52 protein-coding genes (2 of these 52 only partly in view) are annotated in these 55,674 nt (G+C 65.6%); 27 read left to right on the forward strand and 25 right to left on the reverse strand.

The genetic code is table 11. The features are described from left to right. Positions 1 to 1,468, reverse strand: the 5' portion of a protein-coding gene (locus C8C94_RS20055) for a GspE/PulE family protein (protein WP_121421964.1). Its footprint begins 437 nt before the window's first position; the window shows 1,468 of its 1,905 coding nt (coding positions 1–1,468); its start codon is at positions 1,466 to 1,468; the stop codon falls past the left edge of the window. 22 nt (positions 1,469 to 1,490) lie between these two features. Then, positions 1,491 to 2,294 (reverse strand): exodeoxyribonuclease III, encoded by an 804-nt coding sequence (locus tag C8C94_RS20060; protein ID WP_121421965.1) that lies wholly within the window; start codon positions 2,292 to 2,294, stop codon positions 1,491 to 1,493. A 10-nt stretch (positions 2,295 to 2,304) separates the two neighbouring features. Between C8C94_RS20060 and pyrE the strand changes: the two genes are divergently transcribed. Together pyrE and C8C94_RS20070 are read left to right on the forward strand one after the other, a co-directional pair. Continuing rightward, positions 2,305 to 3,003: an orotate phosphoribosyltransferase gene (gene pyrE, locus C8C94_RS20065; RefSeq protein ID WP_121423003.1), complete on the forward strand. Its 699-nt coding sequence runs from the start codon at positions 2,305 to 2,307 to the stop codon at positions 3,001 to 3,003. 5 nt (positions 3,004 to 3,008) lie between these two features. Then, positions 3,009 to 3,719 (forward strand): DUF4124 domain-containing protein, encoded by a 711-nt coding sequence (locus tag C8C94_RS20070; RefSeq protein WP_121421966.1) that lies wholly within the window; start codon positions 3,009 to 3,011, stop codon positions 3,717 to 3,719. 123 nt (positions 3,720 to 3,842) lie between these two features. Here C8C94_RS20070 and gatB read toward each other — a convergent pair whose 3' ends face one another. From gatB to gatC, 3 genes are read right to left on the reverse strand one after another with little or no spacing between them, the layout of a single operon-like run. After that, the gene (gene gatB / locus C8C94_RS20075; protein ID WP_121421967.1) at positions 3,843 to 5,291 is read right to left on the reverse strand and encodes an Asp-tRNA(Asn)/Glu-tRNA(Gln) amidotransferase subunit GatB; all 1,449 of its coding nucleotides are present in this window, start codon (positions 5,289 to 5,291) and stop codon (positions 3,843 to 3,845) included. A 1-nt stretch (position 5,292) separates the two neighbouring features. Continuing rightward, the gene (gene gatA / locus C8C94_RS20080; RefSeq protein WP_121421968.1) at positions 5,293 to 6,786 is read right to left on the reverse strand and encodes an Asp-tRNA(Asn)/Glu-tRNA(Gln) amidotransferase subunit GatA; all 1,494 of its coding nucleotides are present in this window, start codon (positions 6,784 to 6,786) and stop codon (positions 5,293 to 5,295) included. 12 nt (positions 6,787 to 6,798) lie between these two features. Continuing rightward, the gene (gene gatC / locus C8C94_RS20085) at positions 6,799 to 7,098 is read right to left on the reverse strand and encodes an Asp-tRNA(Asn)/Glu-tRNA(Gln) amidotransferase subunit GatC (protein ID WP_121421969.1); all 300 of its coding nucleotides are present in this window, start codon (positions 7,096 to 7,098) and stop codon (positions 6,799 to 6,801) included. A 206-nt stretch (positions 7,099 to 7,304) separates the two neighbouring features. Here gatC and C8C94_RS20090 point away from each other — a divergent pair, with 206 nt between their 5' ends. The 4 genes from C8C94_RS20090 (at position 7,305) to mrdA (ending at position 11,991) form a co-directional block, all read left to right on the forward strand. After that, positions 7,305 to 8,348 (forward strand): rod shape-determining protein, encoded by a 1,044-nt coding sequence (locus C8C94_RS20090; protein WP_005798130.1) that lies wholly within the window; start codon positions 7,305 to 7,307, stop codon positions 8,346 to 8,348. 130 nt (positions 8,349 to 8,478) lie between these two features. Then, a complete protein-coding gene (mreC, locus tag C8C94_RS20095; RefSeq protein WP_055394389.1) occupies positions 8,479 to 9,402 on the forward strand; it encodes a rod shape-determining protein MreC in 924 nt (307 codons plus the stop codon). A 31-nt stretch (positions 9,403 to 9,433) separates the two neighbouring features. Beyond that, positions 9,434 to 9,952 (forward strand): rod shape-determining protein MreD, encoded by a 519-nt coding sequence (mreD, locus tag C8C94_RS20100; RefSeq protein ID WP_121421970.1) that lies wholly within the window; start codon positions 9,434 to 9,436, stop codon positions 9,950 to 9,952. A gap of 98 nt (positions 9,953 to 10,050) precedes the next feature. Continuing rightward, positions 10,051 to 11,991, forward strand: coding sequence for a penicillin-binding protein 2 (gene mrdA, locus C8C94_RS20105; RefSeq protein WP_121423004.1), 1,941 nt, complete (start codon positions 10,051 to 10,053; stop codon positions 11,989 to 11,991). 176 nt (positions 11,992 to 12,167) lie between these two features. Here mrdA and C8C94_RS20110 read toward each other — a convergent pair whose 3' ends face one another. The 5 genes from C8C94_RS20110 to C8C94_RS20130 form a co-directional block, all read right to left on the reverse strand. After that, on the reverse strand, positions 12,168 to 13,064 hold the full coding sequence (locus C8C94_RS20110) for a DMT family transporter (RefSeq protein WP_121421971.1): 897 nt from the start codon (positions 13,062 to 13,064) through the stop codon (positions 12,168 to 12,170). A gap of 88 nt (positions 13,065 to 13,152) precedes the next feature. Continuing rightward, positions 13,153 to 13,908, reverse strand: coding sequence for an amino acid ABC transporter ATP-binding protein (locus C8C94_RS20115; protein ID WP_055394382.1), 756 nt, complete (start codon positions 13,906 to 13,908; stop codon positions 13,153 to 13,155). Continuing rightward, positions 13,905 to 14,687 carry an amino acid ABC transporter permease gene (locus tag C8C94_RS20120; RefSeq protein WP_121421972.1) on the reverse strand — a complete coding sequence of 261 codons (783 nt, stop codon included), beginning with the start codon at positions 14,685 to 14,687 and terminating at the stop codon, positions 13,905 to 13,907. The genes C8C94_RS20115 and C8C94_RS20120 overlap by 4 nt, the downstream gene beginning before the upstream one ends. A 125-nt stretch (positions 14,688 to 14,812) precedes the next feature. Then, positions 14,813 to 15,577, reverse strand: coding sequence for a transporter substrate-binding domain-containing protein (locus C8C94_RS20125; RefSeq protein WP_121421973.1), 765 nt, complete (start codon positions 15,575 to 15,577; stop codon positions 14,813 to 14,815). 254 nt (positions 15,578 to 15,831) lie between these two features. Next, positions 15,832 to 16,590: a TSUP family transporter gene (locus C8C94_RS20130; protein ID WP_055394375.1), complete on the reverse strand. Its 759-nt coding sequence runs from the start codon at positions 16,588 to 16,590 to the stop codon at positions 15,832 to 15,834. 364 nt (positions 16,591 to 16,954) lie between these two features. On the opposite strand from C8C94_RS20130, the gene C8C94_RS20135 reads away from it, so the two are divergent. Together C8C94_RS20135 and C8C94_RS20140 are read left to right on the forward strand one after the other, a co-directional pair. Beyond that, the gene (locus C8C94_RS20135; RefSeq protein ID WP_121421974.1) at positions 16,955 to 18,313 is read left to right on the forward strand and encodes an ammonium transporter; all 1,359 of its coding nucleotides are present in this window, start codon (positions 16,955 to 16,957) and stop codon (positions 18,311 to 18,313) included. Positions 18,314 to 18,477: 164 nt separating this feature from the next. Continuing rightward, positions 18,478 to 18,810, forward strand: a complete 333-nt coding sequence (locus tag C8C94_RS20140; RefSeq protein ID WP_121421975.1) for a hypothetical protein — start codon at positions 18,478 to 18,480, stop codon at positions 18,808 to 18,810. Positions 18,811 to 18,846: 36 nt separating this feature from the next. Here the strand turns inward: C8C94_RS20140 and C8C94_RS20145 are convergent, their stop codons facing one another. After that, positions 18,847 to 19,197, reverse strand: coding sequence for an antibiotic biosynthesis monooxygenase (locus tag C8C94_RS20145; protein ID WP_121423005.1), 351 nt, complete (start codon positions 19,195 to 19,197; stop codon positions 18,847 to 18,849). A 20-nt stretch (positions 19,198 to 19,217) separates the two neighbouring features. Further along, entirely contained in the window at positions 19,218 to 20,897 is a 1,680-nt protein-coding gene (locus tag C8C94_RS20150) for a GMC family oxidoreductase (RefSeq protein ID WP_121421976.1), read from the reverse strand. 443 nt (positions 20,898 to 21,340) lie between these two features. Between C8C94_RS20150 and C8C94_RS20155 the strand changes: the two genes are divergently transcribed. The 4 genes from C8C94_RS20155 (at position 21,341) to C8C94_RS20170 (ending at position 25,184) form a co-directional block, all read left to right on the forward strand. Continuing rightward, on the forward strand, positions 21,341 to 22,465 hold the full coding sequence (locus C8C94_RS20155; protein WP_121421977.1) for an ABC transporter permease: 1,125 nt from the start codon (positions 21,341 to 21,343) through the stop codon (positions 22,463 to 22,465). Continuing rightward, on the forward strand, positions 22,462 to 23,349 hold the full coding sequence (locus tag C8C94_RS20160; RefSeq protein ID WP_121421978.1) for an ABC transporter ATP-binding protein: 888 nt from the start codon (positions 22,462 to 22,464) through the stop codon (positions 23,347 to 23,349). Before C8C94_RS20155 ends, C8C94_RS20160 begins: the two co-directional genes overlap by 4 nt. Then, on the forward strand, positions 23,349 to 24,311 hold the full coding sequence (locus C8C94_RS20165) for an MlaD family protein (protein ID WP_121421979.1): 963 nt from the start codon (positions 23,349 to 23,351) through the stop codon (positions 24,309 to 24,311). Before C8C94_RS20160 ends, C8C94_RS20165 begins: the two co-directional genes overlap by 1 nt. Before the next feature lie 174 nt (positions 24,312 to 24,485). After that, positions 24,486 to 25,184, forward strand: a complete 699-nt coding sequence (locus tag C8C94_RS20170; protein ID WP_121421980.1) for an ABC-type transport auxiliary lipoprotein family protein — start codon at positions 24,486 to 24,488, stop codon at positions 25,182 to 25,184. Positions 25,185 to 25,267: 83 nt separating this feature from the next. On the opposite strand, the gene C8C94_RS20175 is transcribed toward C8C94_RS20170, so the two are convergent. The 3 genes from C8C94_RS20175 to C8C94_RS20185 all read right to left on the reverse strand — a co-directional run bounded on the left by C8C94_RS20175 (position 25,268) and on the right by C8C94_RS20185 (position 30,313). Further along, positions 25,268 to 26,671, reverse strand: coding sequence for an NAD(P)/FAD-dependent oxidoreductase (locus C8C94_RS20175; RefSeq protein ID WP_121421981.1), 1,404 nt, complete (start codon positions 26,669 to 26,671; stop codon positions 25,268 to 25,270). A gap of 172 nt (positions 26,672 to 26,843) precedes the next feature. Beyond that, positions 26,844 to 28,289 carry a DUF1501 domain-containing protein gene (locus C8C94_RS20180; RefSeq protein ID WP_121421982.1) on the reverse strand — a complete coding sequence of 482 codons (1,446 nt, stop codon included), beginning with the start codon at positions 28,287 to 28,289 and terminating at the stop codon, positions 26,844 to 26,846. Positions 28,290 to 28,300: 11 nt separating this feature from the next. Next, the gene (locus C8C94_RS20185) at positions 28,301 to 30,313 is read right to left on the reverse strand and encodes a DUF1800 family protein (RefSeq protein ID WP_199731305.1); all 2,013 of its coding nucleotides are present in this window, start codon (positions 30,311 to 30,313) and stop codon (positions 28,301 to 28,303) included. 427 nt (positions 30,314 to 30,740) lie between these two features. Between C8C94_RS20185 and C8C94_RS20190 the strand changes: the two genes are divergently transcribed. The 4 genes from C8C94_RS20190 (at position 30,741) to C8C94_RS20205 (ending at position 33,516) form a co-directional block, all read left to right on the forward strand. Further along, positions 30,741 to 30,959, forward strand: coding sequence for a CsbD family protein (locus C8C94_RS20190; RefSeq protein ID WP_055398709.1), 219 nt, complete (start codon positions 30,741 to 30,743; stop codon positions 30,957 to 30,959). Between the two features lie 119 nt (positions 30,960 to 31,078). Beyond that, complete coding sequence (locus C8C94_RS20195) at positions 31,079 to 31,660, forward strand: hypothetical protein (protein ID WP_121421983.1); 582 nt, start codon at positions 31,079 to 31,081, stop codon at positions 31,658 to 31,660. 198 nt (positions 31,661 to 31,858) lie between these two features. Further along, entirely contained in the window at positions 31,859 to 32,374 is a 516-nt protein-coding gene (locus C8C94_RS20200) for a hemerythrin domain-containing protein (RefSeq protein ID WP_121421984.1), read from the forward strand. 95 nt (positions 32,375 to 32,469) lie between these two features. After that, on the forward strand, positions 32,470 to 33,516 hold the full coding sequence (locus C8C94_RS20205) for a sensor domain-containing diguanylate cyclase (protein ID WP_121421985.1): 1,047 nt from the start codon (positions 32,470 to 32,472) through the stop codon (positions 33,514 to 33,516). Between the two features lie 87 nt (positions 33,517 to 33,603). On the opposite strand, the gene C8C94_RS20210 is transcribed toward C8C94_RS20205, so the two are convergent. Both C8C94_RS20210 and creD read right to left on the reverse strand, forming a co-directional pair. Continuing rightward, the gene (locus C8C94_RS20210) at positions 33,604 to 33,924 is read right to left on the reverse strand and encodes a hypothetical protein (RefSeq protein WP_233573528.1); all 321 of its coding nucleotides are present in this window, start codon (positions 33,922 to 33,924) and stop codon (positions 33,604 to 33,606) included. Next, positions 33,921 to 35,402, reverse strand: coding sequence for a cell envelope integrity protein CreD (gene creD, locus C8C94_RS20215; protein WP_121421986.1), 1,482 nt, complete (start codon positions 35,400 to 35,402; stop codon positions 33,921 to 33,923). The genes C8C94_RS20210 and creD overlap by 4 nt, the downstream gene beginning before the upstream one ends. Positions 35,403 to 35,585: 183 nt before the next feature. On the opposite strand from creD, the gene C8C94_RS20220 reads away from it, so the two are divergent. Beyond that, on the forward strand, positions 35,586 to 35,966 hold the full coding sequence (locus C8C94_RS20220; RefSeq protein ID WP_121421987.1) for a phosphopantetheine adenylyltransferase: 381 nt from the start codon (positions 35,586 to 35,588) through the stop codon (positions 35,964 to 35,966). Here the strand turns inward: C8C94_RS20220 and creC are convergent. Continuing rightward, positions 35,963 to 37,429 carry a two-component system sensor histidine kinase CreC gene (gene creC / locus C8C94_RS20225; RefSeq protein ID WP_121421988.1) on the reverse strand — a complete coding sequence of 489 codons (1,467 nt, stop codon included), beginning with the start codon at positions 37,427 to 37,429 and terminating at the stop codon, positions 35,963 to 35,965. The two genes, C8C94_RS20220 and creC, sit on opposite strands and share 4 nt — an antisense overlap. 438 nt (positions 37,430 to 37,867) lie before the next feature. On the opposite strand from creC, the gene C8C94_RS20230 reads away from it, so the two are divergent. Beyond that, positions 37,868 to 39,130 (forward strand): porin, encoded by a 1,263-nt coding sequence (locus tag C8C94_RS20230; RefSeq protein ID WP_121421989.1) that lies wholly within the window; start codon positions 37,868 to 37,870, stop codon positions 39,128 to 39,130. A gap of 237 nt (positions 39,131 to 39,367) precedes the next feature. Here C8C94_RS20230 and C8C94_RS20235 read toward each other — a convergent pair whose 3' ends face one another. Genes C8C94_RS20235 through C8C94_RS20245 form a run of 3 tightly spaced genes read right to left on the reverse strand, consistent with a single transcriptional unit; the run spans position 39,368 to position 41,460 of the window. Continuing rightward, entirely contained in the window at positions 39,368 to 40,072 is a 705-nt protein-coding gene (locus C8C94_RS20235) for a response regulator (RefSeq protein ID WP_121421990.1), read from the reverse strand. A gap of 6 nt (positions 40,073 to 40,078) precedes the next feature. Continuing rightward, complete coding sequence (locus tag C8C94_RS20240) at positions 40,079 to 40,714, reverse strand: MarC family protein (RefSeq protein ID WP_055402029.1); 636 nt, start codon at positions 40,712 to 40,714, stop codon at positions 40,079 to 40,081. Then, positions 40,714 to 41,460: an SDR family oxidoreductase gene (locus C8C94_RS20245; protein ID WP_121423008.1), complete on the reverse strand. Its 747-nt coding sequence runs from the start codon at positions 41,458 to 41,460 to the stop codon at positions 40,714 to 40,716. Before C8C94_RS20245 ends, C8C94_RS20240 begins: the two co-directional genes overlap by 1 nt. A gap of 115 nt (positions 41,461 to 41,575) precedes the next feature. On the opposite strand from C8C94_RS20245, the gene C8C94_RS20250 reads away from it, so the two are divergent. After that, positions 41,576 to 42,265, forward strand: coding sequence for a dienelactone hydrolase family protein (locus tag C8C94_RS20250; RefSeq protein ID WP_055402028.1), 690 nt, complete (start codon positions 41,576 to 41,578; stop codon positions 42,263 to 42,265). 151 nt (positions 42,266 to 42,416) lie between these two features. Beyond that, a complete protein-coding gene (locus C8C94_RS20255; RefSeq protein WP_233573529.1) occupies positions 42,417 to 43,355 on the forward strand; it encodes an amidohydrolase in 939 nt (312 codons plus the stop codon). Between the two features lie 38 nt (positions 43,356 to 43,393). Here C8C94_RS20255 and C8C94_RS20260 read toward each other — a convergent pair whose 3' ends face one another. Beyond that, entirely contained in the window at positions 43,394 to 44,509 is a 1,116-nt protein-coding gene (locus C8C94_RS20260; RefSeq protein WP_158603838.1) for a heavy metal sensor histidine kinase, read from the reverse strand. Between the two features lie 55 nt (positions 44,510 to 44,564). Next, complete coding sequence (locus tag C8C94_RS20265) at positions 44,565 to 45,248, reverse strand: heavy metal response regulator transcription factor (RefSeq protein ID WP_121421992.1); 684 nt, start codon at positions 45,246 to 45,248, stop codon at positions 44,565 to 44,567. A 787-nt stretch (positions 45,249 to 46,035) separates the two neighbouring features. On the opposite strand from C8C94_RS20265, the gene C8C94_RS20270 reads away from it, so the two are divergent. Then, a complete protein-coding gene (locus tag C8C94_RS20270; RefSeq protein ID WP_057228604.1) occupies positions 46,036 to 47,049 on the forward strand; it encodes a porin in 1,014 nt (337 codons plus the stop codon). Between the two features lie 541 nt (positions 47,050 to 47,590). Further along, a complete protein-coding gene (locus C8C94_RS20275; protein WP_147433290.1) occupies positions 47,591 to 49,141 on the forward strand; it encodes a tetratricopeptide repeat protein in 1,551 nt (516 codons plus the stop codon). 74 nt (positions 49,142 to 49,215) lie between these two features. Here C8C94_RS20275 and C8C94_RS20280 read toward each other — a convergent pair whose 3' ends face one another. Both C8C94_RS20280 and hemB read right to left on the reverse strand, forming a co-directional pair. After that, a complete protein-coding gene (locus tag C8C94_RS20280; RefSeq protein ID WP_121421994.1) occupies positions 49,216 to 50,346 on the reverse strand; it encodes a magnesium transporter CorA family protein in 1,131 nt (376 codons plus the stop codon). Positions 50,347 to 50,404: 58 nt separating this feature from the next. Then, complete coding sequence (hemB, locus tag C8C94_RS20285) at positions 50,405 to 51,412, reverse strand: porphobilinogen synthase (protein WP_121421995.1); 1,008 nt, start codon at positions 51,410 to 51,412, stop codon at positions 50,405 to 50,407. A 322-nt stretch (positions 51,413 to 51,734) separates the two neighbouring features. Between hemB and C8C94_RS20290 the strand changes: the two genes are divergently transcribed. From C8C94_RS20290 to C8C94_RS20310, 5 genes are all read left to right on the forward strand, one after another. Further along, positions 51,735 to 52,163, forward strand: a complete 429-nt coding sequence (locus tag C8C94_RS20290) for a CopD family protein (protein WP_121421996.1) — start codon at positions 51,735 to 51,737, stop codon at positions 52,161 to 52,163. 19 nt (positions 52,164 to 52,182) lie between these two features. Then, complete coding sequence (locus C8C94_RS20295; RefSeq protein ID WP_233573530.1) at positions 52,183 to 53,280, forward strand: VanZ family protein; 1,098 nt, start codon at positions 52,183 to 52,185, stop codon at positions 53,278 to 53,280. 55 nt (positions 53,281 to 53,335) lie between these two features. Next, complete coding sequence (locus tag C8C94_RS20300; protein ID WP_121421997.1) at positions 53,336 to 53,695, forward strand: ferredoxin; 360 nt, start codon at positions 53,336 to 53,338, stop codon at positions 53,693 to 53,695. Between the two features lie 98 nt (positions 53,696 to 53,793). Continuing rightward, positions 53,794 to 54,447: an alpha/beta hydrolase gene (locus C8C94_RS20305; RefSeq protein WP_121421998.1), complete on the forward strand. Its 654-nt coding sequence runs from the start codon at positions 53,794 to 53,796 to the stop codon at positions 54,445 to 54,447. 119 nt (positions 54,448 to 54,566) lie between these two features. Next, positions 54,567 to 55,674 carry the 5' portion of a D-alanyl-D-alanine carboxypeptidase family protein gene (locus C8C94_RS20310; RefSeq protein WP_121421999.1) on the forward strand. Its footprint extends 62 nt past the window's final position, so the window shows 1,108 of its 1,170 coding nt (coding positions 1–1,108); it begins with the start codon at positions 54,567 to 54,569; the stop codon falls past the right edge of the window.

Consider the following 55,674-nt stretch of genomic DNA (forward strand, 5'->3'; position numbering starts at 1 on the left):
GCAGCGAATCGGAGAAGTTGAACGGGTCCAGGCCAATCTCCAGCAGCCGCGCAATGCTCTCGGGCGCCGAGTTAGTGTGCAGGGTGGACAGCACCAGGTGTCCCGTCAGCGAGGCCTCGATGGCGATGCGCGCGGTTTCCTCGTCGCGCATCTCGCCGATCATGATCACGTCGGGGTCGGCGCGCAAAAAGGTGCGCATGGCGGCGGCAAAGGTCCAGCCGATGCGCGGGTTCACCTGCACCTGGCGCAGGCCTTCCTGCGTGATCTCGATGGGGTCTTCGGCCGTCCAGATCTTGCGGCCTGCGGTGTTGATGTCGCGCACCACCGAGTGCAGCGTGGTCGTCTTGCCGCAGCCCGTAGGGCCGCACACCAGCACCAGGCCATAACTTTTTTGCACCACGGAGCGCAGCGCCAGCAGGTTGGGCTGGCTCAGGCCGATGTTCTCCAGCGGCAGGGGCTTGGCACCCGCCAGCAGGCGCAGCACCACGTCTTCCAGTCCGCGCGAGGTGGGCACGGTGACTACGCGCAGCTCCACGGGCGGGCCTCCGAAGCGCGCGAAGTCGATCTTGCCGTCCTGGGGCTTGCGGTGCTCGGAGATGTCCATGCCCGCCATGATCTTGATGCGCGCCACCATCGCAAAGCGGTAGCGCGCGGGCAGCTCCAGGTAGGGCGTGAGGTCGCCGTCGATGCGCAGGCGGATGCGCACGTTCTGCGGCGCGGGCTCGGTCTCGATGTGGATGTCGGACGCGCGGTGGTGGATGGCTTCGTCGATCACCGAGTTGATGAGCCGCACCAGGGTGTTGTCCGACTCGCTGATCACGTCGGCCTGCTCGGAGTCTGCGTCCGGGACGGTGCTGCCTAGGTTGGCGGCCAGCTCGCGCGAGGTGGCTCGGGCGGCGGTGGTGGCGTCGGCGCCGCCAGACTGGGTGCGGTAGGCGCGGTGGATGGCGGGCATCAGTGTGCCTGGCGCGGCCTGCAGCGGAATGAGCCGCCGCTGCGTGAGAAACCGCAGTTCGTCCAGCAGCACGCGATCGAGCGGGTCGGCCATCAGCAGCACCAGCGCGTCATCGCGGGCAATCAGCGGCAGCACCGATTCACGCTCTGCCATCGCCCGGGGCACCATGGCCAGGGCCGCCGCATCGGGCGTGATGTCACCGGGGTGCACGGTGTAGTCGCCCAGCCACGCGGCAATGACCTGGCGCAACTGCTCCTGGGTCAAGATACCGTCATCCACCAGGATCTGCCCGATCAGCCGGTTCTGCCCGGCGCTGCGCTCCTGCTGCTGGGCCTGCAGGCCGTCTTGCAGGGCCGACGGGGACAACATGCCGGCGTGGATCAGCGCTTCACCCAGGTGCCGCGCCTTGCCGACGGTGGGGTGGGGGGCGGAGAGCTGTTTCCACAAGGATTCCGCATTGGGCGGGCGGAATCCGTGGGCGGGGAGGGCGGTGGAAACAGCGGTGTCGTTCATCGAGGGTCAGGAGCGGGCATCGTCAAAGGCTGAAGTCGTAGTCCACCGTGATGGGAGCGTGGTCTGAGAACTTTTCACCTTTGTAGATGGATTCAGCACGTGCCAGCGCCGCGAGCGCGGGGGTGGCCAGGTGGTAGTCCAGCCGCCAACCCACGTTGTTGGCATACGCCTGCCCCCGGTTGCTCCACCATGTGTAGGCGGTATCTGTGGCGGTAGGTTGTAACTGACGGTAAACGTCTATGATGCCGCCGCCCTCATCAGTTGTGTGCAACAGTTTTGTCATCCAGGCCCGTTCTTCGGGTAAAAAACCACTGTTTTTCTGGTTGCTGCGCCAGTTTTTGAGGTCGATTTGCTGGTGCGCAATGTTGATGTCGCCGCACAGAATGAAGTCACGTTCGCGCTTGACTTTCATCAGGTGGGGATGGATCTCGGCCAGGAACCGGAACTTCGCCTGCTGGCGTTCTTCGCCCGAGGAACCACTCGGAAAGTAAGCGCTGATGATCGACAGCTTGCGGGCCGGTGTGTCAAAACGCAGCTCCACATATCGACCTTCTGTATCGAACTCTGCTGACCCATAGCCAATGACTACATCAGAGGGTTCGTGCCGGGTATAGATGCCCACGCCGGAATAGCCCTTTTTCTGGGCAAAGTGGAAGTGGCCCTGCAGGCCCGCCATGCGCTCGAACCGGTTGGCCATGTCGGCCGCCTGGGCCTTCACTTCCTGCACACAAATACAATCCGGCCGCGTGGCTGCCATCCAGCTTTCCACGCCTTTGCTGGTGGCCGAGCGGATGCCATTGAGATTGAGGCTGGTTAACTTGAACAAGGAATTCCCCATGGTGGATGTTGGCGCGCAAACCTCTGAACAGGGCCAGCTGGCGCAGGATTTTGTACGTTTTGCCGTCGAATCGGGCGTGCTGCGGTTTGGCGAATTCAAGACCAAGGCGGGGCGCCTGAGCCCGTATTTCTTCAATGCAGGGCTGTTCGACGATGGCAGCAAGATCGGGCGGCTCGCGGAATTCTATGCAAAAGCCCTGCTGGCCAGCGGCATCGAATTCGACATGGTGTTTGGCCCTGCCTACAAGGGCATTCCGCTGGCCGCTACCGTGGCCGTGGAGCTGGCGCGCCTGGGCCGCAACGTGCCCTTTGCTTACAACCGCAAGGAGGCCAAGGACCACGGCGAGGGCGGCACGCTGGTGGGCGCACCCCTCAAAGGCCGGGTGCTGATCGTGGACGACGTGATGTCGGCTGGCACCGCCGCCCGCGAGTCCATCGCCATCATCCGCGCTGCGGGTGCTACGCCGCATGCGGTTGCAATTGCGCTGGACCGCCAGGAAAAAGCCACGGAGAATGGCCAGGACGTGGACCACAGCGCCGTGCAGTACGTGCGCGAGCAACTGGGCATGCAGGTGTGTGCCATTGCCCGGTTGGCAGACTTATTGCTGTATCTCTCCCAAAACGGGGAAGAGGGGATGCGCTCGCATCACGAAAAGGTGCTGGCCTATCGCCAGCGGTACGGTGTTAACGAAGGGTAGACCATTTGAGCAAGTCGGCGTGGATCATGGGCGGGGTGATGCTGCTCACCCTGGGCGCAGAGCTGGCCTCGGCACAGTCCCAGGGTGCGACGGGCGGTATTTACACGTGCGTGGACCGCAACGGCCGTCGGCTGACGGCCGACCGGCCCATCCCGGAATGCCTGGACCGCGAGCAGCGCGAACTCAGCCCTTCGGGCATCACGCGCCGCCAGATTGGCCCCTCGCTCACCGAGCTGGAGCGCGCAGCCCAGGACGCCCAGAACCGCAAGGATGCCGAAGAGCGCGCCCGTGTGGTGGAAGAGCGCCGCCGCGAACGCGTGCTGGTGGCCCGCTACCCCGACAAGGCCGCCCACGATGTGGAGCGCGCTGCGGCCATCCAGATGGTGGATGACGTGACGGCCACCGCAGAAAAGCGAACGCTGGAGCTGAAGGCGGAGCGCAAGAAGCTCGATGTGGAGATGGAGTTCTACAAGAAGGACCCCAACAAGGCCCCCATGACGCTGCGCCGCAAGATCGCTGAGATTGACGACAGCCTGGCCGAGCAGCAGCGCTTCATCGCGGGGCAAGACCAGGAAAAGCGCCGCGTGCATGCGCGGTTTGACACCGAGCTGTCGCAGTTGCGCAAGCTGTGGGATGCGCAGCGTGTGCCCCCCTCCGCAGCGTCTGCTGTCGCGGCGCCCGCTGCCAGCGCGGTGCCCGCGGGCGGCAGCCGATAACCCACCAAGTTAGGGTCGCAGCGGACCAGAGAACGCGCCGCATCGCTGCCTCGGATGGACAGCATGAAAACAAAGGGGCCGAAAGGCCCCTTTGTTTTTGCGGCAGTTTCAACAGTCTTGCGCTCAGCCCGCCAGTTTGGCGCGCAGCAGTTCGTTGACCTGCGTCGGATTGGCCTTGCCCTTGCTGGCCTTCATGATCTGGCCGACCAGCGCGTTGAAGGCCTTGTCCTTGCCCGCGCGGAACTGCGTCACGTTGTCGGGGTTGGCGGCAATCACTTCGTCGATGATCTTCTCCAGCGCGCCGGAGTCGTTCATCTGTTTGAGGCCCTTGGATTCGATGACGGCATCCACGTCGTTGGACTCTCCGGTCCACAGCGCATCAAACACCTGCTTGGCGGCGTTGTTGGAGATCGTGCCGTCGGCAATGCGGCCGATCAATGCGGCCAGCTGCGCTGCAGTTACAGGAGCTTGCTCGATACCGGTCTCCGCCATATTCAGGCGGCGCGACACCTCTCCCATGATCCAGTTGCTGGCCAGCTTGGGCTGGCTGCAGGCTTTGGCGGCCGCTTCAAAGTACGCCGCCATGGCCTTGCTCTGCGTGAGCGTGGTGGCGTCGTACTCGGGCAGGCCATAGTCCGCCACAAAACGGGCGGCCATGGTGCGAGGCAATTCAGCCATCTGCGCACGTTCATCCTGCACCCACTGCTCTGAAATGTGTAGTGGAGGCAGGTCGGGGTCTGGGAAGTAGCGGTAGTCCGCCGCATCTTCCTTGGTCCGCATCGCGCGCGTTTCGCCCGTGTCCGGGTCGAACAGCACGGTGGCCTGCTGGATCGCGTGGCCGTCCTCGATCTGCTCGATCTGCCAGCGGATCTCGTAGTCGATGGCCTGCTGCATGAACTTGAACGAGTTCAGGTTCTTGATCTCGCGTCGCGTGCCCAATTCGGCGCCGGGCTTGCGCACCGACACGTTGGCGTCGCAGCGGAAGCTGCCTTCCTGCATGTTGCCGTCGCAGATGCCGATCCAGGTCACGATCTTGTGCAGCTCTTTCGCGTAGGCCACGGCCTCTTCGGACGAGCGCATGTCGGGCTCCGTCACGATCTCCAGGAGCGGTGTGCCCGCGCGGTTCAGGTCGATACCACTCTGGCCGATGAAGTCTTCATGCAAGGACTTGCCTGCGTCTTCTTCGAGGTGGGCGCGCACCAGGCGCACGGTCTTTTTCTCATCGCCCAGAAAGAATTCCACCTCACCGCCTTGCACCACCGGAATCTCGAACTGGCTGATCTGGTAGCCCTTGGGCAGGTCGGGGTAGAAGTAATTCTTGCGCGCAAAAATGCTCACTGGCGCAATGTAGGAGCCCAGTGCCAGTCCTAATTTGATAGCGCAGGCCACGGCCTCGCGGTTCATCACGGGCAGGGTGCCCGGCAGGGCCAGGTCCACCGCGCAGGCTTGCGTGTTGGGCTCGGCGCCAAAAGCGGTGGGCGCGCGGCTGAAAATTTTGCTCTGGGTGGCGAGCTGGGTGTGGGTTTCGAAGCCGATGACAACTTCGTAGCCATGGATCAGTTTGGCGGTCATGTCAGAAGCCCTCCGGACGGCGGAGGTGGAAGTCGGTGGCTTGCTGCAGGCGGTGCGCAGCGTTCAGGAGGCGGGCTTCCTGGAAGTAGTTGCCCAGCAACTGCAGGCCCACTGGCATGCCGCCCTCGCCAAAACCGGCGGGCACGCTCATGCCGGGCAGCCCGGCCAGCGAGCCGGGCAGGGTGAAAATGTCGGCCAGGTAGTCGGCCAGCGGGTCGTTGCCATGGTCGCCCAGCTTCCAGGCCACCGTGGGGGCCACCGGGCCGGCGATCAGGTCGCAGTCCTTGAAGGCATTCTGGAAGTCGTCGGCGATCATGCGGCGGATCTTCTGTGCCTGCAGGTAATAGGCGTCGTAGTAGCCGTGCGAGAGCACATAGGCGCCGATCATGATGCGGCGCTTGACCTCGTCGCCAAAACCTTCGGCGCGGGTCTTCTTGTACATGTCCACCAGATCGGTGTAGTCCTTGGCGCGATGGCCGAACTTCACGCCGTCAAAGCGGGAGAGGTTGGACGATGCTTCGGCCGGAGCAATGATGTAGTAGACCGGAATGGACAGCTGCGTGCGCGGCAGGCTGATGGGCACGAGCTTGGCGCCGAGCTTCTCGTATTCCTTCAGGGCACCATCTACGGCGGCGCGCACATCGGGCGCCAGGCCTTCTCCAAAGAACTCGGCGGGGATGCCGATGCGCAGGCCGTCGATGCTGTCGTTGAGCTTGGCGCTGAAGTTTTCTGCAGGCACATCGAGCGACGTGGAGTCGCGGTCCGGGTCGGGGCCGCACATGGCGGACAGCAGCAGCGCGCAGTCTTCGGCCGAGCGGGCCATGGGGCCGGCCTGGTCGAGGCTGGAGGCAAACGCGATCATGCCGTAGCGGCTGGCGCGCCCATAGGTGGGCTTGATGCCGGTAATGCCGCAGAACGAGGCGGGCTGGCGGATGGAGCCGCCGGTGTCGGTGCCGGTGACGGCCGGGGCCAGGCGTGCGGCCACGGCCACGGCGCTGCCGCCGGACGAGCCGCCCGGGATGCGGTCGGTGGCCCAGGGGTTGCGCACGGGGGCGGGGGCGTCAAAGCCCACGGGGGCGACGGCCGAGTTTTCGTTGGCCGAGCCCATGGCGAACTCGTCGCAGTTGAGCTTGCCCAGTGTCACGGCGCCCGCGTCGGCGAGCTTGGTGACCACGGTGGCGTCAAAGGGCGACTGGTAGCCCGCGAGCATCTTGGAGCCGGCGGTGCTGGGGAAATCCTTGGTGACAAAGATGTCCTTGTGCGCAATCGGCACGCCCGCCAGCGGGCCGGCGGTGCCTGCGGCGATGGCTGCGTCTTGCGCGCGGGCCTGGGCCAGGGTGATGTCCGGGTTCACGGCCACGTAGGCGCCCAGGTTCTGGTGGGCCTGTGCGCGGGCGAGGAAATGCTGGGCGGCCTCGACGGCCGAGACGCGGCGCTCGCGCAGCTCGGTGGCCAGCTGGGCCACGCCCAGGTCATGCAATGCGGTGGAAGTCATGCGGCGGGGCTCTTACTCGATCACTTTGGGCACGAGGAACAGGCCTCGTTCGACAGCGGGGGCGCTTTGCTGGTTGGCTTCGCGCTGGTTGGGCTCGCTGGCCAGGTCTTCGCGCAGGCGCAGCTGCACGTCCTGGATGGCGGCCACGGGGTGGGCCAGGGGCGTGACGCCCGAGGTATCCACAGCCCGCATCTGTTCCACGATGTCAAAGAAACCATTGAGCTGCGTGAGTATGCGCTCACTTTCGGAAGGTGTCAGCTCAAGCCGCGCCAAGTTGGCAATGCGGCCGATGTCCTGGGGGGTCAGTGCCATAGGGAGGAGAATCTAGAGAAACCAGAAGTAAAGCTGTGATCCGGTGCTCGCCGGAGGGAGTTATTCACAGGGGATGGGGTATTATCCCGGCTTTGCCGCAAAGCTCCCGGAATGGGAGTCAATTGCGTGAAAAAAGCCAATAAACACCCCTGAAATACCTGGCGATGGCAGGCCGACGTGCATGCCGTGCCCGAGAGGACTTTTGAATGTTCGGAGCTTTCCGTCGGTACTTCTCCACCGACCTTGCCATTGACCTTGGCACAGCCAACACCCTCATCTTCGCCCGCGACAAAGGTATCGTTCTTGATGAACCTTCCGTCGTCGCCATCCGCCACGAAGGTGGCCCCCACGGCAAGAAAGTCATCCAGGCCGTAGGTCGTGAAGCCAAGGCCATGTTGGGCAAGGTGCCCGGCAACATCGAAGCCATCCGGCCCATGAAGGATGGCGTGATCGCCGACTTCGTGATCACCGAGCAGATGATCAAGCAGTTCATCAAGATGGTGCACCCGCGCACGCTGTTCACCCCCAGCCCGCGCATCATCATCTGTGTGCCCTGCGGCTCCACCCAGGTCGAGCGCCGCGCCATCAAGGACGCGGCCGAGGCTGCGGGCGCCACGGCGGTGTACCTGATCGAAGAACCCATGGCTGCTGGCATCGGCGCTGGTCTGCCCGTCTCGGAAGCCTCGGGCTCCATGGTCGTGGACATCGGTGGCGGCACCACCGAAGTGGGCGTGATCTCGCTGGGCGGCATGGTCTACAAGGGCAGCGTCCGCGTGGGCGGTGACAAGTTTGACGAGGCCATCATCAGCTACATCCGCCGCAACTACGGCATGTTGATCGGCGAGCCCACGGCCGAAGCCATCAAGAAGAACATCGGTTCGGCCTTCCCGGGCTCCGAAGTGCGCGAGATGGAAGTCAAGGGCCGCAACCTCAGCGAGGGCGTGCCACGCAGCTTCACCATTTCGTCCAACGAAGTGCTGGAAGCCCTGACCGACCCGCTCAACCAGATCGTCTCGGCCGTGAAGAACGCGCTGGAACAAACCCCTCCTGAGCTGGGCGCCGACATTGCCGACCGGGGCATGATGCTGACCGGCGGTGGCGCTCTGCTGCGCGACCTGGACCGCCTGCTGGCCGAGGAAACCGGCCTGCCCGTGCTGGTGGCCGAAGACCCGCTGACCTGCGTGGTGCGCGGCTGCGGCATCGCCCTGGAGCGCATGGACCGTCTGGGCAGCATTTTCACGAGCGAGTAAGCCAGCGGGCCTGTATGCTGCAGGCACTTTTTTCGCTCTGAATTGCATGACTGCACCTGCTCCAATGCTTGTTTCTGAGCACCCGCCCGTGGATGTGTCTCCACGGTGCCGACCCTGACCGCTGCGCACCATGCCCCTGGGTACTCTGGAGCGCAGCGCTCCCCCTTTCTTCAAACAGGGCCCTTCGGCCCTGTCGCGTTTGGCTGTGTTCAGCGCGCTGGCGCTTTTCCTCATGGTGGCCGATGCACGCTTTCAGATCACCGGCCCCTTCCGTCAGGCCGTGGCCACGGTGCTGTACCCCGTGCAGTGGCTCATGCTGCAGCCCGTGGAATTCGCCAGCCACGGGCGCAGCTATTTCCAGTCGCTGCAAACCGCGCAGGATGACCTGGATGCCGCCCGCAAGAAAATGACCGTGATGGGCCAGCGGGCCAACCAGGCAGATCAGCTGGCGATGGAAAACCAGCGGCTGCGCAAACTGCTGGAGCTGCGCGACCGGCTGCAGACACCCGCCCAGGCGGCCGAGGTGATCTACGACACGGCCGACCCCTACACGCGCCGCGTGGTGCTGGACCGGGGGCAGATGGGTGGCGTGGAACTGGGCGCCCCCGTGATGGATGAAGCCGGTGTGCTGGGTCAGGTCACCCGCGTGTTCCCGCTGGTCAGCGAAGTCACCTTGCTGGTAGACCGCGATCAGGCGATTCCGGTGCTGAACATCCGTACCGGTGTGCGCGGCGTGGCCTATGGCGACCCGGTAGCGGGCCATGGCGGTGGCATGGAGCTGCGCTTCATGCCCGCCAATGCAGACATTCGCGAGGACGACCTGCTGACCACCAGCGGTGTGGACGGTCTGTACCCGCCCGGCCTGCCTGTGGCGCGCGTGGTGCGGGTGGAGCGCCGTGCCGACTCTGCGTTTGCGCGCATCTATTGCATACCGCTCGCCCAGGTGCAGGGCGCGCGCCATGTGGTGGTGCTCAAGCCGCTGGCCGACAATGAACTGGCGCGTCCCGAACCCGCCCCGGCTGTCCCCGCCAACAAGCGCGGAGGCCGCAAGTGAGCCACCGCTTGACCCCACAAGGAGGCCCACGATGATCATGCCGCGTGGTGAGCCCCTGCTGATGCCGGTGAACCCGGTCTTCATCTGGGCCAGCTTGGCTGTGGGCCTGGCCATCAACATGCTGCCGCTGGGCCGCATCGTCTGGACGCCCGATGTGCTCATGGTGTTGTTGGTCTTCTGGGGTGTGCACCAGCCGCTGCGCATTGGCATGGGGGTAGCATTCCTGCTGGGCCTGTGCATGGACGTGAGCCAGTCGGCGCTGCTGGGCCAGCATGCGCTGTCCTATACCGTGCTGTCGTTTGGCGCGATTGCCATTCACCGCCGCCTGCTGTGGTTCAGCGTGCCGTCGCAGGCCTTACAGGTGTTGCCCCTGTTTGCCCTCGCCCACGTGATCGAGCTCTTGCTGCGGATGGCGTCCGGGGGCATATTCCCGGGGCTGTGGAGTTTTCTCGCACCGGTGCTGGAGGCCTTGCTGTGGCCCCTGGCCAGCTGGGTGCTTCTGGCTCCGCAGCGCCGCCCGCCCGACCGCGACCAGAACCGGCCTCTGTAGCCCATGCCTTTCTTGATGCCCGCGCATTTCGCCAGCGTTCCGCCTTGGCCCCTGGGGGTTGAGCCTGGGCTTGCGCGCGCCCGAATGGGAGGGTGGGCGTGACTGAGGTGCGCAGCAGCGAAGCCGATGCTTCGCGCTTTCGGGTGCGGGCCCTGGTCATCGGCGCCCTGGTGTTTTTTGCGTTCTGCCTCATTGCTGCCCGGCTGGTGTATCTGCAGGTGGTCCGGCACGAAGACTTGGCGGCGCAGGCCGAGAGCAACCGCACGGCGGTGGTGCCCATCGTGCCCAACCGGGGGCTCATCCTGGACCGCAACGGCGTGGTGCTGGCCACCAACTATTCGGCCTACACACTGGAGATCACGCCCTCGCGCGTCGGGGTGCTGGACGAGACCGTCGACGAGCTGTCCAAGGTGGTGGAAATCCAGAGCCGTGACCGGCGCCGCTTCAAGCGGCTCATGGAAGAGTCGCGCAACTTCGAGTCCCTCCCCATCCGCACGCGGCTGACCGACCAGGAAGTGGCGCGGTTCACCGCACAGCGCTACCGTTTTCCGGGCGTGGACATCAAGGCACGGTTGTTTCGCAACTACCCGCTGGGTGACGTGGCCAGCCATGCCATCGGCTACATCGGCCGCATCAACCAGACGGAGAAGGCGCGCATCCAGGACTCCGAAGACGAGGCCAACTACCGGGGCACCGAATACATCGGCAAGCTGGGCATCGAGCAGAGCTTCGAGTCGGCCCTGCACGGCGCCACCGGGGTCGAGCAGATGGAGACTTCGGCCGGGGGGCGGGCGGTGCGCAAGCTCTCCAGCCACGCGGCCACGCCCGGCGACAGCGTGATGCTGTCGATCGACATCAAGCTGCAAAAGCTCATTGAAGACATGTACGGCAACCGCCGGGGCGCGTTGGTGGCCATCGACCCGCGCAACGGCGAGATCCTGGCGCTGGTGAGCAAGCCCACCTTCGATCCCAATCTGTTCGTCGAAGGCATCGACGTGGAGAACTGGACCGCGCTCAACGAATCCATCGACAAGCCCCTGCTCAACCGCGCCATGCGCGGCACCTACCCGCCGGGCTCCACCTACAAGCCTTTCATGGCGCTGGCCGCGCTGCAGCTGGGCAAGCGCTCGCCCAGCATGGTGGTCAACGACCCGGGCTTTTATACCTTCGGCGGCCACACCTTCCGCAGCCACGAGGGCGGGCTGGGCGGGGTGGACATGCACCGCGCCATCCAGCAGTCGAGCAACACGTATTTCTATTCGCTGGCGGTGGAGATGGGTGTCGATGCCATCCATGACTTCATGAAGCCGCTGGGCTTTGGACAGTCCACGGGCATCGACCTCAATGGCGAAGTGCGCGGCACCTTGCCCAGCACCGAGTGGAAGCGCAATGCCTACAAGCGCCCCGAGATGAAGCGCTGGTTCCCCGGCGAAACCGTGTCGCTGGGCATTGGCCAGGGCTACAACAACTTCACGATGCTGCAGCTGGCGCTGGCGCAGGCCACGCTGGCCAATGGCGGTATTCGCTACCGGCCGCACATGGCCAAGGCGGTGAAAAACGCGGTCACGGGCGTCGTCACCGAGATCAGCCAGCCGCCGGGAGTGGATCTGGGTTTTTTGCCGAAGAACGTGGACATCGTGCGCAACGCCATGGTGGCGGTGAACAAGGGCGGCACCGGCACGCGCGTGTTTGCCGGGGCGCCCTACACCTCGGGCGGCAAGACCGGCACAGCCCAGGCGGTGACGATGGGCCAGAACGTCAAATACAACGCCAAGGCGCTGGAAGAACACCAGCGTGACCACTCGCTGTTTGCCGCCTTTGCTCCTGCCGAAAACCCCACCATCGTGATTGCGGCCATCGTGGAAAACGCCGGTTTCGGCGCTGCGCACGCCGCCCCCATCGCGCGCCGGGTGTTTGACTACTGGCTGCTGGGCGACTATCCCAACGAGGAAGACATGGCGGCTGTGCAAAAAGGCCTGGCCTCGGCCCCGATCGGCAAGCCCCGCAAAGCGGTCGATGTGCCGCTGATTGCGCCATAGTTTGCTATATAAATAATAGCTGTTTGCGCTTTGTGGATAAGCGCTAGAGTCCGTTTTGGCTTGAAATGGCCGCGCCCGTGGTGCCCGTGCCACCTGTGGAACAGGCTCCGCCAGACCATGGGTGGCGTTCCCCTGAGAGGAACGCGCGGAACGGCTCGGAGGGCGTACCGCGCCTCTCAGGCCCGTTGCGTCCGGCCTGCGCGCGCAGCAGGCTGGATCTGGCTGAACACCAGCGCTGCCACGATGAGCGCGGCGCCACCGAGCCCCGCCCAGCCCAGCCTTTCCCCGAGCAGCACCCAGGCTGTGAGGGCCGCGAACACCGGCTCCAGCCCGAACACGATGGTGCTGCGCATGGCGTCCACGCGCTGCTGGCCCCAGGCCTGCAGCGTCACCACCACGACGCTGGCCAGCAGGCCCAGGTACAGCAGCGCCAGCAACGCATCCAGAGGCAGGTCGGCCACGGACCGTAGCCAGCCCATGCCCTCGCCCTGCGCAAGCAGCAGCGCGGTGGACGCCAGCGCCATCACCGTGGCCTGCGCGGCGGCCATGCGGGTGGCCCGCAGCGGCTGCGCGGCCGTGCGGCGTGCGCACTCTTCCAGCGCCAGGATGTACAGCGCGTAGAACACGGTGCTGGCCAGCGTCAGCGTATCGCCCAGGTTCCAGGGCTCGTTTTCGTGGAACATCAGGGCCATGCCCGCCAGCGCCATCACGCAGGCACCCCAGAGTCGCCAGCCATAGCGCCGTCCCAGGAAGGCCATGGCGATCAGCGGCACCACCAGCACGTTCAGGCCGGTGACAAACGCATTGCGGTTGCTGCTGGTGCGCGCGAGGCCCTCGATCTGCAGCCAGAACGCCAGGAACAGCAGCAACCCCAGCGCGCAGCCCCAGCGCCGCTCGTGGCGCAGCATGCCGCGCCACAACGGCGCCAGCACCAGCAGCGCGATCACGAACCGCAGCCAGATGATCTGCAGCGCGTCCAGGTGCGCCGAGAGCAGTTTCATGGCCGGGAAGGTGGTGCCCCACACCACGGTCACAGCCAACAGGGCCATCAGGCCCCAGCGTTCAGTACGCATCGGAAGAATTCCCCAAAACCAAAAGAAAAAAGGGCCGCCGGTTGCCCGGCGGCCTCTGCTTTGCAGTGCAGTCCGGTGAGGACGCGGCTCAGTGGCTGACCTGGCCCAGGAACGCGCGGATGCGGTCATTGGCCGGGTTGCTGAAGAACTCCTGCGGCGGCGCATCGTGCGCAATGCGGCCCTGATCGAAGAACATCACGCGGTCGGCCACCTCGCGCGCAAAGCCCATTTCGTGGGTGACCACAATCATGGTCATGCCACCACGCGCGAGGCCTCGCATCACGTCCAGCACTTCCTTGACCATCTCGGGGTCGAGTGCCGATGTGGGCTCGTCAAACAGCATCACCTTGGGTTGCATGGCCAGCGCACGCGCAATGGCCACCCGCTGCTGCTGCCCGCCTGACAGCTGCCACGGGTACTTGTGTGCATGGTCCTGCATACCCACGCGGCGCAGCAGCTGCATGGCTTCGTCGTTGGCCTGGGTGCGCGGGGTGCGGCGAATGCGGCGGGGCGCCAGCGTCACGTTGTCCAGCACGCTCATGTGGCCGAACAGGTTGAACTGCTGGAACACCATGCCCACCTCGCAGCGCTGGCGCTGCAGGGTGGCGAGGTCGTCGCAGACGTCCACGCCGTCGATGGTGATTCGCCCGCTGTCGTGGGGTTCGAGCCGGTTGATGGCGCGCAGCAGCGTGCTCTTGCCCGAGCCCGAGGCGCCGATGATCACCGTTACCTCGCCGGTGTGGAACACGGTGGAGACGTCCTTGAGCACCTGGTGTGCACCAAACGACTTGCACACCCGCTCGGCCACGATGTAGGGCTTGGGCTGGTTGGTCGTTGCGGTCATCGGTTGCGCCCTTCCACGTCAAAGCGGTATTCGACGGCGTTGGAGACTTGCGTGACCAGCGTGGTCAGCAGCAGGTAGGTGATGGCCACCGTGGTCAGCGTGGCAATGGGCTGGAACGTGGCCGACTGGATGCGGTTGCCCACATTGGTCAGCTCCACCACGCCGATGGCGTAGGCCAGTGACGAGTCCTTGAGTAGTGCCACAAAGTTGCTCACCAGCGGCGGCAGCGAGATCTTGAACGCCTGCGGAAACACCACGTCCAGGAACACGTGCATGCGGCCCAGGCCCAGCGCCTTGGCGGCCTCGGTCTGACCCCGGGGCACGGCCAGCAGGCCAGCGCGCAGGGCTTCGGCGTTGTAGGCGCCCACATTCAGCCCCAGGGCCACGACGGCGGCGGCAAAGTCGGGCAGGTTCAGCCCCGGCACCAGCACGGGCAGGGCAAAGTACACAAACAGGATCTGCACCAAGAGCGGTGTGCCGCGAATCGCCCAGATGTACACGCCGGCAATCCAGCGCACGGCCGTCCAGCGGGCGGTGCGGGCCAGCGCCGCCGCCGTGCCCAGCACCAGGCCCACGGCACCACTGACCAGCGTGAGCCACAGCGTGGTGCGCGCGCCTTCGGAAAACGCCTGGGCGTTGGGGCCGATAGGGTCAGGAAAGAACGAAAGCAACTGGCCCAGCAACGAGAGGGCCAGAACCATCAGCACCAGTGCAGCGACCAGCGTGGCATTGCTGCGTTGCTGTCGGGACCAGCCTTGTGGCCAAAGAGCGAGAAGCATGGATCGGACGACCGGAAGGTCTTGGTTGGAAATCGGGCCGGCGGCAGGACCATGGTGACGCCGTCAAAAACAGCAAAGGGTGCGCAACGGGCCAGGCCCAGCGCACCCCGTAGCGTGTTTTTATATCAGTTGCAGCGCACGTCTTCGTTGAAATACTTCTTGGAGACGGCGGCGTAGCTGCCATCGGCCAGCACTTCGGCAAACGCCTTGTTCCAGGCATCGGCCAGGCCGGTGTTGCCCTTGGCCATGGCGGGGGCGATGCGTTCGATGAACAGCATGTCGCCGAGCTTGAACCCGGCCTTGGCGTTCTTGGCGGCGGCTTCCTTGGCCACGAACTTGTCGCTCACCCAGGCGTCGACGCGTTTGGAGATCAGGGCGCGCTGGGCGTCGGTGTCCTGCGGGAAGTTCTTCACCTCCTTCACCCCGGTGAGCTTCTGCACGTTTTCCAGGTAGCTGGTGCCGGTCTGCACTGCCACCACCTTGCCGGTCAGGTCCTTGGCGTTGCGGATTTTTGCGTCCATGGCCACGATGATGCCGCCCGAGCAGTAGTGGGGGTTGGCAAACGTGACGGCCTTGGAGCGTTCTTCGGTCACGCCGTGCGAGGCAATGACAGCGTCCCAGCGGCTTTGGCCCAGGCCGGTCAGCAGTGCGTCAAAGCCCAGCGTCTTCCATTCGAGCTTCAGGCCCATCTTCTTGACCACCAGCTCTGCCACTTCCACCTCGAAACCCGTCAGCTTGGTGCCTTCGAAGAAGTTGAACGGGGCAAACTGGCCTTCGGTGGCCACGATGATCTTGCCGTCCTTCTTGATTTCGTCCAGCGTGCGGGCCTGGACGGCGAGGGCAGCGCACAGCGCCACGGCGGTGACAACGGCAGACTTGAAAAACTTCATGGCAGGTTCCTGTGGGGGTGGTTCAGGTACAAAAAATCCGGCATGCGGGTAGGCAAGCCGGAGCGGGTGAATGCAGGCATCGCCAACAGCGATGGGCCTCGTCATCAAACGGAAATGCGCAGAAATTATAGGACGGGCGTTCACATTCGGGCCATGCAGGGCAACCCCGATGACCTCGGGGCGCCCTGGTGGTAGGCCTGCTCAGCTTAGCAAGCATGATGCCATCCGGTGGCACGAGCCCCTTCGGGCCTCGGTTAGCGCAGGAACGCGTCGTAACCCGTCTTGAGGATCAGCGTGCTCACCACCACGATGAAGATGCCACGCACAAAACCCGTGCCGTGCTTGAGCGCCAGGTGCGTGCCCAGCAGGCTGCCCACCACATTGGCGATGGCCAGCGTCACCGCAAAGTGCCACCACACATGGCCCTTGGCGGCAAACAGCGCGATGGCGGCGATGTTGGTGGCGCAATTGAGCAGCTTGGCCGAGGCCGAGGCGTTCAGGAAGTCATAGCCCAGCAGCCGCACAAACAGAAAAACGAAGAAACTGCCGGTGCCCGGGCCGAAGAAGCCGTCATAAAAGCCGATGACCACGCCGATCAGGCAGGCCGCCAGCACTTCGGCCCTGCCCGCAAAGCGGGGTGTGTGGTGCCGCCCCAACTCTTTCTTGGCCAGCGTGTAGACCAGCACCCCCAGCAGCACCAGGGGCAGCAGCTTGCGCAGGAAGTCGGCCGACATCACGGTCACGGCCCAGGCGCCTGCAAACGACCCCGCAAAACCGGCCGCTGCCGCGGGCAGCATGGCCGACCAGCGAACCTGCACCTTGCGGCTGTACTGCCAGGTGGCCATGGCCGTGCCCCACACCGAGGCCGCCTTGTTGGTGCCCAGCAGCGTGGCAGGGGGCGCCCCGGGGAAAGCCGCAAACAGGGCCGGCACCATCACCAGCCCGCCACCCCCCACGATGGCATCCACGAAGCCTGCAAGCAGCGAGGCAAAGGTAATAAAAATCCATTCCATCGCAGGATTTTCGCAGCTTGCCTGCTATGGATTCAGGACTCCTCGGGGCACTGGCGAAAGGGAGGCCAGCGTAGAACAGGCAAGAAAAAGGCGCTGGGATCGCCAGCGCCTGGAAAAAACGCACCTCGTTGGGTGCTTGAAATTTGTTTATTGGTAGAAAGAGTGTCTCCTCGGGCCCCTCGCTTGGCACACCGAAGCGCGCTTTCGAGTGCCGCAACTGTAGCGACTGCACTCCGCTGGTGCATTGGGGGTTTCCCGCCCCCGTTGTGGGGCAGTGATCGGGTTTCCAGGGGCGGAATCGGGGTGTTGGGGTTGGCACGGCTCGTGCAATCGCGCTTGTAACAATTTGCGAAAGGGAGCCGCCATGCGGGGAGTCAACCACCGGTTCGTTGGGGTAGGGTCGCTGTGTCTGGGCCTGTGCGCGAGTGCGCTGGCGCAGACGGCGCCAGAGGTGGCGGCGGGAGCGGTGCCTTCCTTGTCCCTCACACGTCCCGGGCTGGTGGCGCAGTCCACGATCAGCGCGGCAGATACCGCGTGGATGATGACCTCCACAGCGCTGGTGCTGCTGATGACGCTGCCGGGCATTGCCCTGTTCTACGCAGGCATGGTGCGCAAGAAGAACGTGCTCAACACCATGGCCAGCGTGGTGGCCATTGCCGCGCTGGTCAGCCTGCTGTGGTTTGGGGCGGGTTACTCGCTGGCCTTCACCCCGGGCAGCCCCTGGCTGGGGGGATGGGACCGCATCGGCTTTGCGGGCCTGGACTTTCAGATCGCTGGCGGCAAGCTGGCCGTAAGCCATGTGGCGCCGCACATCCCCGAGTCGGTGTACGCCATGTTCCAGCTCACGTTTGCCATCATCACCGCCGCGCTGCTGGTGGGGGCGTTTGTCGAGCGCATGCGGTTTTCCGCCATGCTGATCTTCATCAGCCTGTGGACCCTGCTGGTCTACGCCCCGGTGGCGCACTGGGTGTGGGAGCCAGGGGGCTGGCTGGCCCAGATGGGTGCGCTGGACTTTGCCGGAGGCTCGGTGGTGCACGTGAATGCGGGTGTGGCCGGGCTGGTGTGCGCGTGGTTCCTGGGGCGGCGCACGGGCTATGGGCGCGAGGCGTTCGAGCCCTACAACCTGGGGCTGACCATGGCGGGCGCGGGCTTGTTGTGGGTGGGCTGGTTCGGCTTCAACGCAGGCTCTGCCGTGGCCGCCGACGGCCGTGCGGGGCTGGCGATGGCGGTGACGCACCTGGCCGCAGCGGCGGGGGCCTTGTCGTGGATGCTGGGCGAGTGGGTGGTGCGCGGGCGGCCATCCCTGTTGGGGCTTTGCTCTGGCCTGGTGGCGGGCCTGGTGGCCATTACGCCTGCTGCGGGTTTTGTCACGCTGCGCTCGGCAGTGGTGATTGGCGTGGTAGCGGGTTTGGCCTGCTACTGGGGCGCCACGGGGCTCAAGCGCCTGCTGCGCGCCGACGATTCCCTGGACGTGTTTGGGGTGCATGGCATCGGCGGCATCGTGGGCTCGCTGCTCACAGGCATGCTGGCCAGCCGCACCGTGGGGGGTGTGCCAGGCAGCCTGCTCACCCAGGCCATTGGCGTGGGCGCTGTGATGGCCTACAGCCTCGTCGCAACCGCCGTGCTGTTGTGGATCACCAACCTGGCTGTGGGCCTGCGGGTGGATGAGCAGAGCGAGCAGACCGGGCTCGACATTGCCCAGCACCGTGAGCGCCTGGGGTAGATGGAAGCCCCCCTGAGCCGCTTCGCGTCTTCCCCCGAGGGGGACGCCACCCGTGGCCTGGCAAAGCCAGTTCCACGGTGGCACTGGCTTGGGCTGCGCCCCTGTCATGGCCAGTTGGTGGTGCGCAGCGCCATGGATGACTGAAATGCCATAAGGAGCCGACCATGCCCGATTCCGACAAGCTTGCCATTGCCGCCCATTTGCATGTGCTGCTGCGCCGCAAGACGGGGCGCGTGACCGACACTGAATGGATGGCTTCCAACGTTGAATATGCGCTGGAGATCGTGCGGTTCGCACGCCAACGTGCCCAGGAGGACAACGTTCCGGAGCTGGTCGAGTGGGCCGACCGCCTCGATCTCGCCATCCATGCCGCCCCACCTGCTGCGCCGCGCCGACCCTTGCTGGATGTGGCCACGCAGGCGGTGCGCCAGCGCATGGCGCCGCCGCCGCCAGAGCCTGCGCCGGAGGTTCCCCGTTATGTGGGAGGGATTCGCTGACCGCGCTGCGGCCGGGTGGCCGTTGCGCGGGCGGTGTCAGTGCGCTGCCGCGCCCTGCACGAACAGGCTCGCCGTGGGTAGCAGCCCGGCCAGCTTGTCATCGCCATAGGTGCGCAGCACCTGCGCAATCACGACCTGGTAGCCGTTGAGCCACTGCGCTTGCGCCGCCTTGGCCTTCAGGTGGGCGGGGTGCTGCATCAATGCCTGCAGTGCTTCGAGCGACTGCCAGTAGTAGACGTTGGACACGAGGCCCTTGCCCGTGTCCTCCCACGATTCCTCGCCCAGGTAGCCGTCGATGGAGCGGGCGGCGGTCGCAATCGCCTCGTCCAGGCGGTGGAAGGCGTCGTCGAATTGTTTGGTGGCAAAGATGAAGGTGGAGGAGTACATGGGCGCGATGGTATCCGCGCTCATGCCGCGCGCCGCGCCTGGATGATCCACTCCGCCGCCTTCTCGGCCAGCATCAGTGTGGGCGAGTTGGTGTTGCCGCTGGTGATGGTGGGCATGGCCCCCGCATCCACCACGCGCAGGCCTGCAATGCCGCGCACGCGCAGTTGGGAGTCCAGCACCGCCATCGGGTCGTCATCCCGCCCCATCTTCGTCGTGCCCACAGGGTGGAAGATCGTGGTGGCAATGTCACCGGCCAGGCGCGCTAGGTCCTCGTCGCTTTCAAATTGCACGCCGGGCTTCCACTCCTCGGGCTGGTACCTGGCCAGCGCGGGCTGGGCCACGATGCGGCGCGTGACACGCAGGCTGTCGGCGGCCACCTGGCGGTCTTCGGCGGTGCTCAGGTAGTTGGGAGCGATGGCCGGTGCGGCCTTGAAGTCGGCGTTCTTGATATTCACCGTGCCCCGGCTTGTGGGGTTGAGGTTGCACACGCTGGCCGTGAAGGCCGGAAAGCTGTGCAGCGGCTCGCCAAAAGCGTCGAGCGACAGCGGCTGCACGTGGTACTCGATGTTGGGCCAGGGCTGGTCGGCGCTGCTGCGCGTGAAGGCCCCCAGCTGCGAGGGCGCCATGCTCATGGGGCCACTGCGTTTGGTCGCGTATTCGAGCCCGATCTTGGCCTTGCCCCAGAGCGAGCTGGCCATGGTGTTGAGCGTGGCCACGCCGTTGACCTTGAACACCGCGCGGATCTGCAGATGGTCCTGCAAATTGGCGCCCACGCCGGGCAGGTCGTGCACCACGTCGATGCCGTGCTGGCGCAGCAGCGCGGCCGGGCCGATGCCCGAGAGCTGCAGCAATTGCGGTGAGTTGACCGCGCCTGCGCTCAGGATGACCTCGCCCGTTGCGCGGGCCGTGACCATCTCCTGGCCGTCCCACACCTGCACGCCGGTGCAGCGCTTGCTGCCGTCGGGCTGCGTCTCGACGATGAGCTTGGCGGCCTGCGCGCTGGTCCACATCTCGAAGTTTGGGCGGCCGTAGCAGGTGGGCCGCAGGAATGCCTTGGCGGTGTTCCAGCGCCAGCCGCTTTTCTGGTTGACCTCAAAGTAGCCCACGCCTTCGTTGCTGCCGCCGTTGAAGTCGTCGGTGGCCGGGATGCCAGCCTGCTGCGCGGCCTGGGCAAAGGCGTCGAGCACATCCCATCGCAGGCGTTGTTTTTCCACGCGCCACTCGCCGGTGCTGCCGGTGGCCTTGTTGCCATGCAGGCGCTTGAAGTTTTCATTCACGGCGCCGGGCTGGTCCAGGCGCCAGTGGTCCTCGTGGCGGCGGAAGTAGGGCAGGGCGTTGTCCCAGCGCCAGCTGGCGTCGCCCGTCAGTTCGGCCCATTGGTCGTAGTCGCGCGCCTGGCCGCGCATGTAGATCATGCCGTTGATGCTGCTGCAGCCGCCCAGCGTCTTGCCGCGCGGGTAGCGCAGGGTGCGGCCGTTCAGGCCCGCATCGGGTTCGGTGTTGTAGAGCCAGTCGGTGCGCGGGTTGCCGATGCAGTACAGGTAGCCCACGGGGATGTGGATCCAGTGGTAGTCGTCCTTGCGGCCGGCCTCGATGAGGAGCACGCGGTGGCGGCCGTCGGCGCTCAGGCGGTTGCTCAGCAGGGCGCCGGCGGTGCCGCCGCCGATGATGATGGTGTCAAACGTGGTGTGATCGCTCATGGGCAGGGGCGGTGGCAATGTGTGGAAGGAGACGGAGGGCCATTGTGCGGACAGCGCCGGGTGTGTCGAGAGGGTCAGTGCCTATTGCTATTAAATATATAGCTACCAGCGAACGATGGTTAAGCGCTGGCGGCCTGTTTGATATTAATTTCACGCATTCCTGGCCCGCCTGTGCTTGGCGCACGGCCCTGGGGTTCCTCTGCACGAATCGCCGCGCCGTGTGCATCTGCGGTCTGGGGCGGTCTGCGGCGTTGCAAAACCTCGCAATAGCTGCGGCTATTGCTGCGTTTGCGCCTTGCAGTCCATCCCGATCCGCAGCGCACACTTTCCGCTCGATTCGTGCAGAGGATCCCTGGCGGGCATCAATCCTACGTGCCGCCTGCGTCCGGCTCCGCTACCATGCACGCTCCCTTTCATTCTTGGCAGCCTGCGCTGCCCAGTTCATGACCGACCCCGCTCCTCGCATTGTTCGCGCCGACACGCCCCAGGGGCCTTGTGCGCAGCTGCACGGGCGCTGGGGCGCGGCGGAGCTGGGAACCGGGACGCAGTGGCAGGCCGTGTCGGGTCAGCTGCGCAGCCACCCGGCCGCGCCCACGCTGGGCTGGGACCTGATGCAGCTGCAGTGGCTGGACCACGTGGGCGCCCAGTTGCTGTGGAACCACTGGCAGCATGCCTGGCCCGAGCGCCTGGCTTGCACCGACGCCCAGCGCGACATGCTGGCGCGCGTGGCGCAGTTCACCTGCACCGCTCCGCCGCCCGAGCCCTGGCGGCTGGGTGAGCAGGTGGACCACCTGGGGGTGCTGGTGCTGCACGGCGTGGACCATGCCCGCCACATGCTCGAAATGGTGGGCCGACTGGTGCTGGACCTGGGCCGCCTGGCGCGCGCGCCGCGCAAGGGGCCGTGGCGCGACGTATCGGGCCACCTGTACCGCATGGGGGCCACGGCCCTGCCCATCACGGCGCTCGTGGGTTTTCTCATCGGCGTGGTGCTGGCCTACCTCATGAGCCTGCAGCTGCGGCAGTTTGGCGCCGAGTCGTTCATCGTCAACATCCTGGGCATCTCGCTCATCCGCGAGCTGGGGCCGATGCTGGCCGCCATCCTGGTGGCGGGGCGCTCCGGCTCGTCGATCACGGCGCAGATCGGCGTGATGCGCGTGACCGAGGAACTCGATGCCATGCGCGTCATGGGCATTCCCCACGGCTTTCGGCTGGTGATGCCGCGCACCATTGCGCTGGCACTGGCCATGCCGCTCATCAGCGTGTGGACCACGCTGGCAGCGCTGGCGGGCGGCATGCTGGCGGCCGACGTGGCCATGGACATTTCGCCCGGCTACTTCGTGCAGGCCCTGCCCGCCGCCGTCAAGGTCGGCAACCTGGGCCTGGCCATGGCCAAGTCGGTGGTGTTTGGCGCGTTCATCGCGCTCATCGGCTGCCACTGGGGCCTGCGCGTGAAGCCCAACACCCAGAGCCTGGGCGAGGGCACCACCGCTTCGGTGGTCACGTCCATCACCATGGTGATCATCGTGGATGCGTTGTTCGCTGTGGCATTTAAAAACATAGGCATATGAGCAGCCACGCACGCACATCGTTGCCCGAGCACATCGCCGTGGCGCCCGGCGAGCCGCCCATCGTGGACGTTCAGGGCCTGTGGACGCAGTTTGGCAAGGGCGATGAAACCTTCACCGTGCACCAGGACCTGAACTTCACCGTGCAGCGCGGCGAGATGCTGTCGCTGGTGGGGGGCTCGGGCACGGGCAAGACGGTGCTGCTGCGCCAGATCCTGGGCCTGGCCCGGCCTGCGCGGGGGCAGGTCACGGTGCTGGGGCGCCCGGCGTCCGAGATGGGGCGCGAGGGCGCGGCCAGCCGCGTGGGCATGCTGTTCCAGCACGGCGCGCTGTTCTCGGCCTTCAATGTGCTCGACAACGTGGCCTTTGCGCTGCGCGAGCAGGGCACGCTGCCCGACGACCTGGTGCGCGACGCTGCGCTGGTCAAGCTGCAGATGGTGGGCCTTCAGCCCGAGCACGCCACACGCATGCCGGCGGATCTGTCGGGTGGCATGGTCAAGCGCGTGGCGCTGGCGCGTGCGCTCATCATGGACCCGCCGCTTCTGCTGCTCGACGAACCCACGGCGGGGCTGGACCCCAGCAGCTCCGACGACTTCTGTGCGCTGCTGCGCGAGCTGCGGGCCGCGCTGGGGCTCACGGTGGTCATGGTCACGCACGATCTCGATACGCTGTTTGCGCTGAGCACCCGGGTGGCCGTGCTGGCTGATAAGAAGGTCATCGTCACCGGTCCGCCGCACGAGGTGGCGCATTTCAAGCACCCGTTCATCGAACATTTCTTCCTGGGTGAACGTGGCCAGCGCGCCATGGCCCCGGTGCAATCCGTGGAGCACGCCCTGGCAGCACAGACCGCTGCCGCCGTGCCCACGCCCGACAAGGAACCCAGCTGATGGAAAACAAATCCCACGCCCTCGCCGCAGGCATCTTTGTGCTGGTGGTGGCCGCCATGCTGGCGGGCCTGGCCATCTGGCTCACGCGCGACAGCGCCAACTACGAGCAGTACGAGCTGTCCACCAAGGACGGCGTGAGCGGCCTGCAGCCCCAGGCCGCCGTGCGCTACAAGGGGGTGGCCGTGGGCAAGGTCACGCGCATCGGCTTCGACCCGCAGGTGACGGGCAACGTGCTCATCCGCATTGCCGTCAACGAGCAGGCCCCCATCAGCCCCACCACCTTCGCCGTGCTGGGCTACCAGGGCGTGACGGGCCTGGCCCATGTTCTGCTGGACGATGCCGACCAACCTTACCCCGAGCTGCCCCCGGGCCCCAGCGGCCTGCCGCGCCTGCCCATCAAGCCGTCGCCGTTTGGCAAACTCGCGGAGCAGGCCCCCGCCATCCTCACCCAGGTGGAAGAAGCCACGCGGCGCATCAACCAACTGCTGGGCGACACCAACCAGCAAAAACTCACCGAAGCCCTGGGCAACATTGCCCAGGCCGCAGGCAGCGTGAACACGCTGACCCAGCGGCTCGATGCCACCGTGGCCCAGCGCCTGGACCCGGCCCTGGCCGCGCTGCCCCCGCTGGCCAGCGATGCGCGCAAGACCCTGCAGTCCCTGCAGCAGGCCGGCGCCAGCGTGTCGGTGCTGGCTGCCGACGTCAGCAAGACCACGCAGCGCCTGGGGGCCGAGGGCGGGCCCATCGACCAGATCACCATCGGCACGCAGTCCCTCGCCCGCGCGGCCGACCAGTTCAGCACCACCACGCTGCCGCGCCTGAACCGCGCGGCCGACGACACCTCGCGCGCGGCACGCACGCTCAGCCGCACGGCGGGTGGCGTGGCGGACAACCCCCAGCTGTTCATCTACGGCTCGGGCCGCATTCCGCCCGGCCCGGGCGAACCTGGTTTCGCGCCCTGAGAAGGTGTGAACGAACCCACCATGCCCGCTCATTCCCCCAAAACACACCCGCTCGTCGTTGCAAATGCTCGCCATAGCCCGCGCTATGGCTGCGCTTTGCGCCTGGACCGGCCGCGTTTCGGCGGCCTGCTCGGGCACGCCGGATTCATTCACACCTTCTGAGGAGAAGCGTTGATGGAAAATACTATTAAAAACATAGCTGCTAGCGCTGTTCCATCAAGCGCTAGAGGTCTATTTGTTTCAGTTGTTGCTGTGGGACTGCTGGGTATCGCAGGCTGCTCGGCGCTGCCCAGCCCACCCTCGCGCCCCGTGCTCTACGACTTTGGCCCCGGCCCGGTCGCCACGGCCCCCAGCGATCGCCGCGCCCCCCTGCCCCCGTTGGCGCTGGCCGATGTAGAGGCCCCGGGCCTGCCCGAGGGCAGCAACGCCGTGCTCTACCGCCTTGCCTACGCCGACGCCCAGCAGCTGCGCCCCTACAGCCAAGCCCGCTGGAGCCAGCCACCCGCCCAGTTGCTGCAGCAGCGCCTGCGCGAGCAGCTCGGCCAGCGCCGCGCCATCCTCAAGGCCGACGACGGCGCGGCCCAGGCGCGCGACGCCGCTCAGGGCGGCCGCTTGCCAGCCGTGCTGCGCGTGGAGCTGGAAGAGTTCAGCCACCTGTTTGCCAGCGCCTCGGACAGCGCGGGCGTGGTGCGACTGCGTGCCACGGTGGTGGACCTGACCCCGGGCGGTGAAGCGCTGCGCGGCCAGCGCGTGTTCACCGTGCGCACCCCGGCGCGCAGTGCGGATGCAGCAGGCGGCGTGGCTGCATTGGCCGATGCATCGACTCAGGTGGCGCAGGAAGTGGCGGAGTGGGTGGAGCAGGTGGGGCGGTAGACCGACGCTGCGGTGGGTGTAGCCCGGTGGGTGCCTATCGTCTGTCGAGGCCTCGCCTTGTGGCGATCAGCGGCGCCCACTGGTTATGAACGTGTCGGCGCGGCGGTTTCTGCCTGTTTTGCGCCGTTGGATTTAGCGCTTCCCTCAATCCCCGTCACCACCCGCGCATAGCGCGCAAAGCTCCAGTACGCCCAGGCCCAGTCCAGCAGCACGACCAGGCGGTTGCGAAAGCCGATCAGGAAGTAGACGTGCGCGAACAGCCAGAACAGCCACGCAAAGTAGCCCGAAAACCGCACCGGCCCAGCGGGCGAGGTGAGGTCCACCACGGCGGAGTTGCGGCCGATCGTGGCCAGGTTGCCGTAGTCGCGGTAGCGAAACGGCTGCGTGGCCTGGCCGGCCAGGCGGCGCAGGATGTTGGCGGCCGTGGCGCGCCCCATCTGCTTGGCGCCGGGTGATACACCGGGAACGGGGGTGGGCTCCTGGCCGGGCCCGTGGCTCTTGGCAGCAGCCAGGTCGCCGATGACGCTGATCTCGGGGTGGCCGGGCAGGCTGAGATCCGGCGCTACCACCACGCGGCCCGCCCGGTCGGTGGCGCAACCCGTGGCCCCGGCCAGCTGGCGGCCCAGCGCCGAGGCCGCCACACCGGCCGCCCAGACAATGCATTTGCTCTTAATTTGATAGCTAATTGCGCTTGTTGGTTGAGCGCTGGATGGCGATTCGACCATCAATCCGTCGCTGTCGATGGCGGTGACGCGGGCGTTCAGGCGCACTTCCACGCCCAGCTTTTCGAGCTGCTCCTTGGCGCGCTGGCTCAGTGCCTCGGGCATGGACTGGAGCACGCGGGGGCCGCCTTCGAGCAGGATGATTTTTGCGCTGGCCGGGTCGATGTGCCGGAACTCGCCGGGCAGTGTGTGGCGCGCGATCTCGGCCAGCGTGCCCGCCATCTCCACGCCTGTGGGGCCTGCGCCCACAACCACAAAGTTGAGCCAATCGGTGCGGCGGGTGGGGTCCGCTTCCTTTTCTGCCGCCTCGAAGGCCAACAGGATGCGGCGGCGGATCTCGAAGGCATCGTCCAGCGTCTTGAGGCCCGGGGCATGGGGTGCCCAGTCGTCGCGGCCGAAGTAGCTGTGGGTGGCGCCTGCAGCGACGATCAGGTGGTCGTAGGGCAAGGGGGCAGACGGGTGGGGCCCGTCCTTCAAATGCACGGTGCGCGCTGCCACGTCGATGTGCGTGACTTCGCCGAGCAAAGTCGTGACGTTGGGCTGCTGCCGAAACAGGTGCCGGATGGGCGCTGCGATGGCCGGGGCCGACAGCCCGGCCGTGGCCACCTGGTAGAGCAGGGGCTGGAAGAGGTGGTGGTTGGTCTTGTCGATGAGCGTCACGTCCAGCGCGGCACCACGCAGCGCACGGGCGGCTTCGAGGCCGCCAAAGCCGCAGCCGATGATGACAACACGGGGGCGGGGCGAGGGAGCGGAAGAAGTGGTCATGCCCCCATTATTGGGGCTCGCAGCTTCCGGGCAGCCTGTGAAACGGGCGCTCCCCCGGAGAAGGGCTGCCAAGCAAGGGCCGCCCCGCAGCGAGGGCTGCGTCCCCCCGCCCGCAGCGCGCAGCGCTACGAGAGCGGGGGGAAGCGGCGCAGCCGCTCAGGGGGGGCTCACATCACGCCATGAAACCCAGGTTGGTCGGGTAGTCGGCCCCGCCAAAGTGGCTCAGGTTGGGCAGCACGCCCGCCAGTTCGCTGTTGCTCACGCCAAACCAGCTGGCCAGCGTGGCCGCGTACTGGTCCACCGAGGTGCTGGGCAGCAGGCGGCCCTGGCCCACATGCCACTGGTCGTTGGCATCGGCAGTGTTGGTGATGCTGACCGGCGGCGCCTTGCCATAGAAGGCCTTGCCCTTGACTGCGCCACCCACCATGAGATGGTGGCTGCCCCAGCCGTGGTCCGAGCCGTCGCCGTTGGAGCTGAGCGTGCGGCCGAAGTCCGAGGCCGTGAACGCCGTCACCTTGTCGGCCACGCCCAGTTCGACCGTGGCGTTGTAGAACGCGGTCATGGCTTCGCTCACGCGCTGCATGAGCGTGGGCTGCTGCGAGATCAGGTTGTCATGCAGGTCGAACCCGCCCAGCGACACCATGAACACCTGCCGTTTGCTGCCCAATGCGGTGCGTGCACCAATAAGGCGGGCGACCATCTTGAGCTGGTCGGCCAGCGAATTGCTGGTGGGGAAGGCCGTGGCCAGCGTGACACCGGCCAGCCCGGAGGTGATGGAAGCCTCGGCGCCCACAGCCCGCGCGGTGACGCGGTTGTATTCGTTCTCCAGCGTCTGGCCGCTGGTTTGCTGGATCAGCGAGGTCAGCGCTGCGCGCACGGCCGTGGAGCCGTAGACATTGCTTTTGACGCCGTTGATCGGGATCGCACCGTTGGTGCTGACCTGGTACTGCAGCGCGGAGTCGCCCGAGAGGAACACCGCATTGCCCGTGACGGAGATGCAGGTGAACAGCGAACTGCCGTTGGAGGACAGCGCCAGGTCGCCGATGTTGCCGCCCCAGCCCACGGTGGAGCCTTCGGGCGAGGACGACTGCCAGACCGATTGCTGGTCGTTGTGCGAGAACAGCTTGGGGGGCAGCGGATACAGCGCACGGTTGCTGCCGCTGTACTGCGCACGCGTGAGCGGCACGACCAGGGGCCCTACGTTCAGCTGCACGGCTGCCTTGCCGGTGTTGAACAGGTTGGTCAGCCCTGTCATGGCAGGGTGCAGCGCGTACTGGCGCCCACCGGCCAGTGGCGTGGTGGGCGCGAGCAGGGTGGGGGTCAGGGCGGACTTGGCCAGGGCAATGCCCCCCGCCGTCTGCCCGGCACCGCCTCCGCGCGCGGCGCTGTATTTGTTGTAGCTGTCGTCGTCATAGGTAATGACGGTGTTGGCGTAGTCGTTGCCGCCGTACAGGAAGACGCAGACCAGCGCCTTGTAGTCGGTGGCCGTGAAAGCTGCGGCTTCGCCCACGGCAGCGAGATTGAGCGCAAAGGGCAGGGCGGTGCCTGCCATGCCCAGCTGGGCCGAGCGGCGCAGGAAGGCGCGACGGGAATGGAGGTCGGGTTGGAGGAGATGCATGGCGGCGCGCCTTATTTCTGGATCAGGTATTCGGCCGAGGCCATGACGAGGAAAATCGCGGCCGCCACGCGGTCACGTTTGGCATTGTCCGTGCTTGCCGCCGTGACGGGGGTCGTCTTGAGGGCGTCTGCGATGAGCTTGACGGTGGCTGCAGACAGCTGGCCAGCCGTCATGAGCAGGTTGATCCGGTCCACGAGCGCATCGGCATCGGCCACGATGGCCAGTTCGTTGGTATAGGCCGCCTTGATGTCGAAGCCGTTGTTGCCGTTGCTGCCGTTGTTGGGCAGGTCTGGCGCGTTCACGAAGATACCGTTGCGGATCACGCCCTGCATGTAGTTGAGGTAACCGCCCACGCTGCTCTCGTTGACCAGCTGGAACTCGGGCGCCACGGCACCGGCCGTGGCCAATGCCGTCGAAGGCGGCACATAGCCCGGCCGGAAGAAGTTGAACACCGATGGCGAGCGCAGCGGGCTCTGCGCCAGGCGCGAGCCGGCCGAGCTGAGGTCGCCGATCTTCCAGCTGCCGTATTGCGACGCGATGCCAAAGGTGCGGCCCCACTGCACAAAGCGCAGCATGGGCTCGCGCAGGCGGCCGAACATGGGGTCCGTGAGCCCGGCGGGCGCACGGGCGTCGTCGTCGAGCAACACAGCCTTGACCACGGCCCGCAGGTCGCCCCGCACGCCGAGGCCGTTGTTGTTGAAAGCGGCCGCCACACGGCTGATATAGCCGGGTGACGGGTTGCTGGTGACCAGGCGCTGGATCAGCTGCTTGCCGATGAATGGCCCCACGTTGGGGTGGTTGAAGATGGTGTCCAGCGCCGTTTTGAGCGCCGCCGCACCGGGCGTGCCAGCGGCAACCGTGGTGCCTAGGAAGGTGGCGGCCAGCGTGGAGTGCCGCGACTCGTTGAGTGCCATGGGCAGCCGCGTGAAATGGGTGCTGGGCACGGTGCGCGTGGTGCCGGGCACAGTGGTCGGGGCATTTTGCGACTGGTCGTAGTCGTAGCCCGTGAACACGCGTGCCAGGTTGGTGATGTCGCTCTGGGTATAGCTATCGACCACCTGGCCCGAGCCATTGCGCTTGGCTGTGCCATCCTGGTTCAGCTCCACGAGCCCGATGGACATCAGCTGCAGGATCTCACGGGCATAGTTCTCATCGGGCTGGCGGCCGGTGGAGGGGTTTTCCTTCTGGTTGCCGCGCGTGTTGAGGTAGTAGCCCATCGCTGGATTGAGGGTCACGTCCTCCAACAGCTTGCGGAAGTTGCCGAAGGCATTGGCAACCAGCTGGTCCCAGTAGTGGGCGATGGCATGGCTGCGCCAGCTGAAGTCCAGGCCCGAGAGCGATACCACGCAGATCTCGGACAACGCGAGTGCCACGCGTTTGCGCAAGCCGTCGCTGGATGTCATGAGCTGTTGCCAGATCATGTAGTCGCCCGGGTAGGTGTTGTCGTAGTACGACGTGGCGTTGTCCACCGTGTTGTACCCGCGCTGGTTCAGCCAGTCCCACCCCTTGGTGCCGACGGGCAGGCTGAACTGGTTGTTGATCCAGCTGTCGTAGGTGCTGGCGCGCAGGGTGGCGATTTCGCCGGTGGATGCCGAGAACTGCGCTTGCAGGAGAAACCGCGCCGCTTCCTGGTCGGTGTCGGCCCGTGTGTAGGTGTAGCTTCCAGCTCCCGGGGCTGGCGGTGGGGGCGGCGGCGTCGCAGGCCCTGGAGCGGGTGTGGGGCCGGGTGCTGGCGCAGGCCCTGGGGCGGGCGGCGTGGCGGGACCCGGTGCGGGGGCCGGGCCAGGCGCAGGTGCCGGGCCAGGGGGGGGCGCAGAGCCCGGTGTTGGCGTCGTGGGTGGGCTCACGGTTTCATCAGCCGCATCACCACCACCACAGGCCGCCAACGCCACGCTGGCCATCAGGGCGGCGAGCGTGGCCTCCTTGGGCAACGGGGCCGGGCGCGGAGCCGGCTTTGTGGTGTCGATTCCCTCTGCAACCTCGGCAGGCGCTGCTGCGCAAGGCTCCTCTTTCAACAGTGTCATGGTGGTTCTGCTAGTTGTTTGTCACGCGAGCAACACCCTGCGTAGAGCCTTCCAACGCATTGCGTGCACGGCCCGTCTGCGTGGGTAGCTCTGCCCTGGGTGCCAAGGCCGGTGAATCAAGTGTATGGATTTGCAACTGGGAGGCACTCGGGCTAAATCGTTATGAATGACTACAAAAGTCACTAAATGCAACTTTTTACCCAATGAGGTCGGTTTCGACTATGGCGTATTCACCCACGGTTTTCTGAGCTGCGATCCAGAGCGGCTTGTCTGGCATCGGTGTAGTCCACAGGCCGACGTTCTCTGCCTCTGACTGCCTACGTGTGGCGCGGCGCGGGGTTTCTACAGTGGGCTCATCGCTGACCGGCACCGTTTACCGCCATATCGGTGGCATGGCCGCAGCGAAACAACCGCAAGGAAGAAGACCATGAACGAAGACACCCTCAAGGGCAACTGGAAGCAGTTCAAAGGCAAGATGATTGAACAGTGGGGCAAGCTCACGAACGATGACTTTGACGTCATTGATGGCAAGCGTGAACAGTTCCTGGGCAAGCTGCAGGAGCGCCAGGGCATTGCCCGCGACGCAGCCGAAAAGCAGCTCAAGGAATGGCAAGAACGCCACCCGGACTTCCGCTTCAACGACTGACCGGTTGCCCGGCGCAGGGGCCCGGCCCCTGCCCTGCAGCAACACGGGAAACGACGGCTCCCGCACCCTGGTGCAGACAGCTGGACACCCCTGAATCACCCAATCCCGAGGAGAAACCCATGAAATTCGCACGTACTCTGATCGCATCCGTGGCTGCCGGCCTGCTGGCAACCTCTGCCTTCGCCATGACCGAACCCGAGCACAAGGCCGCCAAGGAGCGCATCTCGGCCGACTACAAGGCCGACAAACAAAAGTGTGATGCCCTGAAGGCGAACGCCAAGGACGTCTGTGTGAAGGAAGCCAAGGGCAAGGAAGATGTGGCCAAGGCAGAACTGGAAGCCCAGTACAAGCCGAGCCCCAAGGCCACCCAGAAGGTGGCAGAAGCCCGCGCTGACGCTGCCTACTCTGTCGCCAAGGAAAAATGCGATGACCTGAAGGGCAATGAAAAGGATGTCTGTGAAAAGGATGCCAAGGCTGCCCAGGTGAAGGCCAAGGAAGATGCCAAGGTTGCCGCAGCGCAGGCCAAGCCTGCTGACAACGCCGCCGAAAAGGGCGCCGCCGTGGCAGAGGCCCGCAAGGATGCCAACGCAGAAAAGAACGACGCCAACTACAAGGCCGCCAAGGAGCGCTGCGATGCGCTGTCGGGTGATGCCAAGTCCAAGTGTGTGGACGACATGAAGCGCATGTACGGCAAGAGCTGATCCGCTGGGGACCTCTCAGTGGCCGGTACTCCCAGCCGCTGGCAGTCTTCACAATGCCCCGCCCCGTGCGGGGCATTTTTTGTTGTGGGGTCCGGATGGTGCTGAGCGGTTGATGCCGAACTGACCTGCATCAACACGCCCTGGTGGCTGGCGGCCTAAGCTCGTGCCCTGTTTTTGTCTCGCTGCAAAGGGATTCCCATGGCACAACTCGAATGGTCGGACGCGCTGGCCCTGGACCTGCCCCTGATGGACGACACCCACCGCGAATTCGTGGACCTGCTGGCCGCCGTGGACCGGGCCGACGATGCGCAGCTGCTCTCGACCTGGCATGCGCTCGTGGAGCACACCGATCACCATTTTGCGCAGGAGGACGCCTGGATGGAGTCCACCCGTTTTGCCTCGGGCAACTGCCACAGCATGCAGCACCGGGTGGTGCTGCAGGTCATGCGCGAAGGGGTGGTGAGGGCCCAGCAAGGCGACCTGCAAGTGCTGCGTGTGATGGCCAGCGAACTGGCGCTGTGGTTTCCGCAGCACGCCCAGAGCATGGACGCTGCGCTGGCCCTGCACTTGCGCCGTGTGGGCTTTGACCCGGTCTCGGGCGTGGTGCACGCGCCGCACGCGCTGCCGGGCGAGCTGATCCAGGGCTGTGGTGGATCGACCTGCTCCGACACTTCGGCCGGTGTTGGCGCCACCGAGCCAGCGGCAATGGCCTGAGAGCGTCAACAGGCTCTTACCCCCGTGCGCAGGCCGCGCCGGTGTGGCATGCTGCCAAGTCTCTAGGCAAGTGGGCGGCATGACCGCTGTGCTTCATGGCCGAAACCTCTTCCCCTGTGGCTCTGTACGACGAGGCCGCAAGTCTCCAAGCCCTGCAGCGCTATGGCATTCTCGACACGCCGATGGAGCCCGCCTACGACGACCTGGCAGGGATTGCGGCCCATGTGTGTGAAGCCCCAGTCGCCCTGATCAGCCTGCTCGACAGCCACCGCCAGTGGTTCAAGGCCTCAGTGGGGCTCCCGCTGCGGGAAACCCCGCTGGACCAGTCCGTGTGCCGCTACGCCGTGCGGCAGCCCGGCGTTTTCATCGTGCCCGACCTGGCGAAGGATGCGCGTTTTGCGCACTTCAGCATCGTGACCCAAGAAAATCCGCTCCGCTTCTATGCCGGGGCGCCGCTGGTCACGCCCGATGGTTATGCCCTGGGCACGCTCTGCGTGCTGGACCACCGGCCGCGCCATCTGTCCCAAAAGGCCCAGGACATGTTGTGTGCGCTGGCGCGCCAGGTGATCCGCCTGCTGGAGCTCAAGCGCGCCAACGACCGCCAGGGCCAGATGCTGGTGGAGTTGGAAGAAGCGCGCCGCCAGATGGCCGTGCTGGCCCATACCGACGTGTTGACCGGCCTGGCCAACCGGCGCTCGTTCACCGCGCGCCTTTTGCAGGAGCAGGCCCTTTTGCGGCGCGACGGCGAACCCGCCTGCCTGCTGATGATGGACATCGACCACTTCAAGCGCGTCAACGACGTGCATGGCCACCATGTGGGCGACCAGGCCCTGCAGCTTTTTGCCACGCTCTGCCGCGATGTGTTCCGCGCGGCCGACATGGTGAGCCGCTGGGGCGGCGAGGAGTTTCTGGCCCTGTTGCCTGCTACCCGGGTGGAGCAGGCCCAGGCGGTGGCGCAGCGTGTGCATGACGCGCTGACCACCCACCCGGTGCCGGGGGTGATGCCGCCCTTGGCGCTGACCGTGAGCATGGGACTGTCCAACTTCGATCCCCTGCGCCCTCTCGACATCACCCTGCGCGCGCTGGATTCAGCGCTCTACGCAGCCAAGCGCGAAGGCCGCAACCGCACCGTGGTGGTGTAGATGCAGCTGAGTTGCTTTAATTTTGATAGCTGCTAGCGCTTGTCAGTAAAGCGCTAGGGCCATATTTTTCAATATTTCGATGCTGCTTCAGTGCCCTGTGTTGCGGGGCAGTATCAGCGCAGCCATGCGCCATGACAGATCCCGCAGGGCCCGGCGCACGGCGGGTGAATCCTGCGCACCCACAGGGTTGGCATCGCTGCGCGGGCAGAACGCAGCCTCCAGGACCTGCTGCTTGGCGCAGACTAGCGCCACCCGGTCTTGCGCCCGCAGGGCCGCCATCAGCTGGTCGCGGTGGCGCTGCACGCGCTGCGCCTCGGCCTGCGTCAGGGTGGGCGGCTGCGCGGCAGCGCCTGCGGCCGGGCCGGTCAGGTGCTGTGCCCAGGACAGTGGCGTGGTGCGCGTTGTCATACAGCGCTCACCGGCGGTGTCGGGGGCGTGGCGGGGCGCGCAGCCGGTGGGGCGGGAGGGCGCACCTCCGGTGGCGCCATCGTGCGGCGGGGCGGCGTGTTGCCCTGCGACAGGCCGTACCAGTTCACCTTGCGCGTCAGCACCATCACAGCGGTCAGTACCAGGAACAGCGCAATGGCACCCACCACCAGGGCCGTCTGCTCCAGCTGCAGCAGCACATACAGCAGGCCATACAGCACCGCGATGCCCCCGCCCAGCGGGATGCCCCGCGCCAGCCCACCCAGCATGTGGCTGGCGTAGTAGGCGAGCAGCAGCACACAGGCGCTGGCGGCCACGGCGTACGAGACGCCGAACGGCAGGTGCTCCGACAGGCTCACCAGCAGCAGAAAAAAGCTGCACAGCGCGCTGCCCACCAGCAGGTACTGCACCGGGTGCACGCGCAGCTTCTTCATCAGCTCGAACAGGCCCACGGCGACGAAGGTGAGGGCAATGAACAGCACGCCATATTTGGTGGCGCGGTCCGACAGGGAATAGGGGTTCACCGGGTCGATGAAGGCCACGCTGAAGCTGTCGGCGCAGTCGCCGGGGGTGGCGCCTCCGGGCACATAGTCGCTGTGGCTGCCATCGTCTGTGCCGCCCAGGCAGATGCGTTTGCCGTTGGCAATGTCGGCCTGCGCCGTGGTAGCCAGCGATGACAGGCGCCACTGGGCCGCGAAACCGGTCTTCTTGACCTCGCGCTCCGACGGCAGAAAGCGGCCACCGAACGATGGGTGGGGCCAGCTGCTGGTCATCTGCACCTCGGTGTTGCCACCCAGCGGCACAAAGGCCAGGCGTTCGGTGCCCACCAGTTCCAGGTCCAGCGTGGCGGTCAGTCCGTCGGCCTTGCCGCGCACCGATTCTGGCAGTGCCGCATGCAGGCCCCGGCTGTAGGTGGGGTGGAAGGTGCCGGGCTTGAGGGCCAGGGTCTGCGAATCCAGGGTGAACTGCGCGGTGCGGATGCCACGCGCGTCGCCCACGGCCATCATGACGATGGGCGCGCCGCAGTGCATGCGCGAGTTTTTCATGCTGCTTTGCGGCACCAGGCTGGCCAGCGGCCCCCACTGCGCCGTCACGTGGGCCTTGAGGTTGAACGTGTTCACCTTGTGCAGGCCGCGCGCACGCTCTTCCATCGCGGCGCCGGTGCTGAGCTTGAGCTGCTCGGGCATGGCGGTCAGCAGGAACTCGCGGCGCTGCTCCACCATGCGGCGCTCGTCGCCCTTGCCGGTCTCTACCTCCCAGCTCTCCACACAGGCGCTGTGGATCATCGGGCCCATCAGCGTCTGCGGTCCGGCCAGGCTTTCGGCCACGCTCTGGGCGGTGATGCTGCGGTAACGCAACCGGTCGCGCACCACGTCTTCGATCATGCCGAGGCCAAAGAGCAGCAGCACGGTGATGGCGGCCAGCGCGGCCAGTTTGGTGAACAAGGGGTGTTTGAGCAAGAGATCCTCCACAAATGATGTTGTGGAGGCAGTGTTGGGGCCCGGTGTGAGGGCGCTATGAAGTTTGTGAGGCCAGTGTGAAGTCGGGCGTTGTGTCGGCATGACCTGTCAGGTCATCGACGGCCGAACTCCTTGCACCTACAAACGGCACATGGCTATAAGAAACACGTTTAGGGGGGCGACATGCGCTATGGGGTTCCGGTGATTCTGGTCTTGGTGGCAGTGGTCCATGCCCTGCCGCTGGTGGGCGTGCTCGGGGCGGGCAAGCTGGCGCAGCTGTACGGCACCCCGGTGCAGGATGCAGGCGTGGAGCTGCTGTTGCGGCACCGGGCCGTGCTTTTCGGGCTGCTCGCCGCCTTCATGGGCTATGCAGCCCTGCGCCCCGATCTGCATCGGCTGGGCCTGGTGGCGGGGCTGGTGAGCGTGGTGTCGTTTCTGCTGCTGTCGTGGCTGCAGCGGGGCAGCGCGCTCAGCGCCCCGCTGGTGACGGTCGTGCGGGTGGATGGGGTGGCACTGGCCTTGCTGGTGGTGGGGCTCGCTCTACACCTGCGTCGCTCGCACTAACTGGCGGGAAACTCCAGCGCCACTTGCAACCCAGGCCCGGTATTGCGCACCACCATCTGCCCCCCGTGCAGCGCCATCACGCGCTTGACGATGGCCAGCCCCAGGCCCGATCCGCTGCGCTCGCCGCCTGGCCGCGCGGTGGTGAAGAAGCGTTCGCCCAGGCGGGGCAGGGCGTAGTCGGGCACGCCGGGGCCGCTGTCCCGCACGGCCACGGTGGCGCCGTCCAGCTCCACCTGCACCGTGCTGCCTGCGGGCGCAAAGTCGATGGCGTTGTCCAGCAGATTGGTCAGTGCCATGGTCACCAGCTCGGCCTCCCAGGGGCCGTTGCTGCCCGTACCGGACAGGGCCAGCATGATGCTGCGTTGCGCAGCACGGGCGCGTGTCTGGCCGATGGCAGCCTCGGCGCAGGCCTGCAGGGCCACAGGCGCGCGGCCCTCGGCGTGGTGGCGCTGCTCCAGTTTGGACAGCTCCAGCAGCCGGTCGATGATGCGCTGCAGGCGTTCGCTTTGCTGCACCACCTGGGTCGCAAATTCGGCACGGTCGGCGGCGGGCAGCTCGTCCTGCAGCAGCTCGCCCGCGCCCCGGATGGCCGCCACAGGGCTTTTGAGTTCGTGCGTCAGCGCGCGCACGTAGCCCTCGATGTAATCGCGCCCCTCGAGCCGGGCACGCATGCGGTCCATGGCGCGGGCCAGGTCGCCCAGCTCGCCCGGTACCTCGGGCACGGCCAGCGCCGTGGTGGGCGGGGCGCCGGGGTCATGGCGCTCGCCATCGGCCGGGCCCTGCACGCTCAAGGCGTAGTCGCGCAGGCGGCGCACGTTCCACACCATCCACAGCGTCACGGCCACGCCGACGGCGGCCGAGAGCGCCAGTAGCAAAAGGCCGCCCATGAACACCTTGCGCTCGGCGCGGTCGATGAAGCGCTGCACGGTGCGGGTGGGTTTGGCCACCGTCAGCACGCCTGCAATCTGTTCTTTCACGTAGATGGGCGCCGCCACATGCATCACGCCGCTGGTGTCGTCGTCTTCCACATCGCGCGTGGAGCGTGCGCCGTACTCGCCCCGCAGCGTGCGGGCCACGTCGCGCCACTGCGAGTAGTCGGCGCCGATGGCGCGGTTCTCCGAGTCGAACAGCACGCGGCCCGTGGTGTCGGTCACATAGATGCGGTAGTCCAGTGACTGCTTGGAGAAACCCCAGATCGCTGCATCGATGGGCCGCGTGGCGTAGCGGCGCACATGCTGCGCAAACGGACTGGTGCTGCTGTTGTCGGCCCCCGCCGCCAACCGCCCGGCGGCCAGGTCTTCGCTGGCCAGCTCGGCCAGGATGTTGGCCGTGTCCACCATCATGTCCTCCATCACCTCGCGCACGCTGGGTTTGATCTCGGCCATGAACACGCGCAGCACAAAAAACGCGGCGATGCCGTTGATCAGGAAGAAGGCGAACAGCAGGCGGATGCCCAAGCGCATGGGGCAGTTCTCTTAAAAAATCTTGACCGGCAAAGCGTCTCAGAAGCGCTGAGTATCGGTATGGAGCAAGACGATGTGGGGGACGGGCAGTGCGTAGCACGCCTGGCGGACATGCTGGTCAGATCGTACAGGCGGTTGAATCGCAAGGTGAATTTGGCCAGGAAGCGCGTTGCGGGCTTCCTGTGCGTGATGCTGCGACCCAGTCCTTGCGATCTGGCACGGGATGCACTGTGGGGACGCAAAGCCTGTTGCGTGGCCTAACTAAGTTGCAAGCGCGCAACGTTTTCGCTCGAAAACAGGTCGGTACGACTGGGCTGCTCCAGCGATCCCGTGCTACCCGCTGTTACCGCTTGAGACATGTCACCTAGGCTGAACCCGGAGCTGCCCACGGTGTGGCGTGGGCTTCTGCCAATTTCATGCAGCAACAGGAGACAAGTTATGAACAAAATGCGTGCCCTTTCAGCGGCCGTGCTTGGGTGCTTTTCGTCGTTTGGCATGGCGCAAAGCGCGGCTGACGGGAGCAGTGTGACGATGTACGGCATCGTCGACGTTGGCATCCAACATGTCACCGGAGCACCCGGCGGCTCTAAGACCAGCCTTACCAGTGGGAACATGCAAGGTTCGCGCCTCGGATTCAAGGGAAATGAAGACCTGGGCGGTGGATACCGCGTCGTCTTCACGCTCGAATCGCGGCTCGAAGCAGACACCGGCGCACTGGGCAACCGCCCCATTTCCCAAGGTCGGCTGCCGGACCGACTCAGCAACGCTGGATCGTTGGGCCTGCCTGCTGCGCTTCAGCCTGCTGTCTCCGCAGTGGCCGCCCAGATCGGTAGTTCCGTGGGCGTCAACTTGGGCAACAACTTCTTTGATCGGCAAGTATTCACCGGTCTGATCACCCCGTTCGGTGCCTTCACGTTCGGGCGACAGTACACACCGGGCTACTTGGCCAACGCCAACTTTGACGCGATGAAGACCGAGTCCAGCCTGTCACTGGGACAGTTGGTGGCGATTCCGGCTTCGTTCGATATCCGCGTGAGCAACTCACTCCAGTACGGTCTGCAATGGAACGGATTCACCGCCACCGCGATGTACGCAGCCGGGGAAGTCGCTGGTCGGTCGAGCGCGGGGCGGCTGTGGGGTGCCATGGCCATGTACAACGGCAACGGCTATTCGTTCGGCGGCGGTTACAACACACGCAACAACGAACTGGGTGAAAAGTCGCTGACGACCGCTGTCCTCGGCGCGACGCTGGATGTCGGGCCGGGCACCCTGTCGGGCCAATTCAGCGTCATCAAGGACGACCATCCCACCAACCTGTCCGGCATTTCCGCAGTCCTGTCTGCCAACCCTGCCACGGCACCAGTGGCCGGTCTGGTGCAAAACGCCTTCATTCAGGGTTTCCGGCAAGACGCACGCCTGTTCCAGGTTGGCTACCGCATCACCAGCGGCGTGCACGCCGTGACCGTGGCCTACAACAACATGAACGACAAACGCCCGTTCAATGCGGATCGCGCTTCGTATGGGGTGGCTTACACCTATGCACTGTCCAAGCGCACCGACCTGAATGCCGTACTCACACACCTGAACAACAAAAACACGTCGCAAGACATGTTGGGCGGCAACGGATTCCTGGGTGGCGTTGCGGCAGCGCCCGGAAAAGACGTCAATAGCCTGGCACTGTCGATTCGCCATCGTTTCTGAGGGCTTGCAGAGCGGAGGGCATCCGTGTGCTGCGCCGCTCAGGCCCTACACACTACCCCGCCAGATAGTCCGCCTGTCCAGCCCTCCGGCCCGAGCATTTCTCAGTTTTCGGTGGCATGCGGCCGTGGCCTGCACGCCAGTGCTCGTGCCTGCTGGGGCGGGATGCCTTGCAAGGGCCCGCTCTACCTATGAGTGCGTGTGATGTCATCGACTCCATCGACTGGGGCCAATGGGGTTTTAAAAATCGATGCAATACCCCATGCCCCGGTGCGTGCTGATGTACTCGCGCCCCGGGTCCACCTCGCGCAGCTTGGCGCGCAGGGTCTTGATATGGGTGTCCACCGTGCGGTCGGTGCTCTCGCTGTCGTCGCCCCAGGCAGCGGCCAGCAGCGCGTCGCGCGAATGAATGCGGCCTGCGCCTCGCAACAGGTGGGACAGCAGGCGGTATTCGCGCCGGGTCAGCGGCAGGGCCTGGCCGCGCAGGCTGATGCGCTGGCCCGTCTCGTCGTCGAGGAACAGCGCGGAGGCCGTGGCGGCGGGTATTGCCGGGTGGCCATTGCCGTTCCCGTTGCCCGCTCGGCGCAGCAGCGCCTTCACGCGCGCCGCCAGTTCGCGGGGGCTGAAGGGTTTGGTCAGGTAGTCGTCCGCGCCCAGCTCCAGGCCCAGCACGCGGTCGATCTCCTCGCCGTGGGCGCTGAGCATCAGCACGGGCAGGGCGGCGGTGGGCGCGGCGTTGCGAACGTCGCGCAGCAGGTCCAGGCCGCTGCCGTCGGGCAGGCCCACGTCCAGCACCAGCAGGTCAAAACGGGCGCGCTGCAGTTGCTGGCGCGCATCGTGTACCAGCAGGCTGTGCGTGACGGTCAGGCCATCGCGCTCCAGCGCATAGGCCACGGTGCGGGCGATGGCGGGATCGTCTTCGAGCAGCAACAGGCGGGCGGACATGGAGGGTCAGCGTGCGACGAGGATGGGGAACAGCTTGCCCAGCCCGTCGGCCATCACTTCCACGGCCAGCGCAGCCAGAATGAGGCCCATCAGGCGGGTCATCACATTGATGCCGGTTTTGCCCAGCACGCGCGCAATGGGGTCGGCCAGCGCAAAGCAGACGGCCGTGGCCAGCGCGATGACCACGCCGTAGCCCACCAGCGCGGCGTGCTGCCAGAAGGTCTGTGCGCGGTCGGCGTAAATCACCACCGTGGACATGCTGGCTGGGCCGGTGAGCAGCGGGATGGTGAGCGGCACCACGGCAATGCTGCTGCCCGCTGCTGCCTTCTCGGCCCCTTCTTCGTACTCATTGGTGCTGGGCTTGGCCTCAGCGGGCTGGGCGTTGAGCATGTTCATCGCGCTGATGAGCAGCAGCATGCCGCCGCCCACCTGGAAGCTCTGCAGCGAGATGTTGAAGAAGTCGAGGATCTGCAGGCCCAGCAGCGCACAGGCTGCAATCACGCAGAACACGCTGAAGCTGGCCACCTGTATGGTGCGTCGCCGCTGCGGGTACGAAAAGCCCTGCGTGTAGTGGATGAAAAACGGCACGATGGCCAGCGGGTTCACGATGGCCAGCAGGGTGATAAGAGGTTTCAGGTCCATCAGCGTCCTCCAGAGACTTCAAGCAATGACATGGTGGTGTAGGGCGACGCATCCGACATCAGCCATACGATGGCCTCGGCCACTTCTTCGGCCGTGCCGCCGCGTTGCATGGGCACCTGGTGGGCCAGGTCGCGCACGCGGTCGGGCAGGCCGCCGCTGGCGTGGATGTCGGTCTCGATCAGGCCCGGGCGCACGGCGTTCACGCGGATGCCTTCGGCCGCCACCTCGCGTGCCAGGCCGATGGTGAAGGTGTCGATGGCGCCCTTGGCCGCCGCGTAGTCCACATACTGGTGGGCCGCGCCCAGCCGCGCGGCGGCGCTGGAGACGTTGACGATGCTGCCGCCCGCGCCGCCGTGGCGGGTGCTCATGCGGCGCACGGCCTCGCGGGCGCAGACAAAGCTGCCGATCACGTTGATATCGAACATGCGGCGCAGACGCGCCACGCTCATTTCGTCCACCCGCTGGGTGGTGTCCACCACGCCCGCGTTGTTCACCAGGGCGGTGATGCGCCCGAGTTGTGTATCCACGGTGGCAAACATGGCCAGCACCTGGGCCTCGTCGGCGACATCGGCCTGCACGGCCAGCGCGGTGCCGCCTGCGGCGCGGATCTGCTGCACCACTGCATCGGCGGCGGCCTGGTTGCCTTGGTAGTTCACCGCCACCGCCCAGCCCTGGCGCGCGGCCAGTTGGGCGGTGGCGGCGCCAATGCCTCGGCTGGCGCCGGTGATTAAGACGATCTTGTCCATGAAATCGGGGTCTCCTGCAAGAATGGCGCATTGGAACAGGTTCTGGGTGCTGCGGGCAGCGGTTTGCAGCAGGCACACCTCCACTCCGGCGCATTTTTATCAAGGAGATTGCAGCATGGGACAGTTTGTCGATCTGACTTCGGGTGACGGTTTTGTATTTCCGGCCTGGGTGGCCCAGCCCGATGCCGCACCGCGTGGCGCCGTGGTGGTGCTGCAGGAAATTTTTGGCGTGAACTCCCACATTCGCGCCGTGGCCGACCGCTTTGCGGCGCGTGGCTACCTGGCGGTGGCGCCTTCGACCTTCCACCGCGTGAAACCCGGCGTGGACCTGGGCTACACCGGCGACGACATGCAGGCTGGCATGGGCCTGAAAGCGGCGGTGGAGGCGCTGCCCGCCCCTGGCGTGATGCCCGACATCCAGGCCGCCATCGACTACGCCGCCGCGCAAAGCGGCCGCAAGGTGGGCATCGTGGGCTTTTGCTGGGGTGGGCTTCTCACTTGGCGTGCGGCCTGTACGCTTACCGGCCTGTCGGCCGCCGTGCCCTATTACGGTGGTGGCATGACCAGCCCTGACGAAGCTGCGCGCCAGCCGCGCGTGCCTGTGCTGGCTCACTTTGGCGAGCGCGATCACTGGATCCCCGTGGACAGCGTGCAGGCCTTTGCCCGCGCGCAGCCGGGAGCCGAGGTGCACATCTACGCCGCCGACCATGGCTTCAACTGCGACCAGCGCGGCAGCTACGACGAGCCTGCGGCCATGACGGCACGCGACCGCACCCTGGCGTTCTTCGACAAGCACCTCGCATGAATTGGAATCCCCCCTGAGTCGCTGCGCGCCTTCCCCCAGGGGGGACGACGCCGTCGCTGCGGGGCGGCCCTTGCTTGGCGTCTCTGGCGGGGGCGCGCCCATTGCAGGCGCCAGGGCGCAGCGATGAACTGCTCAATGTTTGGAGGCCGCCATGGCGAGTTCGACGTATATCCAGGTTTTGAGGCAAATTTGGCCGCTACCGCTTGCCTGTAAATCGATAGCAGCTATTGTTTTAATAGCATTTGGATTTCAGACCCATGCGGCCGACTACACCGGCCCCCTGTTCGACGCGCACCTGCACTACAACGAGGAAGCGTGGGACGGCAAAACCGGCCCCCACCCGCCCGCCGATGTGCTGGCGCGCATGAAGGCCAGCGGCGTGCGTGCCATCGTTGCCAATTCGCGGCCCAATGCGGGTTCGCTCACGCTGGCGGGCCTGCCGCAGACGCGCGAGGCGGGCGTCACCGTCGTGCCCTTTGTGCGGCTGTACCGCAACCGGGCGGACTACACCGGCTGGTTTGCCGACGAGAGCATCTACACCATGGTGCAGACCGAGCTGGCGCGCGGCACGGCGGCCGGGCCCTACCGGGGCATTGGCGAGTTCCACCTGTACGACAGCGCCAATGCCGACGGCCCGGTCGCCAAAAAGCTCATGGTCCTGGCCGAAGAGCGTGACCTGGTGGTGCTGGCCCATGTGGACGATGTGGCCATCGACCTGCTGATGGCCCACACACCGTCGAAGGGCCAGAAGGCGCGCCTGATCTGGGCCCACACCGGCATCGGCGGTGCGCCCGTGGAGCGGGTGGATGCGCTGATGGCGCGCTACCCCGGCCTGGTGGGCGAACTCTCGTACCGCCCGGGCCTGGTCTGCGACGACAACCAGCTGTGCCCCGCCTGGCGTGCGCTGCTGCTCAAGTACCCCACGCGCTTCGTGATCGGCTCGGACACCTGGGTCAACCAGCGCTGGCAGCACTACGAAAGCCTGATGCAGGGCTACCGCCAGTGGCTGGGTGGATTGCCTACCGATGTGGCGCGCAAGGTGGCGTGGGACAACGGGGCGGGGTTGTTCGGCGTCCAGGCGCCGCGCTGATCTTGCGACCCAAGGTCCCCGCCCGATCGCACCCCGTGCTACCGGCTGATGCGCCCGCGTGATGGCCCAGCCTCCGGTGCACGCGGCGGTGGTGGCGGGAACCACAGGGTGAACACCGTCGGATGGCCTGGGGCGCTGCGCACGTAGACCAAGCCTCCATGCAATTCCATGGTGCTTTTTACGATGGCCAGCCCCAGGCCAACGCCGGGTGCTTGTTCGTTGCTCGGACTTTCAACCCGGTATGCGCGTTCAAAAATCCTGGCCTGGTGCTTGAGGGCGATGGGTTCGCCCTCGTTAGAGACCGAAATATGGCAGCCGCCATTTGATGCCACCGATCCTGAGAGCACAACCGTGCTGCCTGGGCGGGCGTGGCGAATGGCATTGGTCAGCAGGTTGCCGGTGGCGCGGGTGAGCAGGGTGTCATCAGCCCAGACGTGGGCGCTCTGGTCTACCTGGAGCGCCAGCTCCAAACCCCGCTCCTGGGCGAGCAGTTCGAAGAAGGCTGCGATGGCCCCTAGCCGTTGCTCCAGCGGGATGAAGGTGGCATGAACGGCGCTTTGCTGGCTCTCGGCGCGCGCGAGGAACAGGATGTTCTCGATCATCCGCCCCATGCGCTCATACGTTGGCACAGCCGACTCGATCACCGCACGGTATTCGTCCGCACTGCGGGGACGGTCCAGCGTGACCTGCGCGACCATCAGGAGACGGTGGATGGGAGTGCGCAGATCGTGCGCAATGTCGGACGACACACCCGACAGGCGGGTGAAGGAATCCTGGAGCCGGTCGAGCATGTTGTTGAACGCCCGGGCCACGGGTTCCAGCTCGGCAATATTGTTCTCGGGGGCCAGCCGTTCGTGCAAGGCATGGGCGCTGATGCGGTTGGCCGTGTTGGCCAGGCGGTGGGCCGAGGACAGGATGAGCTTGGCGGTGCACCATGCGAAGAGGCTCGCGGCCAGCGCGCCGACGCCCAGCGTGATGGCAAACACACGCCATGAGCGCAGGGCAAAGGCATGGCCCCGCGCGTGCAAATCCTCTGCAGGGATATGGACCATGCCTCCGTTGCTAGCGAGCAGCGGCAGGAGGTCGTTGAAATCCTGGCCCAGCAGGTAGATCACCATCCAGAAGCTGGCCGTGATCAACAGCAGGGTGATCAAAGAAATCGCCAGCGCGATCTTCAGTGGCAGAGAGCGCCGCAGGAAAGTCCTCGCCCTAGGCGTTGTTTCGGAGTTCGAGGACATAGCCGACGCCCCTGACGGTGTGAATGAGTTTTTCGGCGAAGGGCTCGTCGATCTTGGCGCGCAGTCGGCGCACCGCCACATCAACCACATTGGTGTCGCTGTCAAAGTGCATGTCCCACACGTTCTGCGCGATCAGGGTGCGCGATACGACCTGGCCGGCATGGCGGGCCAGATAGTCCAGGAGAACAAACTCCTGGGTGGTGAGGTCAATGCGCAGCGCGCCCCGTTTGACGCGCCGGCGCGCGGTATCGACTTCCAGCTCGCCCACGCGCAGCACGCCCTCTGGTGCGGACATGGGTGCACGGCGGCGCGCGACCACCTGGATGCGTGCCAGCAGCTCGGAAAACGCAAAGGGCTTGACCATGTAGTCGTCGGCACCCAGCAGCAGCCCCTTGACGCGGTCTTCGACCTCGTCGCGGCCCGATATGAAAAACACCGGTGTCTGTTGTTGTGTGCGAATGCCCTGCAGCACATCCCAGCCGCTGGCGCCGGGCAGCCCCACGTCGAGCAGGATGAGGTCGTAATGCCCTGAGGTGGCCAGGTGCAGGCCTTCCACACCGTCGAACGCCGTGTCTACAACATGGCCATGCTCGGTCAGGCCTTTTTGCAGGTAAGCGGCGGTTGATCGTTCGTCTTCAATGGAAAGCAAGCGCATGTGACGAGATCCCGGCGGTTTCTCAAGGGACAGAAAAGGTGGAGTGCAGACGGATGGAGGGAAGCTGCGGATTGACTTTGGTGGATTGTTGAAGGTGCGTGTGGATTTGAGAAGCTTGCTGGATCGAAATGCACTGTTGCGAATTCACGAACAGTCGTGAGTGCTTGTGTGCGGTCTCGCGGGAGGATTGGTCTGGAGCGCGACCATGATCCTCGCGGATGCTTCGGGTGCGCCGTTTGCGCTAGGGATCCTCTGCACGAATCGAGCGGCAAGTGGGCGCTGCGGATCGGGATGAGCTGCAAGGCGCAAAACGCAGCAATAGCCGCAGCTATTGCGAGGTTTTGCAACGCCGCAGACCGCCCGAGACTGCAGCTGCACACGGCGCGGTGATTTGTGCAGAGGGTCCCTAGCCCTTGCGCAATCAGCGGTTGTGTCTCCTCACCCGATTTCGCGGCAACCTTTCGGGCCGTGGTGTTTGCAGCCGGTCTCTGCTTTTGCAGCGGTTTTGCAAGTCCAGGCTATCTATCTATTGCACACCGTGTCTGGCGTACCCATCCCGCCAAACCGCTGTGTGCCTCCCGGGGATCGCCAACAGCCTTTCAGTTCGGAGGGAATGTGGCACCTGTGAAACGGCGTTGTCCCAAACCGAGGGGGGGACGCATGCGTGTCCCCCGTGGTTGCGCTCTGCGGTCTGTGGGCACGAGGGTGCAGTGCCTACGCTTGCACCATGTCCTGCCAACAAGGCGTGGGACATGACTCCGATTGAACCCACTTAACAAGGATGACCATGAAAAAATTCGCCACATTGGCTGTGCTTGCAGCCATCAGCGCAACCTCTTATGCACAATCGTCTGTCACGCTGTTTGGCGTGGCCGACGTGGCGGTTCAGGTGGGCCGCGGCAGTGAGACGAACCGGACCAGCGTGGGCAGCGGTGGTCTGGCTTCCAACCGCCTCGGTTTCCGAGGTATTGAAGATCTTGGTGGTGGCATGAAGGCTGGCTTCTGGCTGGAAGCCGGTTACAACCTGGACGACGGTACTGGCGTCGGCAACACCTTCAACTTCAACCGCCGCTCGACCATCAGCTTGATGGATGACCTCTGGGGCGAAGTTCGCCTGGGCCGTGATTTCACTGCGACCTACAACAACATCTATGACGCATTCGGCGACAACGGCGTCGGCGCTCTTCTGAAGACGACTTCGCTGGGCAGCAACTACGGCTACGCCATGCAGACGCGTACCAGCAATTCCGTGTCGTACTTCACGCCCAGGAATCTGGGTGGGTTCTTTGGCCAGGTGCAGTACTACCGTGGCGAGGCCGCCAATGGCTCCAATGACGGCAATGGTTATGGGTTGCGCGCTGGCTATGAAAACGGCCCCCTCAATGTGGGCGTGAGCTACGGCTCGGTGTCCAGCCTTGGTGCGTATGGCGACGTGACGAATGCCAACATCGGAGGTTCTTACGATTTCGGGGTGGCCAAGCTGCTGGTTGAAGCTGGGCAGGATGAGTCCAAGGCCCGCGACGAGAAGGCTCGCCACTACATGATCGGCGCAACGGCTCCCGTGGGCAGCGTTGGTCTGGTCCGCGCTTCGTGGTCCCGCGTCAGCGTTCAGGACACCAATGTGCAGGCGAACAAGTTTGCCGTGGGGTACGTGCACAACCTGTCCAAGCGCACTGCCCTGTACACCACCTTCGCGTACCTGAAGAACAAGAACGGTTCTGCGCTTGCACTGAACGGTGCCAAGACCAGTGCAGGTGACAACTCCAAGGGCCTGGACTTCGGCCTGCGCCACACGTTCTAAGACCCCAGGCGGTCTTCCTCTTGCCCATTGCGATGGGCAATTGTCTCCAAGGTAAACGATTGGCCCGCATCCCCCAGGGGATGCGGGCTTTTTTGCATGGGTCGCGGGCAGGCCAGGCGGTTCATTACAGAGATGTCATGTGCGCGCAATCCCGCTGTCAGGCGTGCGTTTCTATTCTTCAAACCTGTCCAAAGCAGGGGGTGTTTGCCAGTTTGCGTGCTAAGAACCTGTTCAAGATTTTTTCAGGGTCGCACAAGTCCCTTGCCGGGATGGGATGCAAGGCGCGGTGCGCAGTGGATAGCTTGGCTATCCACAAGCGCCGCAACGCCGCAGACCGCCCGGCAAGGGACTTGCCCGAAGGGTTGGAGTGAAATCGGGCGATTGGACGCCTCGGCTGCTTGCATGGGCATGCGCCCATGCAAGCAGCCGAGGCATCCACTCATCCCGATTGCACTCCAATGCGATCCCCGAAAAGATTTTGAACAGGTTCTAAAGGCCGCTTCAGTGTGCCGCCCCCGCAACACATTGAAGAGAGCCAAGCATGCGCCGACAAGACATTCAATTGCTGACCCTGGCCCGCCAGGGCGATCCCGCCGCCCGCAGCAAAGCGGGCCGGCGTTATTTGGTGGGGGGCGATGGCTTCCCGCGCCATGTGGCCACGGGGATCGAGTACCTCTCACACCCCAGCGTTCGAGAGCTGCCAGAAACCGCGTGTGCCATTGCAGAGAGTTTGCCGCTGCAGGACTTGCTGGACCTGAAACAGGAAGATGCATTGCACAAGGCTGCCGCTGCGGGACGCCCCTTGGCGCAGTTCAAGCTGGGCGTGTGGATGGCGTTGACGCGCAGCTCCGTCACGGCGGGGCAGTCGTGGCTGGAGACTGCCGCTGCAGCCGGGCACGTCGAGGCCTGCCAGGTCATGGCGGCCGTGGAGGGTGCACGCTCGGACCGCGCCCTGGAGGCGATGGTGGAATCGATCCAATCCAGCGCCGCAGTGGACGTGGTGCAGGTCGCGGTGATCGCTGCGCGCCAGGCGCGTGAAGAAGGGGGACTGGACCAGCTGGTCGATTGCCTGCGGGTGGCGCTGATGGTGGCGCCGCGCTTGACACACGCCCTGTCGGACCTGGTCGTGGCGGCGGTCTTGTGGGCCGAGCGCGAGAAACACTCCTTGCGCGGGCTGGCACCTGACCAGATTGAGGCCAGCCTGGAGCTGGCTGTCGTACGCGGGGATCGGGACGCTGCGTGCCTGCTGGGCCGTGCGCGTTGCGGAATTGACAGCGGCACGCTGGCGCCAGCGCGGCTGGCCACGTCGCTGAACCTGCGCAAAGGCGTGGCCTTGTTGTTGCGCGCTGCGGACGCGGGCCGGGACGATGCATGGCTTGCCTTGTACGCGACGCATGCAGACCACCGCTCGTCGGTATCCAACCCGCAGATGGCCCGCTTCTTCCTGGAGAAAGCGGCCATGGCCGGGCAGTCCGAGGCGCAGCGCAAGCTGGGGGCTTTGATACTGCGCGCGTCGAACTCGGTGGTGGAGTCGGAGCAGGCCATTGCGTGGCTGCATGCCGCTGCCAACCAGGGCGATGCGCACGCGCAGCGCCTGTTGGGCTCACTGGTGCTTCCGCTGCAGGGGAGTGAATCCGTGGCGCGCGAGGCGATTGAGCAAGTGCGTCAAGCCGATCCCTGGCTGGCCGTGCGGCTGACGCTGGCGCGCGACTTCGGTTTGACCAAGCTGGAAGCCTTGAGTGTCGACCCCGTCGAGGGCCGTCGGCCATGGGGTTTGCTGGTGGGGCAAAACCCGTTTATCGCGCAGGCCCGTTTGTCCGCACCGCGTGCCGTGCCGGCATTGACGCCCCTGGCACTGCAGAACCTTGCGCGCGCGGCAGCATTGTTCGAACAATCGCGCGGTGACGGCAATGCCTTTGAGGGGGATCTGCGCCGCCGCTCGGTGCGCCAGCGGCGGGTATTTGAACGCCTCCATTTGTCCGAAGACCTCTTTTTTGCTACCGCTTCCTCGCGCAGGCTGGAGGCCTTCCGTCTGGGGCCGAAATGGGCTTTTCGCGCACGACAACCACTGGCCCTGGCGTTGGCGGGTTGACGGCTGCGTGGACTCTGGTGCGAAGAATGTCTGACTGGGAGAGCTTCGTCAGCTGAGTGCCTTCGCGAGCACGGTCACCTCGTCCTCGCCAGATACCGCTTGCGCCAGAACAGCATCACCAGCGACAGGGCGATGAAGACCATCGAGCCCAACGCCCACCAGAACCCATCGGCCTTGTGGATGAGCGGCAAGAACTCGAAGTTCATGCCGAAGATGCCCGCTATCAGATTGAGCGGCAGGAACACGGCGGTGAGCGCCGTGAGCGTGCGCATGATGTCGTTGGTGCGGTTGCTCTGCACGCTGAAATGCATCTGCACGGCGGTTTCGGTGCTCTGCTCCAGCCGCCGCACGTGGTGCACCACGCGCTCGATGTGCTCCAGCACGTCGCGGCTGCGCACCTTGAGCAGGTCCAGCTCGCGCAGGCCAGCCGGGGTGTCGGGCAAGGCCCAGGTTTCCAGCGCATCGATCCAGTCCTGCACGGCGGTGCGCTGGTCTTCGCAGATCTCGTCGAGCTTGTGCAGGGCCAGCCGTGCTTCCAGCAGCGAACTCCAGTTCACATACCGCGCCCGGGGCTTGAGCAGCTCGTTTTGCCAGTGGTCGAGCTGGCGCGTGAGTTCGCGGCGCAGGTCCAGATAGCGGTCCACCATCATGTTCACCACGCGCAGCATCAGGTCGGCCGGGCTGGCGGGCACGCGGGCGCCGGGCACGGGGCTGCTGCGGCCTTCGGTGCCGTTGCTGGTGGGTAGCGATGCCAGCAGACGGGCCGCATAGGCGTCGCGCACTGCGCAGTCTGCGGGATGTACGGTCAGCAGCAGCTGGTCGAACACCGCAAACCCCACCGGGCTGGTGTCGATGCGGCGCAGCACCGGTGGGCCGCTGCGTTTGAGTGGGCTGGCGGGGCTGTCACCTTCCACGGGCGAGTCGACGGTGTCGCCCTGCGCGGTGGCCAGGCGGCGAAACACCAGCAGGTCATATTGCGAGGTGTAGTCGTAGTGCGAGGGCAGCTGCGCGTTGAGCAGGTCGGACACGTGCAGGTCCACCAGCTGCAGCCCCACCAGGGTTTGCAGGCGCGCCTGGATCTCGGCCAGCCGCGCCTGGAAGGCGGGGCGCCCGCAGGCGATCCAGACAAAACCCTGGGCGGGCATCTGAGCGGGCAACGCGGTCAGCTCCTGCACGCCGCCGTTGTGGATGTGGAAGATGCGCATGAACCCGGTTTTGAATGAAAAGTGCCTCTAGCGCTTGTCCATAAAGCTCTGCTAGCTATTATTTTGTTAGCAAACGAGCCGCGTCGCGCGCAAAGTAGGTCAGCACGCCATCGGCGCCTGCGCGCTTGAAGGCCAGCAGGCTTTCCATCATCACGGCGTCGTGGTCCAGCCAGCCATTGGCGGCAGCGGCCTTGATCATGGCGTACTCGCCGCTGACCTGGTAGGCGAAGGTGGGCACCTTGAACTCGTCCTTCACGCGCCGCACGATGTCCAGGTACGGCATGCCGGGCTTGACCATCACCATGTCCGCGCCTTCGGCGATGTCGATGGCCACCTCGCGCAGGGCTTCGTCGCTGTTGCCGGGGTCCATCTGGTACACATTCTTGTCGGCCTTGCCCAGGGCGCCGCGCGTGCCCACGGCGTCGCGAAAGGGGCCGTAGAAGGCGCTGGCGTACTTGGCGCTGTAGGCCATGATGCGGGTGTGGATATGGCCCTGTACCTCCAGCGCCTCGCGGATGGCACCGATGCGCCCGTCCATCATGTCGCTGGGCGCGACGATGTCCACACCCGCCTCGGCGTGCGTGAGCGCCTGGCCGGTGAGGATCTCCACCGTCTCGTCATTGATGATGTAGCCGGTCTCGTCCAGCACGCCGTCCTGGCCGTGGCTGGTGTACGGGTCCAGTGCCACATCGGTCATCACGCCCAGGCCGGGGAATTCCTTCTTCAGCGCCCGCACCACGCGTGGGATCAGGCCGTCGGGGTTCAGGGCCTCTTTGCCGTCGGGCGTCTTGAGCGACGGGTCGATCGCCGGGAACAGCGCCAGAACCGGAATGCCCAGCTTCACGCAGTCTTCGGCCACGGGCAGCAGCAGGTCCAGGCTCAGGCGGTCCACGCCGGGCATGGAGGTCACTGCCTCGCGGCGCTGGCTGCCTTCATGCACAAACACGGGGTAGATCAGGTCGTGCGGCGTCACAGCGTTTTCGCGCACCAGGTTGCGGGTAAAAGCATCGCGGCGCAGGCGGCGCGGGCGGTTCTGGGGGAAGGGGGCGGGGCTTTGGAGGTGCATCGCGAGATTATCCCCCTGAGCCGCTGCGCGGCGGGGGCGCACCCCATGGACCGGCGAAGCCGGATCCACGGGTGCACTGGCATGGGGAGCGCCCCTTGCCGATGCCCAGGTCGCCCGCACTGCGCCCTGTAGAAATGCCGCTTGTAACACCCGATGCCCGGTGCTAAATTGGCGCCGGGCGGCTTGCCGCCCCCCGCTTTCCCTCCCTGAGCGGGGCCTCGGGTTGCAGCGATGCAAAACAGGCTTTCCCGGCCCGGCGGATTTGCCGGGCTTTTTTTTGGTGCGGCCTCGGGTGGCCCGCACAGGCCCTTAAACTGCCCCCATGCTCTGGGTCAAAGCCTTTCACATCGTCTTCGTGGCCAGCTGGTTTGCTGGCCTTTTCTATCTGCCGCGCATCTTCGTCAATCTGGCGATGGTGGCGCCGGGCTCAGCCGCCGAGCGCGACCGCCTGCTGCTCATGGCACGCAAGCTTTTTCGCTTTACCACGCTGCTGGCCGTGCCTGCGCTGGCGCTGGGCCTGTGGCTGTGGATGGGTTACGGCATCGGCTGGGGCCCCGGCAATGGCTGGATGCACGCCAAGCTTGCGGTGGTGCTGCTGGTGATCGGCTACCACCACGCCTGCAGCGTGGTGCTGCGCAAGCTGGCCGACGGCACCAGCCGTAGGAGCCATGTGTGGTTTCGCTGGTTCAATGAGGTGCCGGTGCTGCTGCTGCTGGTGGCGGTGGTGCTGGTGGTGGTCAAGCCATTCTGAACGCGCAGAGCTGACGCTGGTGTCCAAGACCTCCGCCTGGCCTCTTGCGCTGATCTATACAGTGCTCATCGTCTTTGCCAGCCTGTTCCCGTTTGACGGCTGGCGCGCCCAGGGCATTGACCCCCTGGTCTTCCTGCTGGCGCCGCTGCCCCCGCCGTACTGGACGGGTTTTGACATTGCCACCAATGTTGTGGGGTATGCCCCGCTGGGTTTTCTGCTGGTGCTGGCCATGCTGCGCTCGGGCTGGGGGCGGGGCGCGGTGCTGCTGGCCACGCTGGTGGGCATGCTGCTGTCACTGGTCATGGAGTTCCTGCAGATCTACCTGCCCCGGCGTGTGCCCTCCAATCTGGACTTGCTGCTCAACGCGGCGGGCACCCTGGCGGGGGCGCTGAGCGCCGCGCTGCTGGAGCGCCTGGGCGCCATCGACCGCTGGAGCGATTTCAAGGGCCGCTGGTTTGTGCAGGACGCCAGCGGCGCCATCGTCCTACTGGCGTTGTGGCCGCTGGCGCTGCTGTTCCCGGCGGCGGTGCCGTTCGGGCTGGGGCAGGTGCTGGAGCGGCTGGAAGCGGCGCTCATCGAGGTGCTGGCCGACACCCCGTTTCTGGACTGGCTGCCGCTGCGCGAGGCTGCGCTCGACCCGCTCTCGCCCAGTGGGGAGCTGCTGTGTGTGACGCTGGGCCTGCTGGCCCCGTGCCTGCTGGGTTACTGCGTGATCCGCCATGTGGGGCGGCGGGCGCTGTTTGCCCTGGGTGTAGTGGCCGTGGGCGTCACGCTCACCGCGCTGTCGGCCGCCCTGAGCTGGGGTCCCGTGCATGCCTGGGAATGGATGGGCCTGCCCACGCGCGTGGGCGTGTGGGGCGCGCTGGCGCTGGCGGTACTGCTGCTGGCCTTGCCTCGGCGTGCCTGCGCTGCCGTGCTGCTGGTGGCCCTGGTCTGGCACCTGGCGCTGCTCAACCAGGCGCCCACCAGCGCCTACTTTGCGCAGACGCTGCAGATCTGGGAGCAGGGCCGGTTCATCCGCTTTTACGGCCTGGGCCAGTGGCTGGGGTGGCTGTGGCCCTACGCTACGTTGATCTACGTGGTGTTTCGGGTGTCGCGCAAGGAAGGCTCCTCCTGAGTCGCATTCAGCGCAGCGCCGACATCGTGGACGCGTGGGTTCGTAAAATGCAGCCATGAGCGACACCACCCCCGCACCGGCCGCAGCGCCCGGCTACTACCAGCGCCACATCTTCTTCTGCCTGAACGAACGCACCAATGGTGAGGACAGCTGCGCCCACCACAACGCCCAGGCGGGTTTTGACCGCTGCAAGGCCCAGGTGAAGGCTGCAGGCCTGGCGGGGGCCGGCAAGGTGCGCGTGAACAAGGCCGGCTGCCTGGACCGCTGCGCGGGCGGCCCTGTCGCGGTGGTCTACCCCGAGGGCACCTGGTACACCTATGTGGACGCGGCTGACATTGACGAGATCGTCGAATCGCACCTGAAAAACGGCCAGGTGGTGGAGCGCCTGGTCACGCCGGCGGAACTTGGCCGCTGAATGCGCCTCCATCCGTCTCGTCGATCCATTTTTGAATTATTTTGGCTGCTAGCGCTTATCCATCAAGCGCAAGCAGCTATTAATTTGGTAGTAAATCCGTGAATGCCCAGACCGAACGCCTGACCCTGTCCGGCCCCGCAGGCGCCATCGAGGCCGTGCGTGACGCTGCCGCGCTGGCCGACGGTGCTGCTGCGCCCCGTGGCGTGGCCATCATTGCCCACCCCCATCCGCTGTTTGGCGGCACCATGGACAACAAGGTGGTGCAGACGCTGGCGCGCGCCTTTGTGCAGTGTGGCTGGACGGCCGTGCGTTTCAATTTTCGCGGCGTGGGCGCAACCGAAGGCGTGTACGACGAAGGCCAGGGCGAGCTGCAGGACCTGCTGGCCGTGGTGGAGCAGGTAGCGCCCGCTGCCGCTGGCCAGCGGATTGCGCTGGCGGGATTCTCGTTTGGCGCATTTGTCACCAGCCATGCGCTGGCCGCCCTCTGGCCGCAGGGTCGCGTGAACCAGGCGGTGCTGGTGGGCACGGCAGCCAGCCGTTTTGCCGTTGCCCCGGTGCCGCCCGATGCCCATCTGCGCACCCTGGTCGTGCACGGCGAGCACGACGACACTGTGCCGCTGGCCGCTGTGATGGACTGGGCGCGGCCCCAGATACTGCCTGTCACAGTCATTCCCGCAGGGGGGCATTTCTTTCACGGACAATTGCCGCTTCTGAAAAATCTGGTGGTGCGCCACCTGCAATCGCAAGGCTGAGCCACCCCAGCCTGCGTCTGACTTTGGGTTGGCTGCAACCCGCCCCTCCTGGTCGCCTCCCAGCAGTTTCTGCTGTTTCTTTTTCCTCTTTTCCGAGCCTTTCCAGCCCCTTATTGCCCATGAAACGAATCCTGTCCGCGCTGCGATCCCTGGCCGTCTTTGCTGCAGTGGCCCCTGCCGCTTTCGGCGCCTATGCCCAGGCGCCCCAGCCTCCTGAAATTGCCGCGCGCACTTATATGCTGGTGGACGTCACGGCCAACCAGGTGCTGGCCGCCAAGGACATTGACGCGCCGGTGGAGCAGGCTTCGCTCACCAAACTCATGACGGGCTACCTGGTGTTTGACGCGCTGCGCGCCAAGAAAATTACGCTGGACCAGAAGCTGCCCGTGAGCGTGCGCGCCTGGAAGATGCCCGGCTCGCGCATGTTCATCGACCCCAAGATGCAGGTGCCGGTGGAAGACCTCATCAAGGGCATGATCGTCCAGTCCGGCAACGACGCTACGGTAGCGCTGGCCGAGGGCGTTGGCGGCACGTACGAAAACTTCGTCAAGCTCATGAACGACCAGGCCAAGGCCCTGGGCATGAGCGGCACCAGCTACAAGAACCCCGAAGGCCTGACCGAGCCCGGCCACCTCACCACGGCGCGCGACCTGTCCGTTCTCGCCACGCGCCTGATGAAGGATTTCCCGGAGTACATGCACTACTACTCCACCAAGCAGTACAGCTACCCCGGCACGCCTGCATCGAACGGCAGCAATCGCAATTCTCTGCTGTTCCGCGATCCGACCGTGGACGGCCTCAAGACCGGCCACACCGCAGCCGCAGGCTACTGCCTGGTGGCCACGTCCAAGCGTGAATTCCCCGGCGTGGGCCAGCGCCGCCTGCTGTCTATCGTGCTCGGTGCGGCCAGCGAAAATGCGCGCGCCAACGAAAGCCAGAAGCTGCTGAACTGGGGCTATACCGCGTTTGAAGCCGTCAAGCTGTTTGACGCCGGCAAGCCCGTCGCCACGCCCGCTGTCTGGAAGGGTACGGAAAACACCCTCAAGATCGGCCGCGATGAGGCCATCGTGGTGACCGTGCCCGCAGGCAGTGCAGGCAAGATCACCACCCAGATTGCGCGCCCCGACCCGCTGGTTGCTCCGTTCACCAAGGGGCAGTCTGTGGGCACCCTGAAGGTACTCCTGGGCGAACAGGCTGTGGCGGAAGTGCCGCTGGTCGCGCTGGAAG

The sequence above is a fragment of the Acidovorax sp. 94 genome (assembly GCF_003634645.1).
Classification (GTDB): Bacteria; Pseudomonadota; Gammaproteobacteria; order Burkholderiales; family Burkholderiaceae_C; genus Acidovorax; species Acidovorax facilis.

Coding starts and splice junctions, on each gene's coding strand:
- C8C94_RS20195 (WP_121421983.1), top strand. CDS start 31,079: ATGAAATTCGCACGTACTCTGATCGCATCCGTGGCTGCCGGCCTGCTG.
- mreD (WP_121421970.1), top strand. CDS start 9,434: ATGATCATGCCGCGTGGTGAGCCCCTGCTGATGCCGGTGAACCCGGTC.
- C8C94_RS20180 (WP_121421982.1), bottom strand. CDS start 28,289: ATGCATCTCCTCCAACCCGACCTCCATTCCCGTCGCGCCTTCCTGCGC.
- C8C94_RS20205 (WP_121421985.1), top strand. CDS start 32,470: ATGGCCGAAACCTCTTCCCCTGTGGCTCTGTACGACGAGGCCGCAAGT.
- C8C94_RS20265 (WP_121421992.1), bottom strand. CDS start 45,248: ATGCGCTTGCTTTCCATTGAAGACGAACGATCAACCGCCGCTTACCTG.
- C8C94_RS20185 (WP_199731305.1), bottom strand. CDS start 30,313: ATGACACTGTTGAAAGAGGAGCCTTGCGCAGCAGCGCCTGCCGAGGTT.
- C8C94_RS20210 (WP_233573528.1), bottom strand. CDS start 33,924: ATGACAACGCGCACCACGCCACTGTCCTGGGCACAGCACCTGACCGGC.
- C8C94_RS20190 (WP_055398709.1), top strand. CDS start 30,741: ATGAACGAAGACACCCTCAAGGGCAACTGGAAGCAGTTCAAAGGCAAG.
- C8C94_RS20255 (WP_233573529.1), top strand. CDS start 42,417: ATGGCGAGTTCGACGTATATCCAGGTTTTGAGGCAAATTTGGCCGCTA.
- C8C94_RS20275 (WP_147433290.1), top strand. CDS start 47,591: ATGCGCCGACAAGACATTCAATTGCTGACCCTGGCCCGCCAGGGCGAT.
- C8C94_RS20110 (WP_121421971.1), bottom strand. CDS start 13,064: ATGCGTACTGAACGCTGGGGCCTGATGGCCCTGTTGGCTGTGACCGTG.
- C8C94_RS20250 (WP_055402028.1), top strand. CDS start 41,576: ATGGGACAGTTTGTCGATCTGACTTCGGGTGACGGTTTTGTATTTCCG.
- gatC (WP_121421969.1), bottom strand. CDS start 7,098: ATGGCACTGACCCCCCAGGACATCGGCCGCATTGCCAACTTGGCGCGG.
- C8C94_RS20130 (WP_055394375.1), bottom strand. CDS start 16,590: ATGGAATGGATTTTTATTACCTTTGCCTCGCTGCTTGCAGGCTTCGTG.
- C8C94_RS20125 (WP_121421973.1), bottom strand. CDS start 15,577: ATGAAGTTTTTCAAGTCTGCCGTTGTCACCGCCGTGGCGCTGTGCGCT.
- C8C94_RS20160 (WP_121421978.1), top strand. CDS start 22,462: ATGAGCAGCCACGCACGCACATCGTTGCCCGAGCACATCGCCGTGGCG.
- C8C94_RS20175 (WP_121421981.1), bottom strand. CDS start 26,671: ATGACCACTTCTTCCGCTCCCTCGCCCCGCCCCCGTGTTGTCATCATC.
- C8C94_RS20290 (WP_121421996.1), top strand. CDS start 51,735: ATGCTCTGGGTCAAAGCCTTTCACATCGTCTTCGTGGCCAGCTGGTTT.
- C8C94_RS20280 (WP_121421994.1), bottom strand. CDS start 50,346: ATGCGCATCTTCCACATCCACAACGGCGGCGTGCAGGAGCTGACCGCG.
- C8C94_RS20145 (WP_121423005.1), bottom strand. CDS start 19,197: ATGTACTCCTCCACCTTCATCTTTGCCACCAAACAATTCGACGACGCC.
- gatB (WP_121421967.1), bottom strand. CDS start 5,291: ATGACCGCCAAACTGATCCATGGCTACGAAGTTGTCATCGGCTTCGAA.
- hemB (WP_121421995.1), bottom strand. CDS start 51,412: ATGCACCTCCAAAGCCCCGCCCCCTTCCCCCAGAACCGCCCGCGCCGC.
- C8C94_RS20115 (WP_055394382.1), bottom strand. CDS start 13,908: ATGACCGCAACGACCAACCAGCCCAAGCCCTACATCGTGGCCGAGCGG.
- C8C94_RS20150 (WP_121421976.1), bottom strand. CDS start 20,897: ATGAGCGATCACACCACGTTTGACACCATCATCATCGGCGGCGGCACC.
- C8C94_RS20170 (WP_121421980.1), top strand. CDS start 24,486: ATGGAAAATACTATTAAAAACATAGCTGCTAGCGCTGTTCCATCAAGC.
- C8C94_RS20230 (WP_121421989.1), top strand. CDS start 37,868: ATGAACAAAATGCGTGCCCTTTCAGCGGCCGTGCTTGGGTGCTTTTCG.
- C8C94_RS20220 (WP_121421987.1), top strand. CDS start 35,586: ATGCGCTATGGGGTTCCGGTGATTCTGGTCTTGGTGGCAGTGGTCCAT.
- C8C94_RS20155 (WP_121421977.1), top strand. CDS start 21,341: ATGACCGACCCCGCTCCTCGCATTGTTCGCGCCGACACGCCCCAGGGG.
- C8C94_RS20200 (WP_121421984.1), top strand. CDS start 31,859: ATGGCACAACTCGAATGGTCGGACGCGCTGGCCCTGGACCTGCCCCTG.
- C8C94_RS20300 (WP_121421997.1), top strand. CDS start 53,336: ATGAGCGACACCACCCCCGCACCGGCCGCAGCGCCCGGCTACTACCAG.
- C8C94_RS20140 (WP_121421975.1), top strand. CDS start 18,478: ATGCCCGATTCCGACAAGCTTGCCATTGCCGCCCATTTGCATGTGCTG.
- gatA (WP_121421968.1), bottom strand. CDS start 6,786: ATGACTTCCACCGCATTGCATGACCTGGGCGTGGCCCAGCTGGCCACC.
- mreC (WP_055394389.1), top strand. CDS start 8,479: ATGCCCCTGGGTACTCTGGAGCGCAGCGCTCCCCCTTTCTTCAAACAG.
- C8C94_RS20245 (WP_121423008.1), bottom strand. CDS start 41,460: ATGGACAAGATCGTCTTAATCACCGGCGCCAGCCGAGGCATTGGCGCC.
- pyrE (WP_121423003.1), top strand. CDS start 2,305: ATGGTGGATGTTGGCGCGCAAACCTCTGAACAGGGCCAGCTGGCGCAG.
- C8C94_RS20090 (WP_005798130.1), top strand. CDS start 7,305: ATGTTCGGAGCTTTCCGTCGGTACTTCTCCACCGACCTTGCCATTGAC.
- C8C94_RS20165 (WP_121421979.1), top strand. CDS start 23,349: ATGGAAAACAAATCCCACGCCCTCGCCGCAGGCATCTTTGTGCTGGTG.
- C8C94_RS20270 (WP_057228604.1), top strand. CDS start 46,036: ATGAAAAAATTCGCCACATTGGCTGTGCTTGCAGCCATCAGCGCAACC.
- C8C94_RS20135 (WP_121421974.1), top strand. CDS start 16,955: ATGCGGGGAGTCAACCACCGGTTCGTTGGGGTAGGGTCGCTGTGTCTG.
- C8C94_RS20240 (WP_055402029.1), bottom strand. CDS start 40,714: ATGGACCTGAAACCTCTTATCACCCTGCTGGCCATCGTGAACCCGCTG.
- C8C94_RS20235 (WP_121421990.1), bottom strand. CDS start 40,072: ATGTCCGCCCGCCTGTTGCTGCTCGAAGACGATCCCGCCATCGCCCGC.
- C8C94_RS20120 (WP_121421972.1), bottom strand. CDS start 14,687: ATGCTTCTCGCTCTTTGGCCACAAGGCTGGTCCCGACAGCAACGCAGC.
- creC (WP_121421988.1), bottom strand. CDS start 37,429: ATGCGCTTGGGCATCCGCCTGCTGTTCGCCTTCTTCCTGATCAACGGC.